Annotated in this window: 50 protein-coding genes and 1 pseudogene (1 of these 51 cut by a window edge); 24 read left to right on the top strand and 27 right to left on the bottom strand. The window is 61.8% G+C overall.

Features of this window, described 5'->3' with window-relative positions; genetic code table 11:
• Nucleotides 1-128: 128 nt before the first annotated feature.
• Nucleotides 129-4,499, bottom strand: coding sequence for a DEAD/DEAH box helicase (locus B1722_RS14570; protein ID WP_086793090.1), 4,371 nt, complete (start codon nt 4,497-4,499; stop codon nt 129-131).
• Nucleotides 4,500-4,822: 323 nt separating this feature from the next.
• On the opposite strand from B1722_RS14570, the gene B1722_RS14565 reads away from it, so the two are divergent.
• On the top strand, nt 4,823-5,707 hold the full coding sequence (locus tag B1722_RS14565; RefSeq protein WP_041074483.1) for a sugar nucleotide-binding protein: 885 nt from the start codon (nt 4,823-4,825) through the stop codon (nt 5,705-5,707).
• Entirely contained in the window at nt 5,700-6,629 is a 930-nt protein-coding gene (locus B1722_RS14560) for an NAD-dependent epimerase/dehydratase family protein (RefSeq protein WP_086793088.1), read from the top strand. The genes B1722_RS14565 and B1722_RS14560 overlap by 8 nt, the downstream gene beginning before the upstream one ends.
• A gap of 250 nt (nt 6,630-6,879) precedes the next feature.
• Here the strand turns inward: B1722_RS14560 and B1722_RS14555 are convergent, their stop codons facing one another.
• From B1722_RS14555 to B1722_RS14535, 5 genes are all read right to left on the bottom strand, one after another.
• The gene (locus B1722_RS14555) at nt 6,880-7,578 is read right to left on the bottom strand and encodes an OmpW family protein (protein ID WP_041074487.1); all 699 of its coding nucleotides are present in this window, start codon (nt 7,576-7,578) and stop codon (nt 6,880-6,882) included.
• Between the two features lie 248 nt (nt 7,579-7,826).
• The gene (locus B1722_RS14550) at nt 7,827-8,345 is read right to left on the bottom strand and encodes a DUF3299 domain-containing protein (protein ID WP_086793112.1); all 519 of its coding nucleotides are present in this window, start codon (nt 8,343-8,345) and stop codon (nt 7,827-7,829) included.
• Between the two features lie 11 nt (nt 8,346-8,356).
• Nucleotides 8,357-9,622 carry an FtsX-like permease family protein gene (locus B1722_RS14545; protein ID WP_086793087.1) on the bottom strand — a complete coding sequence of 422 codons (1,266 nt, stop codon included), beginning with the start codon at nt 9,620-9,622 and terminating at the stop codon, nt 8,357-8,359.
• A gap of 1 nt (nt 9,623) precedes the next feature.
• Nucleotides 9,624-10,334, bottom strand: coding sequence for an ABC transporter ATP-binding protein (locus B1722_RS14540; RefSeq protein WP_007966120.1), 711 nt, complete (start codon nt 10,332-10,334; stop codon nt 9,624-9,626).
• Between the two features lie 132 nt (nt 10,335-10,466).
• Nucleotides 10,467-11,069, bottom strand: a complete 603-nt coding sequence (locus B1722_RS14535; RefSeq protein WP_041074491.1) for a DUF2796 domain-containing protein — start codon at nt 11,067-11,069, stop codon at nt 10,467-10,469.
• 135 nt (nt 11,070-11,204) lie between these two features.
• Here B1722_RS14535 and B1722_RS14530 point away from each other — a divergent pair, with 135 nt between their 5' ends.
• Nucleotides 11,205-11,564, top strand: a complete 360-nt coding sequence (locus B1722_RS14530; RefSeq protein ID WP_086793085.1) for a hypothetical protein — start codon at nt 11,205-11,207, stop codon at nt 11,562-11,564.
• Nucleotides 11,565-11,675: 111 nt separating this feature from the next.
• On the opposite strand, the gene trxA is transcribed toward B1722_RS14530, so the two are convergent.
• From trxA to B1722_RS14515, 3 genes are all read right to left on the bottom strand, one after another.
• Nucleotides 11,676-12,548 (bottom strand): thioredoxin, encoded by an 873-nt coding sequence (gene trxA, locus B1722_RS14525; protein WP_041074494.1) that lies wholly within the window; start codon nt 12,546-12,548, stop codon nt 11,676-11,678.
• 198 nt (nt 12,549-12,746) lie between these two features.
• Entirely contained in the window at nt 12,747-13,400 is a 654-nt protein-coding gene (locus B1722_RS14520; RefSeq protein ID WP_086793083.1) for a methyltransferase, read from the bottom strand.
• Nucleotides 13,397-13,861, bottom strand: a complete 465-nt coding sequence (locus B1722_RS14515) for a YbaY family lipoprotein (RefSeq protein WP_041074498.1) — start codon at nt 13,859-13,861, stop codon at nt 13,397-13,399. The genes B1722_RS14520 and B1722_RS14515 overlap by 4 nt, the downstream gene beginning before the upstream one ends.
• A 127-nt stretch (nt 13,862-13,988) precedes the next feature.
• Between B1722_RS14515 and nrdR the strand changes: the two genes are divergently transcribed.
• The 12 genes from nrdR (at nt 13,989) to B1722_RS14455 (ending at nt 22,937) form a co-directional block, all read left to right on the top strand.
• Entirely contained in the window at nt 13,989-14,453 is a 465-nt protein-coding gene (nrdR, locus tag B1722_RS14510; protein ID WP_003228656.1) for a transcriptional regulator NrdR, read from the top strand.
• Complete coding sequence (ribD, locus tag B1722_RS14505; RefSeq protein WP_041074508.1) at nt 14,450-15,583, top strand: bifunctional diaminohydroxyphosphoribosylaminopyrimidine deaminase/5-amino-6-(5-phosphoribosylamino)uracil reductase RibD; 1,134 nt, start codon at nt 14,450-14,452, stop codon at nt 15,581-15,583. Before nrdR ends, ribD begins: the two co-directional genes overlap by 4 nt.
• Before the next feature lie 47 nt (nt 15,584-15,630).
• On the top strand, nt 15,631-16,293 hold the full coding sequence (locus tag B1722_RS14500; RefSeq protein ID WP_086793082.1) for a riboflavin synthase: 663 nt from the start codon (nt 15,631-15,633) through the stop codon (nt 16,291-16,293).
• A 16-nt stretch (nt 16,294-16,309) separates the two neighbouring features.
• On the top strand, nt 16,310-17,401 hold the full coding sequence (ribBA, locus tag B1722_RS14495) for a bifunctional 3,4-dihydroxy-2-butanone-4-phosphate synthase/GTP cyclohydrolase II (protein ID WP_007966103.1): 1,092 nt from the start codon (nt 16,310-16,312) through the stop codon (nt 17,399-17,401).
• A 234-nt stretch (nt 17,402-17,635) separates the two neighbouring features.
• On the top strand, nt 17,636-18,112 hold the full coding sequence (gene ribE, locus B1722_RS14490) for a 6,7-dimethyl-8-ribityllumazine synthase (RefSeq protein ID WP_003228649.1): 477 nt from the start codon (nt 17,636-17,638) through the stop codon (nt 18,110-18,112).
• Complete coding sequence (nusB, locus tag B1722_RS14485) at nt 18,109-18,609, top strand: transcription antitermination factor NusB (RefSeq protein WP_041074513.1); 501 nt, start codon at nt 18,109-18,111, stop codon at nt 18,607-18,609. Before ribE ends, nusB begins: the two co-directional genes overlap by 4 nt.
• Before the next feature lie 17 nt (nt 18,610-18,626).
• A complete protein-coding gene (gene thiL, locus B1722_RS14480; protein ID WP_086793080.1) occupies nt 18,627-19,592 on the top strand; it encodes a thiamine-phosphate kinase in 966 nt (321 codons plus the stop codon).
• Nucleotides 19,589-20,092 carry a phosphatidylglycerophosphatase A gene (locus B1722_RS14475; RefSeq protein ID WP_007910933.1) on the top strand — a complete coding sequence of 168 codons (504 nt, stop codon included), beginning with the start codon at nt 19,589-19,591 and terminating at the stop codon, nt 20,090-20,092. The genes thiL and B1722_RS14475 overlap by 4 nt, the downstream gene beginning before the upstream one ends.
• A 34-nt stretch (nt 20,093-20,126) precedes the next feature.
• Nucleotides 20,127-20,864, top strand: coding sequence for an ABC transporter substrate-binding protein (locus B1722_RS14470; protein ID WP_086793079.1), 738 nt, complete (start codon nt 20,127-20,129; stop codon nt 20,862-20,864).
• 239 nt (nt 20,865-21,103) lie between these two features.
• Nucleotides 21,104-21,721 (top strand): GTP cyclohydrolase II, encoded by a 618-nt coding sequence (ribA, locus tag B1722_RS14465; protein WP_027612931.1) that lies wholly within the window; start codon nt 21,104-21,106, stop codon nt 21,719-21,721.
• Complete coding sequence (locus tag B1722_RS14460; RefSeq protein ID WP_086793077.1) at nt 21,718-22,137, top strand: MFS transporter; 420 nt, start codon at nt 21,718-21,720, stop codon at nt 22,135-22,137. The genes ribA and B1722_RS14460 overlap by 4 nt, the downstream gene beginning before the upstream one ends.
• Nucleotides 22,137-22,937, top strand: coding sequence for a cobalamin-binding protein (locus B1722_RS14455; protein WP_086793076.1), 801 nt, complete (start codon nt 22,137-22,139; stop codon nt 22,935-22,937). Before B1722_RS14460 ends, B1722_RS14455 begins: the two co-directional genes overlap by 1 nt.
• A 113-nt stretch (nt 22,938-23,050) precedes the next feature.
• Here the strand turns inward: B1722_RS14455 and B1722_RS14450 are convergent, their stop codons facing one another.
• The 5 genes from B1722_RS14450 to B1722_RS14430 all read right to left on the bottom strand — a co-directional run bounded on the left by B1722_RS14450 (nt 23,051) and on the right by B1722_RS14430 (nt 29,442).
• The gene (locus B1722_RS14450; RefSeq protein ID WP_086793074.1) at nt 23,051-24,937 is read right to left on the bottom strand and encodes a TonB-dependent receptor domain-containing protein; all 1,887 of its coding nucleotides are present in this window, start codon (nt 24,935-24,937) and stop codon (nt 23,051-23,053) included.
• 154 nt (nt 24,938-25,091) lie between these two features.
• On the bottom strand, nt 25,092-26,990 hold the full coding sequence (gene dxs / locus B1722_RS14445; RefSeq protein WP_086793073.1) for a 1-deoxy-D-xylulose-5-phosphate synthase: 1,899 nt from the start codon (nt 26,988-26,990) through the stop codon (nt 25,092-25,094).
• Between the two features lie 91 nt (nt 26,991-27,081).
• Nucleotides 27,082-27,969, bottom strand: a complete 888-nt coding sequence (gene ispA, locus B1722_RS14440) for a (2E,6E)-farnesyl diphosphate synthase (protein ID WP_086793071.1) — start codon at nt 27,967-27,969, stop codon at nt 27,082-27,084.
• Entirely contained in the window at nt 27,966-28,208 is a 243-nt protein-coding gene (locus tag B1722_RS14435) for an exodeoxyribonuclease VII small subunit (RefSeq protein WP_003228627.1), read from the bottom strand. The genes ispA and B1722_RS14435 overlap by 4 nt, the downstream gene beginning before the upstream one ends.
• 88 nt (nt 28,209-28,296) lie before the next feature.
• Nucleotides 28,297-29,442: a Fic family protein gene (locus tag B1722_RS14430; protein WP_041064908.1), complete on the bottom strand. Its 1,146-nt coding sequence runs from the start codon at nt 29,440-29,442 to the stop codon at nt 28,297-28,299.
• Nucleotides 29,443-29,720: 278 nt separating this feature from the next.
• Here B1722_RS14430 and B1722_RS14425 point away from each other — a divergent pair, with 278 nt between their 5' ends.
• The 6 genes from B1722_RS14425 to B1722_RS14400 are packed head-to-tail and all read left to right on the top strand — an operon-like array spanning nt 29,721 to nt 39,906.
• A complete protein-coding gene (locus tag B1722_RS14425; protein WP_086793070.1) occupies nt 29,721-30,512 on the top strand; it encodes a YfaP family protein in 792 nt (263 codons plus the stop codon).
• 38 nt (nt 30,513-30,550) lie between these two features.
• Nucleotides 30,551-32,263, top strand: a complete 1,713-nt coding sequence (locus B1722_RS14420; RefSeq protein ID WP_086793069.1) for a DUF2138 domain-containing protein — start codon at nt 30,551-30,553, stop codon at nt 32,261-32,263.
• Nucleotides 32,248-32,898 (top strand): DUF1175 domain-containing protein, encoded by a 651-nt coding sequence (locus tag B1722_RS14415; RefSeq protein WP_086793068.1) that lies wholly within the window; start codon nt 32,248-32,250, stop codon nt 32,896-32,898. Before B1722_RS14420 ends, B1722_RS14415 begins: the two co-directional genes overlap by 16 nt.
• Entirely contained in the window at nt 32,895-37,469 is a 4,575-nt protein-coding gene (locus tag B1722_RS14410; RefSeq protein WP_086793066.1) for an alpha-2-macroglobulin, read from the top strand. Before B1722_RS14415 ends, B1722_RS14410 begins: the two co-directional genes overlap by 4 nt.
• A 1-nt stretch (nt 37,470) precedes the next feature.
• Nucleotides 37,471-39,090 carry a DUF2300 domain-containing protein gene (locus B1722_RS14405; protein ID WP_041064919.1) on the top strand — a complete coding sequence of 540 codons (1,620 nt, stop codon included), beginning with the start codon at nt 37,471-37,473 and terminating at the stop codon, nt 39,088-39,090.
• 3 nt (nt 39,091-39,093) lie between these two features.
• A complete protein-coding gene (locus B1722_RS14400; protein ID WP_041064922.1) occupies nt 39,094-39,906 on the top strand; it encodes a YfaP family protein in 813 nt (270 codons plus the stop codon).
• A gap of 23 nt (nt 39,907-39,929) precedes the next feature.
• Here B1722_RS14400 and B1722_RS14395 read toward each other — a convergent pair whose 3' ends face one another.
• From B1722_RS14395 to B1722_RS14335, 13 genes and pseudogenes are all read right to left on the bottom strand, one after another.
• Nucleotides 39,930-40,364 (bottom strand): hypothetical protein, encoded by a 435-nt coding sequence (locus B1722_RS14395; protein ID WP_041064925.1) that lies wholly within the window; start codon nt 40,362-40,364, stop codon nt 39,930-39,932.
• Nucleotides 40,365-40,379: 15 nt separating this feature from the next.
• Nucleotides 40,380-40,940 (bottom strand): hypothetical protein, encoded by a 561-nt coding sequence (locus tag B1722_RS14390; protein WP_041064928.1) that lies wholly within the window; start codon nt 40,938-40,940, stop codon nt 40,380-40,382.
• Nucleotides 40,941-41,334: 394 nt separating this feature from the next.
• Nucleotides 41,335-41,492: pseudogene (locus tag B1722_RS14385) on the bottom strand (type II toxin-antitoxin system RelE/ParE family toxin); the annotation flags it as partial.
• Nucleotides 41,482-41,721: a type II toxin-antitoxin system RelB/DinJ family antitoxin gene (locus tag B1722_RS14380; RefSeq protein ID WP_041064933.1), complete on the bottom strand. Its 240-nt coding sequence runs from the start codon at nt 41,719-41,721 to the stop codon at nt 41,482-41,484. The gene B1722_RS14380 and the pseudogene B1722_RS14385, both read right to left, overlap by 11 nt.
• Nucleotides 41,722-42,164: 443 nt before the next feature.
• Nucleotides 42,165-42,911, bottom strand: a complete 747-nt coding sequence (locus B1722_RS14375) for a helix-turn-helix transcriptional regulator (protein WP_041064936.1) — start codon at nt 42,909-42,911, stop codon at nt 42,165-42,167.
• Between the two features lie 223 nt (nt 42,912-43,134).
• Entirely contained in the window at nt 43,135-43,662 is a 528-nt protein-coding gene (ppa, locus tag B1722_RS14370; RefSeq protein WP_008052339.1) for an inorganic diphosphatase, read from the bottom strand.
• Nucleotides 43,663-43,774: 112 nt separating this feature from the next.
• Complete coding sequence (locus tag B1722_RS14365) at nt 43,775-44,587, bottom strand: zinc-dependent peptidase (RefSeq protein ID WP_086793065.1); 813 nt, start codon at nt 44,585-44,587, stop codon at nt 43,775-43,777.
• 4 nt (nt 44,588-44,591) lie between these two features.
• Nucleotides 44,592-45,242, bottom strand: coding sequence for a DedA family protein (locus B1722_RS14360; RefSeq protein WP_041064947.1), 651 nt, complete (start codon nt 45,240-45,242; stop codon nt 44,592-44,594).
• 346 nt (nt 45,243-45,588) lie between these two features.
• The gene (locus B1722_RS14355; protein WP_007958617.1) at nt 45,589-46,050 is read right to left on the bottom strand and encodes an N-acetyltransferase; all 462 of its coding nucleotides are present in this window, start codon (nt 46,048-46,050) and stop codon (nt 45,589-45,591) included.
• A 114-nt stretch (nt 46,051-46,164) separates the two neighbouring features.
• Nucleotides 46,165-46,989: an ethanolamine ammonia-lyase subunit EutC gene (eutC, locus tag B1722_RS14350; RefSeq protein ID WP_086793110.1), complete on the bottom strand. Its 825-nt coding sequence runs from the start codon at nt 46,987-46,989 to the stop codon at nt 46,165-46,167.
• A 5-nt stretch (nt 46,990-46,994) separates the two neighbouring features.
• Nucleotides 46,995-48,389, bottom strand: a complete 1,395-nt coding sequence (locus B1722_RS14345) for an ethanolamine ammonia-lyase subunit EutB (RefSeq protein WP_041064955.1) — start codon at nt 48,387-48,389, stop codon at nt 46,995-46,997.
• Between the two features lie 162 nt (nt 48,390-48,551).
• Nucleotides 48,552-49,922 carry an ethanolamine permease gene (gene eat, locus B1722_RS14340; protein ID WP_041064957.1) on the bottom strand — a complete coding sequence of 457 codons (1,371 nt, stop codon included), beginning with the start codon at nt 49,920-49,922 and terminating at the stop codon, nt 48,552-48,554.
• A gap of 303 nt (nt 49,923-50,225) precedes the next feature.
• A complete protein-coding gene (locus B1722_RS14335; protein ID WP_041064960.1) occupies nt 50,226-51,746 on the bottom strand; it encodes an aldehyde dehydrogenase family protein in 1,521 nt (506 codons plus the stop codon).
• A 443-nt stretch (nt 51,747-52,189) separates the two neighbouring features.
• Here B1722_RS14335 and B1722_RS14330 point away from each other — a divergent pair, with 443 nt between their 5' ends.
• The 3 genes from B1722_RS14330 to ubiX form a co-directional block, all read left to right on the top strand.
• On the top strand, nt 52,190-54,103 hold the full coding sequence (locus B1722_RS14330) for a sigma-54-dependent Fis family transcriptional regulator (RefSeq protein ID WP_086793064.1): 1,914 nt from the start codon (nt 52,190-52,192) through the stop codon (nt 54,101-54,103).
• Nucleotides 54,104-54,280: 177 nt separating this feature from the next.
• On the top strand, nt 54,281-55,630 hold the full coding sequence (gene mpl, locus B1722_RS14325; RefSeq protein WP_047296827.1) for a UDP-N-acetylmuramate:L-alanyl-gamma-D-glutamyl-meso-diaminopimelate ligase: 1,350 nt from the start codon (nt 54,281-54,283) through the stop codon (nt 55,628-55,630).
• Nucleotides 55,627-56,197: the 5' portion of a flavin prenyltransferase UbiX gene (gene ubiX, locus B1722_RS14320; RefSeq protein ID WP_007968137.1), read on the top strand. The gene runs 77 nt beyond the window's last position; only the first 571 of its 648 coding nucleotides appear in the window; it begins with the start codon at nt 55,627-55,629; its stop codon lies beyond the right edge, outside the window. Before mpl ends, ubiX begins: the two co-directional genes overlap by 4 nt.

Genomic DNA, 56,197 nt, shown 5'->3' with positions numbered 1-56,197 from the left:
TGGCGATGACGAACGGTGGCAGTAAGACAGTTGCTCCCACAGGGTTCTGGGTGATGTTGAAATAGTAGGCACACCAAAAATCACTGTGGGAGCGGGCTTGCCCGCGATGAGGGCCGGAACTGTCGACATCAATGCCGGATCAGCTTGCTGCGCACTTGCTCCATGGCCACCTGATCCAGCTCAGTCCAGAACACCTGCTTGCCGGCAATCTCGGCAGCAACCGGCAAACCATCTTGATACACCAGCCGATTACTCACCAACGCCGGTACTTTCGCCCCTGGCAACAACGTCCCGGCCAGGTTCAGCGGATCAACCCCGCACACCGCAACCAGACTGCCGTCATGCGCCCGGCGCCGAACCTCGCGCAGTAATGGAATCGCCTCGGGCAAGGCAAACTGCTCCCCCGCCAGACCACTGACAAAGCGCCCGCCACGAATCTCGCCACGTGCCTCCAGCCGATGAAACGTGCGCAGTAATTCGCGCCAGCTCGGCAGCCAATCCGCTTCGCGCTCCAGCAGGCGCCAGAACACCACGCCATAGCGGCGCAGCAACGTCATGGCGACATGTTCGAGGGTTTCCGGTGAGGCCATATGAGCGCTTTCCTGCCGTGGCCCGCGGCGCAACAACGCCCAGCGCCCGGCATCGTCCATGCCACCGACAAACGCGCCGCGCCCGCGACGACTGCTGCGTTGCTGGCGCTTGCTCGCCGGGGTGATCAAGGCGCGCAACCCGGCGAAGCTGTCGGCGTTTACCAGGCCGGCGCCGACCAGTTCCTGCAAGGCGATTTCCAGCTCGGTGCGCAGCAGATGCGCCTCGTGAATCAGCTCATCGAAAAACAGCGCGCCGTGCTGACTCAGCGCCTCATAAACCTTTTGCGTTTTCGGCGACAGTTCGCTGACCGGCGTCTGCTCGGCCAGTGCACTCCACAGCCCGACCTGACTGCGCGGCAGCAGCACAATCGGCGTACTGCGCAACGCCGTGCCGCTGACGTTCTGTCGGGCGCTGAGCCGGGTCCACACCAGCTTGCCGTTGCGGCACAGGTCATCCAGCCAGCTCGGCGAATAGTCTTTCAGGCGCGCCGGGAGAAGGTCGCTGTCCCACGCTGAAGCCGCTGCCGGGTAGCCTTCGAACTGGCCGATAATTGCCGGCAGCACCGCGTGGCCCTGACCGCGCGTAGCAGGGGACAGGTGCTGCCAGTCGAACAGAAAGCGCATGAAATCCTGCAACGCCACCGGCTCGATTTCCCGGCGCAGACGCTTGACCGTGTAGCGATGAATGCGCGCCAGCAGATGCCGTTCGCACCATTCTTCGACCGCTGACCCCGGGGTGAAGTGACCACGCAGCACATAGCCTTCGCGCTCCAGTTGCGCGAGGGCTTGTGCAACTTGTGCAGAGGGGAGCGCCAGCGGTTCGGCAATGGCGGCTAACGGCAGCGGACCGAAGGCGCCGAGTCGGGCGCGGATCACTTCGATCAATGCGTCATCGACCGTCCAGATATCATCGAACCCGGGCAGCGCTGCTTGCGGCGGTTGCAACGTGGCCTGTGGATAAAGCGCTTGCAGACACTTCAAGCGCTCTCGCGCCAGCCACAACGAGCCAGGCTGCGGATGTGTAGTGACTGTGAGGCCGTCTTCGCGAGCAGGCTCGCGAAGCTTTTCTCTTGCCGTTACTGGCGGAACGGCCAAGCGGCAGGCGCGACCGCTCGCAGTCAGCGCGTCAAGCCATTCGCGCCAGTGTTCGCCAGCCTGAACTTCAAGGTCGCTGACGCACGCCAGGCTCATCAGCGCCTCGTGCATTTCATCGACGTTGGCCGGCGTCGGCCACGCTTGCTCGCGCACCGCGTTGATGGCGTCGGCGTCGAGTGCCCCGAGATCATCGGTGGATTGCGGATCGCTCCAGCGTCGGTTGATCACCGCTTGGGTGCGGCGTTCTTCCAGCGGTGCATCGTCGAGAAAACTGTACGGCCGCGCGCTGAGAATTTCCGCCGCCAGCGGCGATGGTGCCGGCAGATCGCGACTGATCAACCGCACCTCGCCACGCTCCATGCGCCGCAGCAGCGTGAGCCAGCCGGCGCTGTCCATGGCCTCGTGCAGGCAATCGTCGAGGGTCTGTTCCACCAGCGGATGCTCGGGAACCTCCCGCTCGCCGGCGAGGTTTTCCAGGCAGGCGATCTGATCGGGGAACACGCTGGCGATCAGGTCTTCGCTTTTCATCCGCTGCAACTGCGGCGCGACTTTGCGCCCGCCGGTAAAACGCGGCAACGCCAGGGCCACGCCGGCATTCCAGCGCCAGCGCACGCCGAACAGCGGCGCGTCGAGAATCGCCTGAATCAGGATGTGCTCGGCGCTGTTGCTGTGCAGGTACCGCCAGACATCATCCAGTTCGAAACTGTGGCTGGTGGACAGCGACAGGACGATCGCGTCCTCACTGGCGGCAGCCTGCAACTCGAAGTTGAACGTGCGGCAGAAACGCTTGCGCAAGGCCAGGCCCCAGGCGCGGTTGATGCGGCTGCCGAACGGTGAATGGATGATCAACTGAGTACCGTCGGACTCATCGAAAAAACGCTCCATCAGCAGCGTGTCCTGCGAGGGCAGGGCGCCGAGGGTCAGGCGAGCGCGGGCGAGATACTCCACCAGTTGTTCGGCGCTGGCACGGTTCAGGCCGAGGGTTGCGGTCAACCAGTCGAGCGCCGGTTGCAGATCGCCGGGGCTGGCGCCGAGCAACAGGTCGAGAGTCGCTTGCAGCCGCGCCACCGCCGCAGACAATTCATCGCTGCGCCCCGGGGCTTCGCCGAGCCAGAATGGAATGGTCGGCGGCTGGCCCTGAGCATCCTCGACCCGCACCTTGCCGGTTTCCACCCGCAGGATGCGGTAGGAGGTGTTGCCGAGCTGGAACACATCACCGGCGATGCTTTCCACGGCGAAGTCTTCATTGACGCTGCCGATGTTCAGGCCCTGCGGCTCGAGCAACACGCTGTAGTCGGCATTGTCGGGAATGGTGCCGCCACTGGTCACGGCGGTCAGTTGCGCGCCACGGCGGCCGCGTAGCGTGCGGCTGACGGCGTCGCGGTGCAGGTAGGCGCTGCGGATGCCCTGACGACCGTTGTAGCCTTCGGCGAGCATGGTCAGCAGCGCCTGATAGTGTTTTTCGTCGAGATCGCGGTAGGGCGAGGCTTGGCGGAACAGCGCCAGCAGCGCGTCTTCCGCCCATTCCCGGCAACTGACTTCGGCGATGATCTGCTGCGCCAGTACATCCAGCGGCGCTTCGGGGATGTGCAGGGTGTCGAGTTCGCAACGGCGCACGCAGTCGAGCAGGGCGGCGCACTCGATCAGGTCGTCGCGGGTGGTGGCGAACAAGCGGCCCTTGGGTGTGCCGCCGACCTGGTGCCCGGAGCGACCGACTCTTTGCAGAAACCCGGCAATCGAACGCGGCGAGGATATTTGGCAGACCAGATCGACTTCGCCGATATCGATGCCCAATTCCAGCGAAGCCGTGGCGATCAGAACTTGTAGCTCGCCGCGCTTGAGCCGCTGTTCGGCGTCGAGGCGGAATTCCTTGGCCAGGCTGCCGTGGTGCGCGGCGACGGCGTGTTTGCCCAGGCGTTCGCTGAGGTGTCGGCTCAGGCGTTCGGCGAGGCGCCGGGTATTGACGAAAATCAGCGTGGTGCGGTGTTCGCGGGCCAACTCGGCGAGCCGGTCATAAACCAGTTCCCAAACGTCGTTGGCCATCACTGCCGACAACGGCACTGGCGGCACTTCGATGCCCAGATCCCGTGGCCGGGCGTGGCCGATGTCGATGATCTCGCAGGGGCGATCGGTGCCGACCAGAAATCGTGCCACGGCATCAATCGGCTTTTGCGTGGCGGACAAGCCGATGCGGGTCAAGGGTTCGGCACACAGCGCCTGCAGGCGTTCGAGGCTCAGCGCCAGATGACTGCCGCGTTTGCCAGCCGCGATGGCGTGGATCTCGTCGATGATCACCGTGCGCGTGCTGCCGAGCATTTTGCGTCCGGATTCGGAGCCGAGCAGCACGTACAGCGATTCTGGCGTGGTCACCAGAATGTGCGGCGCACTTTTGCGCATGGCGGCGCGGTCTTTCTGTGGCGTGTCGCCGGTGCGCACCGCCGTGGTGATGTGCAATTCGGCCAGGCCCATCTGGCGCAGCTGCTCAGTGATTCCGGCCAGCGGATTTTGCAGGTTGATGCGGATGTCGTTGGACAGCGCTTTGAGCGGTGAAACGTAGACCACCAGGGTTTCGTCGGGCAGGCCGTCGGGGTTTTCCAGGCCACGGTGGACGAGGTCGTCGAGCACCGCGAGAAACGCGGTGAGGGTTTTACCGGAACCGGTGGGCGCGGCGATCAGCGTCGAGCGGCGCTGGCGGATCAACGGCCATGCGCGGGCCTGGGCGGCGGTGACCGACGGGAAGGTGCTGCTAAACCAGGCGCTGACGGCGGGGTGAAAGCCTGCCAGGGCGGCGTCCTTGGGGATGGGCAGATTCATGCTCAAGTTATGCGGGTGGGGGCGACAAGATGCAAGTACCGCCGGGGAGCTGCGCTGTTCATCGGGGCCTCATCGCTGGCAAGCCAGCTCCCACAGTGATTGTTGTTGTTCAACAGTTTGGCAATCAACACTGAACCCTGTGGGCGCTGGCTTGCCAGCGATGGGGCCAGTTGATTCAGCACAATTCCCGGCGATCTACACTTTACGGGTGACGGTTGCGCACTAAACCCGCAAAATGCAACGATTCCGGCAATTATCGATGACGGTGTCACCCGCACCGTCGCTAAAGCCATCGTTCCAATCAGACTGGGCCTGCTGACTCTATGCGAATGCGCCTTATGTTACTGGGCGGCGGAAATGCCCTTGGGCAGGCGCTGATTCGCCTCGGTGCGGAAGAAGACATCGGCTTCCTCGCCCCCCGCCCGCCAGAAGACGGCTGGGATGCCGCGAGCCTGACGCAACTGCTCGACGATACCCGTCCGGATGCGTTGATCAACCTCGCCTACTATTTCGACTGGTTCCAGGCCGAGACCGTCAGCGAAAGCCGTCTGGCCGGGCAGGAACGCGCCATCGAACGGCTGGCGGAACTGTGCCAGCACCACAACATCATTCTTGTGCAACCGTCCAGTTACCGAGTGTTCGACGGTTCGCGGGCGACTGCCTACAGCGAAAAAGACGAGCCGGTGCCGCTGGGCCTGCGCGGCCAGGCGCTGTGGCGCATCGAGCAAAGTGTCCGCGCGACCTGCCCGCAACACGTGTTGCTACGCTTCGGCTGGCTGCTCGATGACAGCCCTGAAGGCACCCTCGGGCGCTTCCTCGCCCGCGCCGAACAACCGGACGAATTGCTCATGGCCGATGACCGCCGGGGCAATCCGACTCCGGTCGATGACGCCGCACGGGTGATCATTTCGGTGCTCAAGCAACTCGACTGCGCGGCGCCGCTGTGGGGCACTTACCATTACGCCGGCCACGAAGCGACCACGCCGCTGGCGCTCGGTCAGGCGATTCTGACCGAAGCGCGCAGCCTGCATCCGCTGGCAATCGAAGCACCGACCGCTCAGGCCCACGCCGCGCGGCCGGACGCCGCCGAGGAACCGCAACACGCGGTCCTCGCCTGCAAGAAAATTCTGCACACTTTCGGGATCAAGCCCCGCGCCTGGCGCGCCGCACTCCCGGCTTTACTGGATAGGTTTTATCGTCATGGCTGAAGGCCCTGTTTTAATCACCGGCGGCGCCGGTTTCATCGGCTCGCACCTGACGGATGCATTGCTCGCCACCGGCCATTCGGTGCGGATTCTCGATGATCTGTCGACTGGCAAACGCAGCAACCTGCCGCTGGACAACCCGAAGGTCGAACTGATCGTCGGTGACGTCGCCGATGCCGCGCTGGTCGCGCAGGCCACGCAAGGCTGCAGCGCCGTTGCGCATCTGGCGGCAGTCGCTTCGGTGCAGGCGTCGGTGGACGATCCGGTGAAGACGCATCAGAGCAACTTCATCGGCACCCTGAATGTCTGCGAAGCCATGCGCCAGGCCGGGGTCAAGCGTGTGCTCTACGCGTCGAGCGCAGCGGTGTACGGCAACAATGGCGAAGGCGAGTCGATTGACGAGGACACGCCAAAGGCCCCGCTGACCCCGTATGCCTCGGACAAACTGGCCGGCGAGCACTACTTCGATTTCTACCGTCGCCAGCATGGTCTGGAGCCGGTGATCTTCCGCTTCTTCAACATCTTCGGCCCACGCCAGGATCCGTCCTCGCCGTATTCCGGGGTCATCAGCATCTTCAGCGAGCGGGCGCAGAAAGGTCTGCCGATCACCGTGTTCGGCGATGGTGAGCAGACCCGCGATTTCCTCTATGTCGAGGATCTGGTCGACGTGCTGGTGCAGGCAATCGACAAGCCTGAAGTGGAAGTGGGCGCGATGAACGTCGGCTGGAATCAGGCGATGAACCTCAAGCAGATGTTGCAAACGCTGCAGGAAGTGGTCGGTGAACTGCCACCGGTCAGCTATGGCCCGGCGCGCGCCGGCGACATCCGTCATTCGCGGGCGAACAACGCGCGTTTGCTGCAACGTTTCAAGCTGCCAGAGCCGACGCCGATGCGTGTGGGGCTGGCGCGGTTGCTGGGACGCTAAATCGAAAAAACAAAAAAGGCGCCTTTGCAGGCGCCTTTTTTGTGGGCGGGGTATCGCTTTGACGCTTGTGCAATCCCTGTGGCGAGGGAGCTCGCTCCCGCTCGACTGCGCAGCAGTCGCAAATTCAGTCAACGCGGTTTTTCTGAAGCACCGCTTTTGCCTTGTTCAGGGCTGCTTCGCAGCCCAGCGGGAGCAAGCTCCCTCGCCACATTAGCCCGCATTCACCACCACGCGAATGTTCGAATGTTGCTTAGAACTTGTAGCCCAGACCCACCATGTACACAAACGGATCGACATCAACATTCACCTTGGCCCGGGTACCCGGTGCCACGGCGTTGTTCTCGACGGTGGCGCGAGTATCGATGTCGATGTAGCGCACCTGGGCGTTGAGCATGATGTTGTCGGTCAGCATATAGTCGGCGCCGACCTGCCAGGCCAGGCCCCAGGAGTTTTTTGCCTTGAAGTTGCTGAAGCCGTTGGACTGGGCTTCGCTGCCGACGTGCTCGTCGTAGATCCAGGTGTAGTTGATGCCGCCACCGATGTAAGGCTGGAACGGCGATTTCGCATCCAGCGGGTAGTACACGACGCTGAGGGTGGGCGGCAGGTGTTTCAGGGTGCCGAGTTTGCCGTTGGCCGCTGGCAGCGCGGTGCCTTTGATCTTCACGTCATGCTCGAACGGCGAGGCCGCCAGCAACTCGATCCCGATGTTGTTGGTCAGCATGTAGGCGAAGTTCAGACCCAGTTGGGTGTCGCTGCTCATGGTCGCCTTGCCGCCCAGGTTGGTGCCGCTCAGCGGACCCTGATCGACTTTGACGCTGGAGCTGTCGGCCTTCGGGTTGACGGTGATCGCACCGGCGCGAACGATGATGTCACCGGCTTCGTGGGCGTGGGCGAGCGGGGCTGCGAGCGCGACTGCAAACAGCGAGGCGCTGAGCAAGGACTTGTTCATGGGAGCTCCAAAAGGACGTTAAAAATGTCTGATGTCCTATGGTATGAAGCCAACTGATACGGTCTTTTGACTCAGCTCAATGAAACAGTGATGCCCCGGTTTTTTGTGGAACCTTGGCCGGCCCCTTCGCTGGCAAGCCAGCTCCCACAGGTTTCGTTGGTGTTCAAAAAATGGGTGAACGACTCGATCACTGTGGGAGCTGGCTTGCCAGCGAAGGGGCCATTAAAAACATCACAGAAGTGCCGGAATTACTCCGGCAGCTCATACACATAAATCTTGTCCGCCGCCATCTGATACCCGGCATCGGCCAGTTCGCTGGTGGACGCCTTGACCTGCAGCGGTCCCTCGACCCAGTACGGCTGATACAGCTCGTCGAGCTTCACGCCCAGCTCGCTTTTCACATGCACGATCTGGTTCGACGGCGGTGGCGGCACGTGGATGCAGGCGCCGAAGTAAGGCACCAGCAGAAACTCCGTAGTGCGTCCTTCTTCATTGACTTCCAGCGGCACGATGTAGCCCGGCAGGCGGATGTTCTGCCCGTCCAGGCTCCGCACCACCGGCGCGTTGGGCATGTCCTGTTTCGCCGCCGGCGCCGACTCGGCGGACAGCGCGTCGCCCATCTTCGACAGGTCGTGCAACGGCGTCATGTTCGGCACTTCCGGCGCGGCGTCCGGCGGGATCATCTCCGACCAGGTCAGGTCTTTCGGCGCCGCTGCCCACACAGGCAGGGCAACCAGCAACAGCAGCGCAAGCACGGCGCGGGGCATGGTGAACATCCTCATAAACGGATCGACAGGCCATCGGCCAGGGATTGGCGATACGCGCGCCAGGCCGGCACGCTGCCCATCAGCAGCGCGGCCGCCAGAATGCCACCGAGCAGCGTCCATTCATACTCGCTCGGCCACGCCAGCGGCAGATACAGCCCGTAATTGGCCTGCACGTAACCCTGCGCGGCGGCGATGCCGAGGTACAGCAGCGCCAGTCCGGCGATTACGCCGGTCAGTGCCAGAGCGAAAGCTTCCAGCACCAGCAGACTTGCGATGTGCCACGGTCGTGCACCGACCGAACGCAAAATCGCCATCTCACGGCGCCGCTCGTTAAGGCTGGTGAGAATCGCCGTGAGCATGCCGATCAACCCGGTCAGCACCACGAACAGCGAGACCACGAACAGTGCCTTTTCAGCGGTGCTCATCAGGCTCCACAGCTCCTGCAAGGCCACGCCCGGGAGGATCGCCAGCATTGGCTCGCCCCGGTATTCATTGATCTCGCGTTGCAGGGCGAAGGTGGAAATCTTGCTGTTGAGGCCGAGCATGAACGCAGTGATCGCCTGTGGCGTCAGGTCCATGTTGCGTGCCTGATCCGCCGTGATCCGACCGTTGCCGCGCGCCGGTACGCCGTTGTGCCAGTCGATGTGAATCGCCTCCATGCCGCCGAGGCTGATGTGCAACGTGCGATCTACTGGCGTGCCGGTGCGCTTGAGAATGCCGACCACGGTGAACGGTTTGTCATCGTGCTTGACCAGACTGATCGCCGCCACGCCGTGGGCCAGCACCAGTTGGTCGCCGAGCTTGTAATGCAGCGCTTCGGCGACTTCGGCGCCGAGCACCACTTCGAACGGGTCGGTGGCGAAGGCACGGCCGTCGGCCAGTACCAGATGCTGCTGGCGACCGTACTGGTAATGCTCGAAATAGGCTTGGGTGGTGCCCATCACCCGGTAGCCGCGATGGGAGTCGCCGAGGGACATCGGGATCGCCCACTTCACTTTCGGGTTGCTGGCGAAATGTTCGAAGCTGTCCCAACGAATGTTGTTGGTCGCGTTGCCGATGCGGAACACCGAGTACAGCAGCAGGTTCACCGAACCGGAGCGAGCGCCGACGATCAGGTCGGTGCCGCTGATGGTGCTGGCGAAACTGGCTTTGGCCTCGGTGCGCACGCGCTCGACCGCGAGCAACAGGCACACCGACAGGGCAATGGCGAACGCGGTGAGCAGGGCGGTGAAGCGGCGGTTGGCCAGGCTGGCCATGGCCAGACGAAACAGATACATCTCAGACCTCGGCAGACGTGGCGGCGCGATTGAGTTCGGCCAGGGACAGGTGACGGTCGAACAGCGGCGCCAGGCTCTGGTCGTGACTGACGAACAACAGGCTGGAACCGGCCTCGCGGCATTCGGCGAACAACAGACGAATGAAGTTTTCCCGGGCGTCGTAATCCAGCGCCGAGGTCGGTTCGTCGGCGATCACCAGTTCCGGCTGGCCGATCAAGGCCCGGGCGGCGGCGACCCGTTGCTGCTGACCGATCGACAGTGAATCGGCGCGACGGCCGAGGATGCTTTCGTCCTTCAAACCCAGGTGAGCGAGCAGGGTGGCGGCGGCCTGGTCGACGCTGCCGTGACGCTGTTTCGCTCGCTCGGCACGCAGCTTGGAGAAGTGACAGGGCAACTCGACGTTCTCGCGCACCGAGAGAAACGGCAGCAGGTTGAACTGCTGGAAGATGTAGCCGGTGTGATCGACGCGAAAGCGGTCGCGGGCGCCGGCACCGAGTTCGGTCAGTTCCTGGCCGAGCAGGCGAATGCTGCCGCGCCCGGGTTTCTGCACGCCACCGAGCAGACCGAGCAGGGTGGTCTTGCCACTGCCGCTGGGGCCTTTGAGGAACAGGGTTTCGCCGGGCTCCAGGCGAAACGCCGGGATGTCCAGCAGCGGCGGGTGGCCGGGCCAGTTGAAGCCCAGGTCGGACAGTTCGATGAGTGCTTGGGTCATGGCACCAGTTTCATGTTTGATCACGGGCCCGTGTAGGAGCTGCCGGAGGCTGCGATCTTTTGATCCTGTTTTTAAAGGCAAGATCAAAAGATCGCAGCCTTCGGCAGCTCCTACAGGGGATTTTTCAGGCAATCAGAATTTCAGGGCGGCAGCCTTGGCGGTCACTTCGGTGCCTTGCTGGCCGCTCGGGCCGATCAGTTGTACCTGAATTTTCTGTGTGGCCGGGAAGGTATTGAAGAGGTTCGCCAGATCCAGGGTCTTCAGAGCACCCGGGGCCGCGCAGCTGAATTGATAGTGGGCGTGGATTTCGCTGTGATCGTGGTGATGCGCTTCACCACCCTTGGCATCTTCGTCGTGGTCATCATCGTCATGCTCGTCGGCAGCCGGCTTGTCGCCGAACAGCGGACTTTGCAGTTCCTGGCTGGCCACTTTGCAACCCGCAGCGGTCGGCAGGCTGAACAGCGCCAGCGGGTTTTCCAGTTTCGTGCGTGCGGCGGCGACCTTGGCCTTGTCGGCATCGCTGGTGGCGGCATGTTCGAAGCCCACCAGGTTCATCGCCGGGCTTTCCAGTTCCAGCTCCAGAGTCTGGCCGTCGAGCGCGGCGTTCAGGCGGCCGACGCCATGTTCGTGGGCACCGAGGCTGCCGTGCTCGTGGTCATGATCGTGCTCATCGGCGGCATGGGCGATGGCCAGCGGCAACAGGGCAAACGGCAAAGCGAGCAGCAGACGACGCATGGCGGTCTCCGGAAAGTAAAGTGAAGAGTTTGTTATGTAATCTTATAACGAAAGTCCGCAGAGTTTGCCCGTGCGCTTGGCGTTGCACAAGTCCCGTGGGAGCATGCAGGTCAGAAATGTGCAGGAGCGAAGCAGATGTTGCGGATACGCGGAACCGTTGGCGCGACGCCGGTGGATTTGACGGTGGAACTGGATGACAGCGATTGGGCGAAGCTCGGCGCAGCCCTTGGCGCGCAGCCGCAGGGTGATCAGCCTGAAGCGGCATTGAGCACGCCGGCAGCGAAACCACTGAACCAGGACGATGCGTTGTGGCAGGTCGCGCAGGATCTGTTGCGCAAGGCCGGGCAGCTCAGCGGGCCGGATTTGCTGGAGCAGCTTGAGGGGCTGACCGGCAGCGCCTCGGCGGGTAAGCGTCTGCTGGTGCGCCTGCGCCACAGTTCGGATGTAAAAGTGGTGAGTGGCGGGGATACACCGCTTTACAGCTGGATAGAGTGAAACGAAAAGATCGCAGCCTGCGGCAGCTCCTACAGGTTCAGCGTTCCTGCGCAAAATAAGCGGTGAATACGATCCTTTGTAGGAGCTGCCGAAGGCTGCGATCTTTTGATCTTAATAAAGCGCAGCGAACACTTTACGGCGGTAAGCGGTCACCAGCGGATGATCGTTGCCCAACAGTTCGAACACCTGCAGCAAGGTCTTGTGCGGCAGGCCTTCACCGTAGCTGCGGTTACGGATGAAGAGCTTGAGCAAGGCCTCCAGCGCCGCTTCGTATTGCTGACGCGCCAGTTGTTGGATCGCCAGTTGATACACCGCTTCGTCGTCCTGCGGGTTCTGTGCAAGGCGTGCCTTGAGGTCGGCGGCATCCGGCAGGTCGCGGGCCAGGCCAAGGAATTTGATCTGCGCCTTGGCCCCGGCCAGTGCAGCCTTGTGCTCATCGCTCTTGACTGCGTCGAGCACGGTTTGCGCCTCACCCAATTCGCCGCGTTCGGTCAGGCAACGGGCGTAGAGGATCAGCGCTTTGGCGTTGCTGTTGTCTTCGGTGAGCATCACTACCAGCGCGGCTTCTGCTTCCGCGTAACGACCTTCATCGAACAGTGCCTGAGCCTGTTCGAACGGATCGGCAGCGGCGGGCGGCGGCATCTGCACATGCGGTTCGAGCAGGGCGCGCACGGCGGACTCCGGCTGCGCACCTGCAAAACCGTCGACCGGTTGGCCGTCCTTGAACAGCACCACGGTCGGCAGGCTGCGAATGCCGAAGCGGGCGACGATGTCCTGCTCGATGTCACAGTTGACCTTGGCCAGCAGCAGTTCGCCCTGATAGCTCTCGGCAATGCCTTGCAGCATCGGCATCAACGCCTTGCACGGCGCACACCATTCGGCCCAGAAATCCACCAGCACCGGTTTGTTGAAGGAAGCTTCGATCACCGATTGGTCGAAATCGGCAGTCGTGGCGTCGAAGATGTACGGCGTTTGCTGACTCATGGGGGATCTCGTAAAAGCGTGGATGGGGCAACTATACGGCTTGGCGGGGTGTGGCCGGAAGCGGGGCAGATTTGAGAGGTGTACCGCTAGGCAGGACGCCATTGCTGGCAAGCCAGCTCCCACAGGATTCTGTGTCGTAGAAGAAATGTTGGTTCGACTCGGTCACTGTGGGAGCGGGCTTGCCCGCGATGCTTTTGGTTAGCGCCGCGCATGGTAAAGACTGACATGTCTGAACTCTTCCGGCTCCGCCAGATCCGGCAAGGTCATCGCCTCAAGCATTTCAATGCGCTCATACAACGGATGACGAAAATCCCGAACCCGCGAATCCGCCACCAGTGCCTCGCGGCCACGGCTGAGAAACGCGTCGAGCAGCGGCAGGTTCTCGCGGTCGTAGAGCACGTCCGCCACCAGAATCAGGTCGAAGCGATCAGCCTCGGCAAAGAAGTCCGTCGAATAACTCATCTGCACATCATTGAGTTCAGCGTTGGCCCGACACGCAGCAATCGCCAGCGGATCCAGATCACAGGCCACCACTTCCAACGCCCCGGCTTTGACTGCCGCAATCGCGGCGATCCCGGAGCCGGCGCCGAAATCCAGCACCCGTTTGCCACGCACCCACTCGGGAAACTCCGCCAGATAACGCGCCACCGCCAGGCCGCTGGCCCAGCAGAAACTCCAGTAGGGCGGTTCGTGAAGGATGCGCCGGGTTTCATCCGGGCTGAATTCGCGATCCATGTTGTCGCCGTCGATCAGCCACAACTGCAAATCGGTGCCCGGCAATGCACAGGCCTTGAGCCGCGCATCACCGAGCAATTCACCCAGCGCCTGTTGCAGGTCGAGCGGTACGGTCATGGTGCTTTGACAAATTGCAGCTGGCCCAGCGCCTGTGTGGTCGGCTGGGTGATGGTTTGCGACGGCAGGTGCAGGATCAACTGGCCGGACTGCGTGGCACGACCGCGCAGTTCAACACGTGCGCCAGCCGGAAAGGCTTCCGGATTGAAGCGCAGGCGAAACGGCAGGATCTGGTTGTTGCCGATCAGGCTGGAACTGGCGAGCAGTTGTTGCGGGCGCGACTTTTCATCGATCACCAGCAGCGCCAGTTCGACTTCGGCCCCGGCCGGCACGCCTTGCAGGGTGCCGCTCAGTTCCCGTTGATAGGCAGGCAGCGGACCCAGGTCGGCGGCTTCCTTGGCTTTTTTCTGCGCCTGTTGCGGCGCCGGGCCTGGTGTTGGCGGTTGCGGTTTGGGTTTATCGCTACCGCAGGCCACCAGCAGGGCGAAAAGACTGAGCAAAACGAGCGGTCGTAGCGACATTGGCAGCTCCAGAAAATGAAATCCGTGGATCAAACGATCATGGCAGTCTGTATACCGCAAACCCTATGGCTTGTCTTGCCACCGGGATGCGCTACCATGGCCCTCCCTTTTTTTGTTGCCAGCCACCATGCACTGTCCCTTCTGCGGTGCCAACGACACCAAGGTCATCGACTCGCGTCTGGTCGCCGAGGGCGAACAGGTGCGCCGCCGGCGTGAATGCCTGGCCTGCGGCGAACGTTTCACGACATTCGAGACGGCCGAACTGGTGTTGCCGCGCCTGATCAAAACCGACGGCAGCCGCCAACCGTTCGACGAAGAAAAACTCCGCGCCGGCATGCAACGCGCGCTGGAGAAACGTCCGGTGAGCGTCGAGCGTCTCGAATCCTCTCTGGTCCACATCAAGCACAAGCTGCGCGCTACCGGCGAGCGCGAGGTCAAATCCCTCGTGGTCGGCGAACTGGTGATGGCCGAGCTGCAAAAGCTTGATGAAGTCGCCTATATCCGTTTCGCTTCGGTATACCGACGCTTTCAGGACCTCAACGAGTTCCGCGAAGAGATCGACCGCCTCGCCCGCGAACCGGTGAAAGAATGACCCGCGCCGCCGAGCAGGCGATCCTCGACGCCCGTTTCATGGCACGCGCGCTGGAACTGGCGCGCAAGGGCCACTACACCACCCATCCCAATCCCCGGGTTGGCTGCGTGATCGTCAAGGACGGGCAGATTGTCGGCGAAGGCTTTCACGAGCGTGCCGGCGAACCCCACGCTGAAGTCCACGCCTTGCGCGCAGCCGGTGAGCTGGCCCGAGGCGCCACGGCTTACGTGACCCTTGAGCCGTGCAGCCACCATGGCCGCACGCCGCCGTGCGCCGATGCGCTGGTAAATGCCGGAGTTGCCCGGGTGGTCGCCGCGATGCGCGATCCGAATCCGCAGGTCGCCGGACGTGGCCTGCAGCGTCTGGCCGATGCCGGCATTGCCACCGAAAGCGGCGTGCTGGAAGCCGAAGCACGTCAACTCAATCAAGGTTTTCTGAAACGCATGGAACACGGCTTGCCGTTCGTGCGGGTCAAGTTGGCCATGAGTCTCGACGGTCGTACGGCGATGGAAAGCGGCGAAAGCCAATGGATCACCGGCCCAGCGGCGCGTTCCGCCGTGCAGCGTCTGCGCGCGCAGGCGGCTGTGGTGCTGACCGGGGCCGACACCGTGCTGGCCGACGGTGCGCGCCTGACCGTGCGCGCCGACGAACTGGGTCTGGATGCCGAGCAAACCGCACTGGTCATGAGCCGTCCGCCGCTGCGGGTGCTGATCGACGGGCGTTTGCGGGTGCCGCTGGACGCGCCGTTCTTCAAGGCCGGCCCGGCGCTGGTCGCCACCTGCATGGCGGTCGAAGAGCAATATGCCAATGGCCCGGAGTGCCTGATCGTGCCGGGTGATGACGGTCAGGTCGATCTGCATCAGTTGCTGATCGAACTGGCCAACCGTGGCGTCAATGAAGTGCTGGTCGAGGCCGGCCCGCGTCTGGCCGGCGCGTTCGCGCAGCGTGGGCTGGTCGACGAGTTCGTGATCTTCATCGCCGGCAAATTTCTTGGCTCCACGGCGCGGCCGCTGCTGGACTGGCCGCTGGCCTATATGAAGGACGCTCCCGAGCTGAAAATCACTGAAATCCGCGCGGTTGGCGATGACTGGCGAGTCACTGCGACGCCAGTCGTTTCGGCGAGCGTATAATTCCCGGCCATCGCCTTAGCGCTGGCTTCGTTCTCAAGGAGAACCCCATGTTTACCGGCATCATCGAATCCATCGGCAGTATCCGCGCACTGACCCCCAAGGGCGGTGATGTGCGGGTGCATGTCGAAACCGGCAAGCTCGATTTGAGCGACGTCAAACTTGGCGACAGCATCGCGGTCAACGGCGTGTGCCTGACGGCGGTTGAGCTGCCAGGCAACGGCTTTGCTGCCGACGTCAGCCGCGAAACCCTCGATTGCACCGCGATGAATGACCTGAAAAGCGGCAGCCCGGTCAATCTGGAAAAAGCCCTGACCCCGACCACCCGTCTTGGCGGGCATCTGGTCAGCGGTCACGTCGACGGTGTCGGCGAAGTGGTGTCGCGCAGCGACAATGCCCGCGCCGTGGAATTTCGCATCCGCGGGCCGAAGGAACTGGCCAAGTACATCGCCCATAAAGGCTCGATCACCGTCGACGGCACCAGCCTGACCGTGAACGCGGTGGATGGCGCCGAATTCCTGCTGACGATCATTCCGCACACCCTGAGCGAAACCATCATGGCCTCCTACAAGCCAGGCCGCCGGGTGAACCTGGAAGTCGATTTGCTGGCGCGTTATCTGGAGCGTTTGCTGTTGGGCGACAAGGCTGCAGAGCCGACGTCCGGTGGTATCACTGAAAGCTTTCTGGCCGCCAACGGCTACCTCAAATCCTGACTGAAGGGGGTGCCTTGTGGCGCTCAATAGCATCGAAGAACTGGTTGAAGACATCCGCCAAGGCAAGATGGTCATCCTCATGGATGACGAAGACCGCGAGAACGAAGGCGACCTGATCATGGCCGCCGAATGCTGCAAGGCCGAGCACATCAACTTCATGGCCAAGCACGCCCGTGGCCTGATCTGCATGCCGATGAGCCGCGAGCGCTGCGAGCTGTTGAAGCTGCCGCTGATGGCGCCGCGCAACGGTTCCGGTTTCGGCACCAAGTTCACCGTGTCGATCGAAGCGGCCGAAGGCGTCACCACCGGTATCTCCGCCGCCGACCGTGCGCGCACCGTGCAAGCGGCGGCGGCCAAAGATGCCAAGGCTGAAGACATCGTCAGCCCGGGCCACATCTTCCCGCTGATGGCCCAGGCTGGCGGTACGCTGGCCCGTGCCGGTCACACCGAAGCCGCCTGCGACCTGGCGCGCATGGCCGGTTTCGAGCCGAGCGGCGTGATCTGCGAAGTGATGAACGACGACGGCACCATGTCCCGTCGCGCCGAGCTGGAAGCGTTCGCCGCCGAACACAACATCAAGATCGGCACCATCGCCGACCTGATTCACTACCGGATGATCCACGAACGTACCGTTCAGCGGATTGCCGAGCAGCCGCTGGACAGCGAACTGGGCCAATTCAACCTGGTGACCTATCGTGATTCGGTGGAAGGCGACGTGCACATGGCCCTCACGCTGGGCACTGTCTGCGCCGAAGAGCCGACCCTGGTGCGCGTGCACAACATGGACCCGCTGCGCGACCTGCTGATGGTCAAGCAACCGGGCCGTTGGAGCCTGCGCGCGGCGATGGCTGCGGTGGCCGAGGCCGGCAGCGGTGTGGTGCTGTTGCTCGGGCACCCGCTGGACGGCGATGTGCTGCTGGCGCATATCCGCGAAACTGCTGATCAGGCGGCGGTGAAAAAACCGACCACCTACAGCATCGTCGGTGCCGGTTCGCAGATCCTGCGTGACCTCGGTGTGCGCAAAATGCGCCTGATGTCTGCGCCAATGAAATTTAATGCGATATCCGGTTTCGATCTGGAAGTTGTAGAATACGTGCCCTCCGAATAATGACCCGGTGAATTCGGCATTGTTGACGTAGAACGATTGTGGCGAGGGAGCTTGCTCCCGCTTGGGTGCGCAGTGCCCACAAAAGGGGGCCGCTACGCTGCCCAGCGGGAGCAAGCTCCCTCGCCACAGGTTTGTCATCGAACAGCAATGCGGTGTTTCCGGTCATGAATTTGTGGCTAATATCACTGAGGGATGCGTACGAGACGCGTCCCGGCTCTTTAAGAGATCTGACGAATGACCCTGAAGACCATCGAAGGTACCTTCATCGCCCCTAAAGGCCGCTACGCTCTGGTAGTGGGCCGTTTCAACAGCTTCGTGGTTGAAAGCCTGGTCAGCGGTGCAGTTGATGCCCTGGTTCGCCACGGCGTGAGCGAAAGCGACATCACCATCATCCGCGCACCTGGCGCCTTCGAAATCCCGCTGGTTGCGCAGAAAGTCGCCCAGAAAGGCGAGTTCGCAGCCATCATCGCCCTCGGCGCGGTCATTCGTGGCGGCACTCCGCACTTCGAATACGTGGCAGGCGAGTGCACCAAGGGTCTGGCCCAGGTGTCCATGGAATTCGGCGTACCGGTCGCGTTCGGCGTCCTGACCGTTGACTCCATCGAGCAAGCCATCGAACGTTCCGGCACCAAGGCCGGCAACAAAGGTGCTGAAGCTGCCCTGTCCGCTCTGGAAATGGTCAGCCTGCTGGCGCAGTTGGAGGCCAAGTGATTAGCGACGATAGCGATCGTTTCAACCCGCGCGATCCGAAACCTGCGGATGCCGGCAAGCCATCGAAGAGCGCCAAGCGCCGCGAAGCCCGTCAGCTCGCGACTCAGGCCCTGTATCAGTGGCACATGGCCCGGCAATCGCTGAACGAGATCGAAGCGCAGTTTCGCGTTGATAACGATTTCACCGATGTCGATGGCGCCTACTTCCGCGAGATCCTGCACGGGGTTCCGCAGTTCAAGAGCGAAATCGACACCGCGCTCAAGCCATGCCTGGACATCGAAATCGAAGAGCTGGACCCGGTTGAACTGGCGGTTCTGCGCCTGTCCACCTGGGAACTGCTCAAGCGTGTCGATGTGCCGTACCGCGTAGTGATCAACGAAGGTATCGAGCTGGCGAAAGTCTTCGGTTCGACCGATGGCCACAAGTTCGTCAACGGCGTACTCGACAAGCTGGCTCCGCGCCTGCGTGAAGCTGAAGTGAAGGCATTCAAGCGCTGATACGCGCTTGAGACCTCATGGGCGAGTTTGAGCTGATCCGCAATTTCTTCGCCGCCGCGCCTTGTGCGCAGGGCGGCGAGGGCGTTGCTCTGGGGATCGGCGATGACTGCGCCTTGCTGGCGGTTCCCCCCGGGGAACAGCTGGCGATTTCCACCGATACGCTGGTGGCCGGCGTGCATTTCGCCGATCCCTGCGATCCGTTTCTGCTCGGTCAGCGCTCGCTGGCCGTTGCGGTCAGCGACCTGGCCGCCATGGGCGCTACGCCCGTTGCCTTTACCCTTGCCCTGACTGTGCCGACGGTGACCGCCGATTGGCTGCAAGCCTACGCCCGCGGTTTGAACCGCATGGCGCAGAGCTGCGGCATCGCGCTGGTCGGCGGTGACACCACGCGCGGGCCGTTGAGCCTGACGGTGACCGTATTCGGTCGCGTTCCGGCCGGGCAGGCCTTGACCCGCAGCGGCGCACAACCGGGCGATCTGCTCTGCGTCGGCGGCGAGCTGGGCAATGCCGCCGGGGCGTTGCCGCTGGTGCTTGGCCAGCGTGAGGCCGAAGCAGATATCGCCCAACCGTTGCTCGATCATTACTGGTCGCCGCAACCGCAACTGGCGCTCGGTCAGGCCTTGCGTGGCAAGGCCACATCGGCCCTCGACATCTCTGACGGCCTGCTCGCCGATGGCGGGCATATCGCTCTGGCCTCGGGGGTTCGACTCGAAGTTGAACGCGAGCGCGTACCGTTGTCCGATGCTTTAGTGGCGTTTCTCGGTCAGCGCGGTGCCGAACGGGCAGCGTTGAGCGGCGGCGACGACTATGTGCTGGCCTTCACGCTACCGTCCGTCGAGTTGCCGGCGCTGCTGGCCGATGGTTGGCCGATCCATGTGATCGGGCGTGTGGCGCAGGGCCAGGGTGTGGTGCTGCTGGATCGCGAAGGACACGACATCACCCCGCAAATCCGCGGTTATCAACATTTTCAGGAGACACCGTGACAGATCACCCGAAACAGGTTCCGGCCGAATTCGTTCCGCCGTCGGTCTGGCGCAATCCCTGGCATTTCCTCGCGTTCGGCTTTGGCTCCGGCACCTTGCCCAAAGCGCCGGGCACGTGGGGTTCGTTAGTTGCGCTACCCTTTATCCCGTTGTGGCAGATGCTGCCCGACTGGGGTTACTGGCTGATGCTCGGGATCACCATGCTGTTCGGCTTCTGGCTGTGCGGCAAGGTCGCCGACGATCTGCGGGTGCACGACCACGAAGGCATCGTCTGGGATGAAATGGTCGGGATGTGGATCACCCTGTGGCTGGTGCCGGAAGGCTGGTACTGGTTGCTCGCGGGGTTCCTGGTGTTCCGCTTCTTCGACATTCTCAAGCCATGGCCGATTCGCTGGATCGACCGGCATGTCCACGGCGGCGTCGGCATCATGCTCGACGACGTGCTGGCCGGCGTGTTTGCCTGGCTGGCGATGCAGGGGCTGGTGTGGATTTTCGCCTGATCCGGATCGTCAGGGTTAAGTGAGGAAACGAGGGATGGCTCGACGCTGGCTGGCGCTTGTGTTTTTGACCTTGCTGGGCACTGTTGCCAGTGCGCAGGAAGCTGCGCCGACGCCTGCGGTCATCCATCTGGCCAGCGAAGACTGGGAAGACTATACCGCCGCCGACGGCCACGGCCTGGGCTGGGACGTGCTGCGCAAGGTGTTCGAGCCGGCCGGGGTGACACTCGACATTCGCAGCGAACCGTACACTCGTTCAGTTGGACTGGCCCAGCGTGGCGAGGTCGATGCTTGTGTGGGTTCTTATCATGAAGAATTCAGCGACCTGCTCTATCCGCGCTGGAATTTCGACACCGACCACATCTACGCCTTGGGCCTGGCGAGTAATCCGGCACCGACCCCGGAAACCCTCGGCCAATATCGGCTGGCCTGGGTGCGCGGTTACGACTATCAGAATTATCTGCCCGGCGTGCACAACTTCAACGAGGTTGTGCGACGTACCGGGATCCTGTCGATGCTCACCCACAATCGCGCCGACTATTACATCGATGCGCAGACCGAAATCGATTACGTGCTCGGCCGGGCCAAGGATCCGACGCAGTTTCGCAAGACCCATATCGCCGAATTGCCGCTGTACCTGTGCTTCGCCGATACGCCGCAAGCGCGCACGCTGATGGCGCTGTTCGACAGGCGCATGGAACAGTTGGTAAAGAGTGGCGAGCTGAAACCGATTTTCGAGCAGTGGAAGCAGCCGTATCCGTTCGAGACGAACTGATGCGGATTTCTGCAGGAGCTGCGGCACGCTGCGATCTTTTGATCTTGATCTTGAAAAAAACGGATCAACAGATCGCAGCCTCGTTTCACTCGACAGCTCCTACAGAAATCCCTGATGTCCGAGGAGCTATCAAACTTTTTGATTGTTATGCCCGATAATTCAGCCTAAGCGTCTGCCGGAACCTGCTGTTACAATGCCGGCCTGCGAATTTTCAGAATTTTTAGATCAGGAGCACACCGGTGCCTGTCGTTTTTGTCGCCGCTTCCAAGCTGCCAACGCCTTTTGCGCAATTCACCATGCACGGTTTTCTCGATGAGGCTACCGGCCGCGAGCACGTGGTGCTGAGCTTGGGTGATTTCGCCGACGGTGCCCCGGTTCTCGGCCGGTTGCACTCCGAGTGCCTGACCGGTGATGCGCTGTTCAGCCAGCGCTGCGACTGCGGCTCGCAACTCGAAGCGGCGCTCAAGGCCATCGCCCGTGAAGGCCGTGGCGTGCTGCTGTACCTGCGTCAGGAAGGTCGCGGCATCGGTCTGCTGAACAAGATCCGCGCCTACGAGTTGCAGGACGGCGGCGCCGACACCGTTGAAGCCAACGAGCGTCTGGGCTTTGCCGCCGATCAGCGCGACTACGCCATGTGCCTGCCGATGCTCGAGCATCTGGGCGTGAAATCCCTGCGTCTGATGACCAACAACCCGCGCAAGGTAAAAGCCCTGACAGACATGGGCATAGTCGTCGCCGAGCGCGTGCCGCTGCACACCGGCCACAACCCACACAACAAACTGTACCTCGCGACCAAGGCCAGCAAACTCGACCACATGATGGGTAATGAGCATCAGGGCGAGGTCGACCGCGCGTGACTCGCGGTCAGGTGCGCCGCCGTCTGGCGGTCGACTGGTGGAAATACCTGGCGTTGGCGCTGCTGCCGTTGTTCGTTCTGAACCTGCTGTTCGGTCAGGGCGAGGGAATTCTTCCGGTCCTGACGATGCCATTGTTCATCGCCGGTGTTGCGTCGATGTTTGTCAGCCTGAAGTTTTTCGGTGGCTACAAACACGCCCTGATCGCCACCCAGAAAGCCCTCGATACGCCTGCCGAACCGGCGGCCTGGATCGCGCTCGCGGCCCATCGTCGGATTGCGTTCCTCGCCGCATCATTGCCGGCATGGATCGGCGCGCTGGCGGTGTTCGTCGGCCTCGAAGCCGTACCGCTGATGCTGCTGGCGCTGTCCACGGCCGTGCTGTTCTATCTCTACCGCATCCCGCGTCAACTCGGCTGATGCGCCGCCTGTGGCTGGCGGTTCTGCTGCTGGCCTGCGCCGGCCCGGTGCTGGCGAGTCTGCGAGTGGTCAGTCTCGCGCCTTCTCTGTCTGAAATCATTGTTGAGCTGGGCTCGGCCGATCTGCTGGTTGGCGTGCTGGATGCCGGTGAGCGTCCGGCTGCGCTCAAGGATGTCCCGTCAGTGGGGCGCTATGGTCAACTGGACATGGAGCGCCTGCTCAGTTTGAAGCCCGATTTGCTGCTGTTGTGGCCCGGCAGTGTCGGCCCGGCACAACGCGATCAGCTCAAACACCTGAACATTCCGACCTACGTCGCCGAACCGCACAATCTCGAACAACTTTCTGCACAGATTGAAGCTATTGCCGCACAACTCGGCCGGCCTGAGCGTGGGACGAAACTGGCGGCGGACCTGCGCCAGAAACTCGACGGACTGCGTCAGCGCTATCGCCGGGCCACGCCGCTGACAGTGTTCTATCAAGTCTGGGACAAGCCGCTGTACACCGTCGGTGGCGGACAAATCATCAGCGATGCGCTCGAAGTCTGTGGCGCGCGCAATGTGTTTGCCGACCTGAGTTTGCCGGCGCCGCAGGTGAGTATCGAGGCTGTGTTACAGCGCAATCCCGAGGTGATTCTGGCCAGTGATCAGACCCAGCTGGATGCGTGGAAGGCCTGGCCGCAGGTGAGTGCGGTGGCACATGATCAGTTGCTGCTGGTCAGCGACAAAGGCCTGGAGCGCCCGAGCGGCCAGATGATCGAAGCAACCGCCAAACTCTGCCAACTCATCCAGCCACACCGCTGACCCCTGCAGGAGCTGCCGAAGGCTGCGATCTTTTGATCTTGATCTTCGGCGACTCCTAGTCAGCCACAAGCAAGATCAAAAGATCGCAGCCTTCGGCAGCTCCTACAGGGAGTTCAGTTAAGTCCCGGAGTCCAGGTGATGCCAACTACCCAAACCCGACCTTCCTCGCGATAGCCAAACTGGCTACCGTCATAGCTGTACAGCGCACGGCTGTAACCCTTGTCCAGCAGGTTATCGACCTTCAGATCCAGCTTGATCTCGCGGTTCAGCGTCCAGCTGCTGCGCAAGCCGACGGTGCCGTAGCCACCCAACGGCTGGGTGTTGTTCAGATCGTCGTAACTGCTGCTGACCAACTGCCAGCTCGCGCCCACGCCCAACCGGTCGAACTGGCGATCCAGATCCCAACTGGCTGTGCGCCGCGCGCGACGCGCCAGGGTGTGCCCGGTATCGCGATCACGCGGGTCGATAATCGCCACGCCGAGATTGCTCTGCCAACCGAACAGTTCCTGCTTCAGCGCCGCTTCAAAGCCATTGATCCGTGCCGAAGCCACGTTCTCCGGGCGTGAGTTGCTACCGAAGATGATCGCGTCTTGCAGGTCCGTGCGGTAAATCGACGCTTCCAGCCGACTGCTATCGCTCAACTGACTGCGCCATTGCAGTTCGTAGCTTTTCGAGGTTTCCGGTTTCAGATTCGGGTTGCTGAAATCCGGGTAGTACAGGTCGTTGAAGGTCGGCGCGCGGAAGCCTTCGCTGTAGCTCAGCAGCAGGTCGTTGTCCGGGTTCAGCGGCAGGGTAAAGGTGCCGCTCCAGGTGTTCTGGCTGCCGAACTGCTGGTTGTCGTCGTGACGCAGGCCCAGTTCGGTGGAGAAGCTGTCGGCCTGATAACGATGCTGGATGAACGCGGCGCGGTTCCAGCGGCTGTCCTCGTTGAATGCGGTGCTGCTGTTGACCCGATCTTCGTACCAGTCACCGCCGAGGATCAGGCTGTTGCGCGCATCCAGGGTCAGGTCGTTCTGCCAGTTCACCGAGTCGCGATAGGTATTGAACACCGTGCGCTCGTCGCTGAGCTTGTCGAAGGTTTTCTCGCGATTCTCGCTGTGGCCGAATTCGACGCGGGTTTTCCAGATTTCGTTGACCCGCGCATCGATGTAGCTGCTGATATTGCTGACGTTGAAGTCGCTGTAAGGCTGCTGTTGCACCGATTCGAAAGTGGTCGTATCAAAGCGGCCGAACGGGTTATCGAACTCGCTCTTGCCACGGTTATCCAGCAGGTTGGCGCCGACTTCGATGTCGTCGGTCAGCGCATGGCTGAGGCTCAGGCTGATGGATTTATTGCGGTAGGCATCGTGATCGCTGTCGCTCGGGTACGACGCGTGAGTGCGGTCGAGGCCAGCGGTGTCATCGAGGCTGGCGCCAAGATTGAAGCGGGTCTTCTCGTCGCCACCGGACAGGCCGAGGCTGCGTTCCCAGGTCTGGTTGCTGCCGAAGCCGACGTGCAAGCGCGGCTGCAGGCCCTGCTCGTTGCCGCGCCGGGTGAAAATCTGAATCACCCCGCCAATCGCATCGCTGCCGTAAATCACTGAACGCGAACCGCGCAACACTTCCACGCGCTCGATCTGGTCGATGTTCAGGTGCTGCAGATTGCTGTCGCCGGAGGTCGAACTGCCGATGCGCTGGCCGTCGACCAGCACCAGACTCTGCGCCGATTGCGTGCCGCGAATGTAGATCCCCGGCAGACTACCGCGCCCGCCGGCCTGTGCCACCTGCACGCCCGGCACCCGTTGCAGCAGGTCGGTGACGCTGCCCGGTTGCAGGCGGTCGATGTCTTCGCGGGTGAACACGGTGTTGGCGGCGCTGCTGTCGTTGCGCGCTTCGACCTGGCGGTTGGCGCTGATCAGCGTGTCCGGCAGTTTCAGGGCCTGATCGCGTTCGAAGGTGTCGGCGAGGGTATTGGCGGTGGGAAGCAGGAAGAGGGGCAGGGCGAGGCGCGCGAGTTTCATCGGTGTTCCGTTGGTGTTTCTGGTTTTCACAAAATTTCTAGCGACACAAAACACTGTGGGAGCGGGCTTGCCCGCGATGGCGTCGGTACATCCAACATCAATGTTGACTGTGTCGACCTCATCGCGGGCAAGCCCGCTCCCACAGGGATGGTGATTACTTGTTGAGCAGAGTCAGGCGCTCACGAATCGAGGCTTCGATGCCCGCTTCATCCAGCCCGCACTCGGCCAGCATTTGCGCCGGTTTGGCGTGTTCGACGTAGATGTCCGGCAAGCCCAGGTGCAGCATCGACCTGAGGATGTTCTCGCGCGCCAGGAATTCGCTGACCGCACCACCGGCGCCGCCCATGATCGCGTTCTCTTCAATGGTCACCAGCAACTCGTGGCTACCGGCGATCTCGCGTACCAGCGCTTCATCCAGCGGCTTGACGAAGCGCATGTCGACCACGGTCGCATCCAGCTTCTCGGCGACTTTCAGCGCTTCGGTCAGTTGTACGCCGAACACCAGCAGAGCGACTTTGCTGCCCTGACGACGGATGATGCCCTTGCCGATTTCGATCGGTTCGAGATCCTTGTCGATGCTCGCATTCGGGCCGGTGCCGCGCGGATAACGCACTGCCGCCGGGCCGTTGTACAGGTGGCCGGTGGTGAGCATCTTGCGCAGTTCGTTTTCATCGCTCGGGGTCATGATGACCATGCCCGGAATGCAGCGCAGGTACGACAGGTCGAAGCTGCCGGCGTGGGTCGGGCCGTCTTCGCCCACCAGACCGGCGCGGTCGATGGCGAACAGCACGTCGAGGTTCTGCACCGCGACGTCGTGCACCAACTGGTCGTAGCCGCGTTGCAGGAACGTCGAGTAGATCGCCACCACCGGTTTGGCACCTTCGCAGGCCATGCCGGCGGCGAACGTCACCGCGTGCTGTTCGGCAATTGCCACGTCGAAGTAGCGCAGCGGGAAACGTTCGCTGAACGCCACGAGGTCCGAGCCTTCCTTCATCGCCGGGGTGATCCCGACCAGACGCGGGTCAGCCGCCGCCATGTCGCACAGCCACTCGCCGAACACCGCCGAATACTTCGGCCCACCGGCCTTTTTCGGCGCGGCGGCCGGAGCGTCGAGCGGTTCGAGCTTGGTGATCGCGTGGTAACCGATCGGGTCGACTTCCGCCGGAGCGAAGCCTTTGCCTTTCTTGGTGACGATGTGCAGGAACTGCGGGCCTTTCAGATCGCGCATGTTGCGCAGGGTGGCGATCAGGGTCGGCAGGTCGTGGCCGTCGATCGGGCCGATGTAGTTCCAGCCCAGCTCTTCGAACAGGGTACCGGGAACCAGCATGCCCTTGGCGTATTCTTCGGTGCGGCGGGCAATTTCCCAGGCGCCGGGCAGGCGCGACAGGACTTTCTTGCTGCCCTCACGCATGCTCGCGTAGGTGCGGCTGGAAAGAATCTTCGCCAGATAATTGGACAGGCCACCGACGTTGCGCGAGATCGACATGTCGTTGTCGTTGAGGATCACCAGCATGTTGGCGTTGACTTCCGGCGCGTGGTTCAGCGCCTCGAACGCCATGCCGGCGGTCAGCGCGCCGTCTCCAATCACCGCAATCGCCTTGCGATCGCTGTCTTGCAGGCGGGCGGCAATTGCCATGCCCAGCGCGGCGCTGATCGAGGTGCTGGAGTGGCCGACACCAAAGGTGTCGTACTCGCTCTCGGCGCGACGCGGGAAGGCAGCGATGCCGTCCTTCTGGCGCAAGGTTTCCATGCGCTGGCGACGACCGGTGAGGATCTTGTGCGGATACGCCTGATGACCGACGTCCCACACCAGCCGGTCATCCGGGGTGTCGAACACGTAATGCAACGCGATGGTCAGCTCGATGACGCCCAGGCCGGCACCGAAATGCCCACCGGTCTGGCCGACCGTGTAGAGCAATTCCAGGCGCAACTCATCGGCCAGGGTTTCCAGCTCGGCTTCGCCTAACCGGCGCAGGCCGTCCGGCGTGTTCGCGCGGTCGAGCAGGGGCGTGGTCGGGCGCTTGCGGGGAATCTCATGAAACGTCGTGGGCATCAGGCGAATCGTTATAGGTATAAAAGATGCGGCAGTTTACCTGATGCATCGCCCCCTGCCCACGCGTTGGTCTTTTTTGGCAGGTTGGCGTTCAGTTGCGCCGCTCGACGATATACCGGGCCAGGTCGCGCAAAGGCTCGGCTGCCGCGTCAAACGGTCGCAGCGCGTGCAGGGCTTGATCGCGCAGCTCAAGGGCATAGGCCTTGGCCACGTCCAGTCCCAGCAGGGCCGGGTAGGTCGGTTTGTCGCGAGCGATGTCGGCGCCCTGGCGTTTGCCGAGGGTTTCGGTATCGCTTTCGACGTCGAGAATGTCGTCCTGCACCTGAAAGGCCAGACCGATGGCCTGTGCATAAGTCTGCAGAGCCTTGAGTTGATCTTTTTCGGCACGGCCGCTGGCCAGAGCGCCGAGTTTGACGCTGACCTCGATCAGCGCGCCGGTCTTGTGTCGGTGCATCTGTTCCAGCGCTTGTTGATCGAGCTTCAGACCGACCGAACCGAGGTCGATGGCCTGACCGCCGACCATGCCCGCCGGGCCTGCCGCGTGCGCCAGCGCCGTGACCTGTTGCAGGCGGATATCGGCATCCAGATTGCTCAGGCGCGGATCGAGCAGGGCGCTGAAGGCCAGGCTCTGCAAGCCGTCACCAGCGAGAATCGCGCAGGCTTCGTCGAATTTCTTGTGGGTGGTGGGCTGGCCGCGACGCAGATCGTCGTCGTCCATTGCCGGCAAATCGTCGTGTACCAGCGAGTAGGCGTGGATCAGCTCCACCGCGCAGGCCGCTCCATTGGCTTGTTCAGCCTTGCCGCCGAGCGCTTCGCACGCGGCGTAAGCCAGCAGCGGACGCACGCGTTTGCCGCCGATCATCACGCTGTAGTGCATCGCCTCATACAGGCGCGACAGCTCCAGCAGCGGAGCCTTGAAGAGCATTTCCAGTGCCGCATTGACCCGCGCCTGGCTGGTCGCCGAATACGCTGCAATCATTCTGGCTGTTCCGCGTCGAAGGGTTCCTCGGCGAGTTCACCATCGCGCTCCAGCAGCACTTGCACCTTCTGCTCGGCCTGGGCCAGCGCTGCCTGGCAGTCACGGGTCAGACCGATGCCCTGCTCGAAAGCGGTCAGCGAGTCTTCCAGCGACAATTCACCGTTCTCCAGACGCTCGACCAGTGTTTGCAGGTCGGCGAGGGACTGTTCGAAATCCAGTGCAGCTTTTTTGCGGGCCATGGCGGCGATTTCCGGTTGACGTTAAACCGGCGCGACACTAGCAGATAGGGGGTTTATGGGCAAATGAGTGGGCCGACGGACAAGGGTGTCAGTCGGTCGAGTCACCCGGATATTGAATCTGATACCGAGTGCTCCGCCCCCCGCCCGGAAGACGTTGCAGGCAGCCTTTTTCCAGCAGTTCCGCCAGATGTCGGGTGGCCGTGGCTTTGGAGACCTTGGCCACACTCTGGTATTGCGCTGCACTGATACCGTGCTCGAAACCGCGCTCACCACCGTCGAGCAAACGATTGAGCACTTTGATCTGCTCCGCCGACAGCCCGGATTCGCGGTGCGCCTGCCAGAAGCGTGATTTTCCCAACACGCTTTCAATCCGCGCGATGGCCTGTTGCAGACTGCGCAGTAAGGTTTGCAGGAACCATGTGAGCCAGTCGGTAATGTCCAGCGTGGCTTTCTGACTGGATTCGAGAATCCGGTAATAGCCCGCACGATCATCGAGGATGCTGGCGGACATCGCATAAAAACGAATCGCCTGCGCTTCGCTCTGAGCCAGTGCCAGATCGGTAAGGGTGCGAGTCAGGCGTCCATTGCCGTCGTCGAACGGATGCAAGGTGACGAACCAGAAATGTGCGATACCAGCTCGCAAGAATGGATCGAGGCCTGCCTGTTGCCGACTGGCGTCGAACCACTTGAGAAAACTGTCGAGTTGCCGCTCAAGGCCTTGTCGCGGTGGCGCCTCGAAGTGCACGGTCGGACGGTCGATTCGCCCTGAAACCACCTGCATCGGCTCATCGCCGCGTAATGCGCCGACATTGATTGCACGCGAAAGGAAACCACTCTCCTGTTCTGGAAACAGCCATGAATGCCATTCCAGCAATCGTTGCAGTGTCAGCGGTTCGGCAAAGCGTTGAGTGGCATCGAGCATCAGTTGCGCGAGCCCTTCGCTGCGCTTGCTGACGTTGTCGCCATCAGGCGATTCCAGCCCCAGGCGTCGTGCCAGTGAAGAACGCACGGATTCAACATTCAATGGTTCCCCCTCGATGGCCGAGGAGGTCACGATGTTTTGCAGCAACGCGTCCAGTTCAGTCTGAGCGCTCAGTGAATTGCCCACTGATCCCGCCATGCCCATCAATTGTCCCTGCGCCTGAACGCATTCGCGCAACAGCGCAGTGAGACGCTCTGCCTGCCAGTTGAAGTCGGGCCAGTCGGGCTGCTGCCAGATCCAGTGAGTTGCCATGAAATGCCATTCCTGAGTGCGTGAGCCGAATAGAAGCGCTATTCGGCTCATTTCGTGAGCCGAATATGACGCCTATTCGGCTCATCGTCCACCCGAGGGCGTGATTCCTACCGCATTTCAAGATGTATCCGATTGTTAAAAAACTGCCGAATCGCTAATCTTCGCGCCTTCTACGACCCACTAGTCACGGGGTCTTTCAGACGAAACGCAGTTTCCACCGCTGTGAAGTACCGAGGATCGGGTGCAAGGTTTCGTTCAGGCATGGCAGGAGGCATTACATGCGTTCATTTCTTTGGCTGCTGATCGGTTGGGCTTGCGCGCCTGCGCTGCTGGCGGCGCCGACTGCCGAGCTGTCAGAGCCGTCCGGTGGCTGGCGTTATCACGGCCTGCTTGATCGCAGTGAAAACCCGCAAGTCGCCTATCCCACGCCGCCGATCGATCGCGGCATTCAGCGCAATCGCACGATGATTCAGGGCCAGCTCAAGGCCATTGGCAATCAGCGCGGGCCGCACACGCTGGCGGTCAACGGCAATCCATTGAATCTGTACACCGACGATGACGGGCGTTTCGCCCGGCCTTATGCGTTTGGCGCTGGCTCCAACAGTGTCGAAGTGCGCAGTGCCGAGGGGCAGTCGCTCAAGCGCGTGCAATTCTATGAAGCGAACAACCTGCGCACCCCGGCGAAGATCCGCGTGGTGCTCGGCTGGGACGATCCCAAGGCCGAACTCGATCTGCACATCATTACCCCGGACGGCCAGCATGCGTTTTTCGCCCACACGGCGTTGACCAACGGCGGCGGTCTGGATCCGGATGGCGTCGATGGCCCCGGCCCGGAAATGTTCACCATGACCGCGCCGCTGCATGGCACCTATCTGGTTTACGTCAACTATTGGGGCAACTTCGGCGACGGCGGCTATAACTTCGAGGAGGCCAGCAATCAGAACGAGGTCATCACCTCGCAAATCACGCTGGTGCTCAACGAAAACACGGTCGACGAAAAACGCGAAACATTCATCGTGCCCCTGCGGGCGATCGGTGATCTGCTGCTGGTCAAGACTTTCAACTATTAAGCATCCCGCTCCACGGATGAACTTCGGGTTTTGTGAACATGAGTGATAACGCTGCTTCTCCGGCCGTCCCGACTCCTGCCGGCCAACCTTCCCGGCGCTGGCCGGCGCTGCTGATCGGCCTCGTCCTGGTGGCCGGGGTGGCCGGTGGTCTCGGCTGGCTGCTGCACAAGCCCAAGGTGCCGGCGGCGGCATTGACCAGCGACAAGCTCGGTCTGAGCCGTCCGGATGCGCTGCTGGAAACCCGCTCCCTGAGCCAGTTGCCCAAGGACCTGCTGACGGTGCCGTTCCTCAAGGCCACGCTCACCGAGGATTTCGTCTTCTATTACGAAACCCACGCCGACCGCCTGGGCCTGATCGGCAGCCTGCGCCGGATCATCTACGAACACGACCTGAAGCTGCAGGACAGCCTGATCGAGCAGCTTTTCGATCAACCGGCGGACGTCGCACTGTGGCGTGGTGCCGATGGCCGGCTCAAGGATTTTCTGCTGGTGATGGACCGCGGCGGGCTGGCGAAACTGCTCGAACCGCTGGCGAAAGTGGCGCTGGACGATTCGCAGCTCAGTGTCTTCGGCAGCCTCAAAGTCGGCGGTGACGAAGTGCCGCTGTACCAGCTCAGCTACAACGCCAGCAAATCGCTGCTGTTCGCGTCGCGCGGCGACAAACTGGTGGTGCTGTCCAACCCGAACAAATATTACGACCCGGCCAACGGTGAATCGGAAGAGTCCGGGCACGTCTCGCCACAAGCGCTGGCGGCCTTGCTCAATGGCGACAAACTGTTCCCCGAAGCCTTCGGTCTGCCAGGCAAGGCACCGGAGATCAAACAGCGTCTGTCGGTCAATTCCAGCGTCCTTGCGATGGGCTATCAGCGCTTCATCCCGAACTTTGCCGGGCTGCGTTTCGACATGGACGACAAAGGTTGGCACAGCTATCTCGCCATGGATGAGCTGGATAACCAGCCGGACTTCGATTTCAAACCGGTGTGGCAAGCCATGCCGCTGGGCGCCAGTGCCTGCGTGACCTTGCCGGTGGCGGCTGAACCGCAGAAACCGCTGCTGGTGAAACTCGGCGCCGACGAAGCGGTGGCGCAGAAACTCACCGAGCACGTGGCCGGCGCGGCAGGCCTGTGCTGGTACGCCGATTCGCGGTTGTACACGCCGTTGCTGGTCGCCAGCCTGAAGGACGAGGACAGCAGCAAGCTCGATGGCGACCTGGGCACGTTGTTCGGTTCGATGGTCGGTGCCTACGAGGCGAATGTCGACGAACACGCGTTCCCGGTGGTCGAAAAGCAGGAAGGTCAGAGTCATGTCTGGCAGCGTCAGGTCAGCTCGAACTTCGGTCCGTACGCCGCCAAGACTGCCGAGAACCCGGACGCGATCAGCGGCCGCGCTTTCATGAAAGTCAGCCTCGCGCGTCACGGTTCGACGCTGCTGTTTTCCCTCGACGACAAACTGGTGGACAAGGCCCTCGGCACCCTCGACAAGCGCTTCCCGCCGATGGCTGACGTGCTGCCGAAAGACGTGCTGATGCCGATCTACTTCGGCCCGGATTCGATGGCGCAACTGATGCAGCAGGAAACCCTCGACAGTCTGCCGCAGGACATGGAGCCGGTGTTCTACAACGCCGCGCAAACCTACCTGATTCCGAAACTGCGCACCCTCGGCGGCTACGGCAAATACGCCCTGACTTTGCCGGAAGGCAGCGAGCCTGACGGCCACTGGCAATGGCTGCCGCTGGAATGGAAAGCGCTGTGACGGCATTGATCCGCAGCCTCGGCCTGCTCGCGCTATTGCTCAGCGCCAGTGCCCGAGCCATCGAAACGCCTGCGCTGGATCCGGCGCAGTCCCAGGTATTCCGCGCCTGGTTCGTGCGCATCGCTCAGGAGCAACTGAGCCAGGGCCCGAGCCCGCGCTGGTATCAGCAGGACTGCGCAGGCCTTGTGCGTTTCGCCGCCAACGAAGCGCTGAAAGTCCACGACGACAAATGGCTGCGCAGCAACGGCCTGTCCAATCGTTACCTGCCGCCGGAACTGTCGCTCAGCGATGAGCAGCGCAAGCTCGCCCGGCAATGGCAGCAGGGCGGCGGCAAGGTCGGGCCGTACGTCAACGCGATCAAACTGATTCAGTTCAACAGCCATCTGGTCAGCCGCGACGTGTCCCAGGCACGCCCCGGCGACCTGATGTTTTTCGATCAGGGCGACGACCAGCACCTGATGATCTGGATGGGCCGCTACATCGCCTATCACACCGGCACGACCACCCCCACTGACAACGGCATGCGTTCGGCAAGCCTGCAGCAACTCATGACATGGAAGGACACCCGATGGATACCCGACGCAGCCAACCCCAACTTCATCGGCGTCTATCGACTGAACTTTCTCTCCCAATGACCGGTGCCCGCATGCTGCGACTCTGCGCTCGAATTCCTCTGCTGCTGGCGCTGTTGCTGCCATTGGCGACCGTCAACGCTGAAGATTCGGTGGAGCCGAGCGGCTACACGCCGGTCGACGGTGAAAGCTTCTTCCTGCTGGCCGACAGCAGTTTCGCCGCCGACGAGCAGGCGATGGTGCGTCTCGAAGCACCGGGCCGCGACTACCGCCGTTTCCGCATGGAGCCGTACGGCGGCGCCGACATTCGCGTGTACCGCATCAACAAGCCGCTGGATTTCCTCAAGCGCCAGAAGAACCTGCACCGCGTGGTCAGCGACGGTCAGTTCAAGGGCGAAGGCCTGTCCAACACCCTCGCGTACCTGTGGGACAACTGGTACCGCAAATCGCGGCGGGTGATGCAGCGCGCGTTCTCCTATGAGTCGCGCAAGCAGGTCACCGAAGAAGTGCCGGAGCTGAAGATGGGCAACGCCATCGCTGCGCCGACGCCGTACGACGCGCAGCCGCAATTCGCCTTGATTCCGGGCCTGCCGGTGGTCAGCCAGTTCCGCTATCCGCTGTGGCAGGCCAAGCCGATCCAGCCGCCGGCCGGGGTCAATCTGGCCGGGTCTTCCAGCGAGTTCGTCAGCGTTGCGCCGGGTAACGTGTACATCCCGCTGGGCAACCTGAAACCGGGCCTGTACCTGGTCGAAGCGCTGATCGGCAAGTACCGCGCGACCACCATGGTCTTCGTCTCCAACACCGTGGCGGTGAGCAAGATTGCCGGCGATGAATTGCTGGTCTGGGCTGCGCGCAAACACGAAGGCAGTTCGGTGCCGAAGGTCAATGTGCTGTGGACTGACGGCCTCGGCGTGATGAGCAGCGGTGCCACCGATGCCGATGGTTTGCTGCGCCTGAAACACGTCAGCCCCGAGCGCTCGTTCGTCATTGGCGAGGATGAAGAGGGCGGGGTGTTTGTCTCGGAAAACTTCTACTACGACAGCGAAATCTACGACACCAAACTCTACGCGTTCACCGACCGGCCGCTGTATCGCCCGGGGGATTGGGTGTCGCTGAAAATCGTCGGTCGCGAGTTCAAGAATGCGCGGGATTCGGTATTGCCGGGTGCGGCGGACGTCACGGTCAGTGTGCTTGATGCCACCGGCACCGAGCTGCAGCACCTCGACCTGAAACTCGATTCCAAGGCCGGTACACAAGGCCGGTTCCAGTTGCCGGACAACGCCGTGGCCGGTGGTTACGAGATCCGCTTCAATTACAAGGATCAGGCCTACAGCAGCGCCTTCCGCGTGGCCGAGTACATCAAACCGCACTTCGAGATTTCGCTGAATCTGGCCAAGCAGGATTACCGCACTGGTGAGCCAGTGAAGGGCAGTCTGGTGTTGCTCTACCCGGACGGCAAACCGGTGGCCAACGCCAAATTGAGCCTGAGCCTGCGCGCCCAGCAACTGTCGATGGTCGACAACGAGCTGCAATACCTCGGGCAATTCCCGGTTGAGCTGACCAGCACCGAACTGACTACCGACAGCAAGGGCAACGCGAGCCTCGACCTGCCGGCCGCCGACAAACCGAGCCGCTACATGCTCACGGTGTTTGCCAGCGATGGCGCAGCGTACCGGGTCAAAACCACCAAGGAAATCCTCATCGACCGTGGCGCCGCGAGCTTCCGCCTGAGCGCGCCGCAACGCTTCAGCGCGGTCAACGACAAAGTTGCGTTCCGCTACATCAACGAGGGCGGCAGCGAGCAGAGCAAAGCGGTCACCCCGAGCAGCTACAACTGGGTGCGCCTGGAAGACCAGAGCACCGGTGAAGGCAAACTGGCGGCCATCGACAAGGGCTTCAGCATTGCCTTCGAACGTCCGGGCACTTACAACCTGACGCTGAAAGATCAGCACGGTCGGGTCCTCGGCGCCACCGGCCATTCGGTTACGGGGGAGGGCGTCAAAGCGGTGCCGGGCACTGTGGAAATCGTCCTCGACAAGCCTGAGTACAAGGCTGGCGATGAAGCACTGGCGCTGATCACCTTCCCGGAGCCGGTCAGCGATGCCCTGCTGTCGCTGGAACGCGACAAGGTCGAAGCCACCGCGCTGCTGGCCAAGGGCGGCGACTGGCTGAAGCTGGAAAAACTCAGCGACACCCAATACCGCGCGCGGATTCCGGTGAAGGACATTTTCGCGCCGAACCTGACCTTCTCGGTGCTGTACACCAAGGGCGGGCAGTACAGCTTCCAGAACGCCGGGATCAAGGTGGTCGCACCGCAAATCGACGTGGCGATCAGCACCGACAAAGCGGTGTATCAGCCGGGCGACACCGTCACCGTCGACCTGACCACGCAGTTCGCCGGCAAAGCCGTACCGGCGCACCTGACCGTCAGCGTGGTCGATGAAATGGTCTACGCGCTGCAACCGGAAGTCGCGCCGACCATCGACCAGTTCTTCTACCACCCACGGCGCAACAACGTGCGCACCAGCGCCAGCCTGTCGTTCATCAGTTACGACGTGGCGTTGCCGGGCAGCCCCGGCGCGCCGGGCAAGGCCAACCGCAGTGAGCGCGGGGTGAAAGTGCTGGAGCGTCCGCGTCGTGAAGACGTCGACACCGCCGCATGGCAGCCAGAGTTGTTGACCGGAGCTGACGGTAAAGCCCGTTTCACCTTCAAGATGCCGGACTCGCTGACCCGCTGGCGCATCACCGCGCGGGCCATCGCCGATGACGGCCAGGTCGGGCAGAAGAAGCAGTTTGTCCGTTCGGAAAAACCGCTGTACCTGAAGTGGAGCGGGCCGAGCAAATTCCGCAAGGGCGATCAGCCACAACTCGGTGTATTCGCTTTCAGCCAGGCCGAGAAACCGGTCAAGGCAGAGCTGGTCAGCCATTACGCTGGCGCCGAACAGCGCCTGCCGGTAACGCTGAACAACGGCATCAACTACGTGCCGCTGCCAGCGTTCGCCCTGGCCTCGGGTGAGTGGACTGCCGAACTGGTGCAGGACGGCAAAACCGCTGACGCCCTCGCCGTGCGCCTGAGTGCGACCGGTGACGGCTGGCAACTCACGCAAACCCAGAGCCTCGACGTGGCCGGCGGCGACACCCCGTTGAGTTTGCCAGCAGATGCCACCGACATTCGTCTGCGTCTGGATGACAGTCCGCAAGCGCTGTTCCGTTCCGCGCTCGACGATCTGCTGAGCTACCCGTACGGTGGCGTCGAGCAGACCGCCAGCCGCTTGCTGCCGCTGAGCATTGCTTATCCGTCGCTGGCATCGAGCCCGCAGATCCGCGATCGACTGCGCCTGATCATGCAGAACAGCCGCCTGCGTCTGGTGCAAATGGCCGGGCCGTCGGCGAGCTTCACCTGGTGGGGCTTCGATGGCGAGCCGGACGCGTTCCTCACTGCTTACGCCTACTACGCCGACTGGAACGCCAGTCAGGTGCTGGAACTGACTCTGCCGCCGGAGCATTGGCAGCGGGTGCTGGAGGTCTACGCCAAGCAAGCGCCGAACACGCCATTGCTGCAGCGGGCGCTGATCCTGTCGTTCGCCAAGCAGATGCACCTGCCGGTGAACACCTTGCTCAGCGGTTTGATGGACGATCTGGCCAAGGCCGGTGAGGGCAACGCCGAAACCCTGATGGACGACGGTGAAGACAGCCTGGTGATGAGCGATCCGGATTCGGCGCTAGGGCTGGCGGCGGCGCGGGTATTGACTGCGGCGCTGGCGACCCAGTCGAAAGTCGCGTTGCCGGACGCATTCAATCGTCAGGTTGGCGCCGCGCAACAGCGTCTGGCGGTCAGTTCGCAGCCGTTTGCCGAAGCGCTGAATTTGTCGCTGCAAGCGTTCGATCAGGCCCGCGCGACGGCGTTGCTGCAACGTCTGTTGCCGCAGCAATCGACCCTCGAACGCGCCCTGGCGCTGAGCTGGTTGCAACGCAGCATCGCGCAGGCCTCGCCGACCATCGCGCTGCTGCCGGGTGAAGGCTGGAAGAAAAACTACGGCACCACCGGCGAGATGTACTGGATCTGGCAGGGGGCGACGCCGGTGCCGAGCGTGTTGTCGGTGTCCGGCACTCAGGAGCGTCCGCTGCGCGCGGCGCTGAGCTTCCAGACCCAGCAACCGGCGGTCGATCCAATGGCCGTGACCATCACCCGGCGTCTGTCGCGACTGGTGCCGGGCGACGAAGCGTTCACCTTCAAACTGGAGCCGGTCGGCGCTAAACCGCTGTCCAGCGACAGCCTGTATCTGGACGAAGTGATCCTAACCAGCAAGGCGCCGAAACCGCTGCGCTACGGCATGCTTGAAGTGCCGTTGCCACCGGGTGCCGATGTCGAGCGCACTACCTGGGGCATCAAGTTGCAGGGCAAGGACGGCACCGAACCGACCGCGCTGGAGAAAGCACGCTTCGAACCGGGGCAACTGGCCTACGCGGTGCCGGTGGATGCGCTGAGCGGCGAATTGCGTTTGCGCCATCTGGTGCGCTTCTCGCAGAAGGGCCAGTTCAACCTGCCGCCGGTGCGTTTCACTCAGGTCTACGCGCCGCAGCATCAGGCCCAGGAAGCGAAAGCCGCCCTCGGTCAGGTCACGGTCAACTGACATGAACCGGCCGCTGCTGTGGCTGCTGATGTGTGTGATGCCTGCGCTGGCGACGGCGCAGGATGAGCCGCTGCGGCTGGCGTACAAGGGTGAGTTGCTGTCGTTGAATCACACGCAACTGATCGCGCGCGAGCCGTTGCCGTCGACGCTGGAAACGCCGCTAGGCAGCCTGTGGAAATTGTTCGTCTATGCGTGGCTGGTGGATACCGGTGCGCGCGAGCCGGCGTATGAATGTCGCGGACAGTCGAAGGAAGAGGTTTATTGCTGCTCGGCGGGCGGCAGGATTGAGCGTGATCAGGCGTTGGTCAAATCCTGCGGCTTGTACTTTGAGCCGGCGCGATTGGGCATTGCTGCTGCCGATTGGCGCACGTATTGGCAGGCGCGGCAGGCACCGTCGTGGTTGCTGGATTTGCCAGGCGTGCAACCGGCTACCCGGGTTTCCGTGGCTGATTTGCTGAAAGTGTTGTCGTTGCTGCCGGCACAGGAGCAGATGCGCCGCGTGTTGCTCGACGTCGTGCTGAACGCGGCGGACGGCAATGTCGTCGGTGAGCTGGGCGGGCGCTTGCGGGTGAAAACCTGGAGCTGGCTGGGCGATCAGGATCCGCAATCGCGGCAGGGCGGTTTCGCCGGTTGGACGGCGGACGGCTCGCCGATCTGGGCCGGTGGCCGGGGCACCAGTCAGATGGTTTTGCGCCATTACGGGCAGGCGTTGGCGACGGTGCTGCCTGCTTCCTGGCCGGCGGAAGCAGGGCGTTGTGTTGAGGTCGGACTGTTTTCGCGTTATCCGCTTTCGCGAGTCATGTCGGGTGAGCGCGTGGTTGGCTCTGGGCCCTTGCAGGGCAATTACCGCGTCGAATTCGCCAACGGCAATGCGCTGGATATCCACAGCGGCGGCGAACTGTTTCTGCTCAACGACAAACTGGTCGCCAGACTTGATCGCGAAGAATACGTCGCCCGTGTGCTTGAGCGCGAAGCCAAACCTGAACCGGCCGAAGCCGCCAAAGCCTTGGCCGTGGCGATCCGCACCTATCTGCTGCAAAACGCCACGCGCAACGGCGATTGCCTGAGCATCGATGACAGCAGCAACCGCCAGCGCGTTGCTCCGCGCCCGGCCTCCGCCGAGTCGCGCAACATTGCGGCGTGGACCGCGGATCTGGTGTTGGCCGGCAGCACCGTCACCTATCACTCCGATCAACCCGGCCCGGACAAACTCGCCTGGCAACAAGCCGTCGAGCAGGCCAGCGCCGGCCAGCGCTATGACGCGATTCTGCTGCACGCCTATCCGCGCGCGAGCCTCAGCCGTTGGGACAACCCGGTGGCCTCCTGCGAAGCACTGCCCGCCGCGCAAGACTGGCTGCAAAAGCAGCGTCGCGGCTGGCGTCCCACGCTGGAAAGCGAAACCGGCTACAACGAAGTCAGCACCTTCGCCGTGTGCAAACTGGCGTTCGGCCGCCCGTTCGTCGACCGCGAGCGCCAGCGCATCTACGTGCGCGGCGTGCTCACGCTACAAGATCGTCTCGACCTGACTCACGAATATCTGCACCTGGCCTTTGAAGCACATCCCAATGGCCAGGATGAAACCTACATCGAAGGGCTCGCCCGTCACCTCTTGCTGGAATAGACCATGACACTCCGTTATCCACAGGTCTTGCTGTTGCTCTGCGCGTTCAATGCATGGCCGATGGCGATGGCCGCCGACAGCGTCAAACTCGATACCCCGGTCGGCGGCTGGCGCACCGGCGCGCCCGAGGGCGAAGGCGAAAACTTCCGCCAGACCGTCAACTACCCGGCCTCTTCGGTCAACACCCCGGTCGGCCAGGCCAACACCGCGCGCATCAGCGGCGAAATCAAAGCCACCCCCAAGAACAAGGAACCCGGGCGACTGATCGTCAATGGCGTCAGCATGCCGCTGAAAATCGACGACAGCGGCCGCTTCGACCGCCCGTTCTCCTTCCCCAACGGCAGCAACAGCGTCGAAGTGCGCAGCCCCGACGGCCAGCAACGGCACCGCACGCAGTTCCTCAACGCCAGCGGCGGCGCCACCCCGGCCAAACTGCGCGTGCTGCTGTCGTGGGACAGCGACGGCACCGACCTCGATCTGCACCTGATCACCCCCGACGGCGCGCACATCTGGTACGGCGACCGCGTCGCACCCAACGGCGCCGCGCTCGACGTCGACGTCACCACCGGCTATGGCCCAGAAATCTTCGCCATGCCGGCGCCGATCAAGGGCCAGTATCTGGTGTATGTGAACTACTTCGGTGGTGGTTATCGCGGGGATGATGAAGGCGGAGAGGAGGCGGTGCAGCCGCTGACCACGGCGCAGGTGACGGTGATTACCGAGGAAGGCACGCCAAGCGAGAAAATGGAGACGTTTGTGGTGCCGATGCGGGCGGTGGGTGAACTGACGCTGGTGAAGTCGTTCAGCTATCCCTGAGCAGCAGCCTGCTCAGGGTTGCACTAGAAACCAGGCGGAATATAACCAGGCACGAACGGCACGTTGATGCACTTGCCGTGGATGATCTTTCCGTCCTCGATCCTGAACAGCACGATCTTTTTCGCCTTGTTGACGGTGGCTTCGAGTTTGCAATCGGAACTGTGGCCGACCGTCTGGTAATACTCGGTGTAAACCATGCCGTTGCCGGTGTGATTCATTGAAGTACCGGCCGCTTCCGTGGTGGTCCAACTGGACGATTTATACCAGGTGAGCACCGCGAGGTTCTCGCCATTGGCGCCGGTCTGCTTTTTCATCGAGTCGGGTTTGCCGAACAGATCGAGCGCTTCCTGTACATCGCGTCCTTCCCAGCGCGATTGGGCAATCAGGTGGCAGCCATTGACCAGCAAAACCGCGGGCGCTATCAGCAGCGCCAATAACGTTTTAGTCCATGGGTTCATCGTGATTCCCGCCGCTTACTTGTTGCCCAGGATCGAGTCGAGGTTATCCATCATCTGGCCTTTCTCCTGAATCGGCGCCAGTTTGAAGAACATCTGCTGCATACCCTGAATCATCTGCAGGTACTCCATCTTGCCCAGCGCGATCATGTCCTTTTTGGCAGGTGAGCAAACAAACTCGCTGGTGCGCTGCACCCAGAACTCCTTCGGCTGCTGCCATTGGTCATTAACTTTCAGGTTGCGCATCATGTAGGCGATGCGATCAACCGACTGGCCATTGAGCATTCGGACCTTATTCGTCGAACACTGAACTTCGAGGTTGTAGGCATCGATCATCGGTTTACCGGGTTCCTCATACACCAGCGTCACGGCGACCAACTTGGCCCCTTTGGTCTGCTTCGACGGCACGACTGACGTGCTGTCGGCGACATACATGATGTTCTTGTGGGGAATACCGTTGCCGTAAATGATCCACCAGTCACCAACAAGCTTCGGCTCGTCCGCCAAGGCTGAAGTGGTAGCGGTCAGGAGTGCGGTCAGCAGAACAACGGATTGATTGAGTTTGAAAAACGACGACATGGTGTTGCTCCATTCCTTGGCGCTTTTGTAATGCACAAAAACAGAATGGAAATTTAGTGGTGAGGTTGGGCGCGGGGCAATTAGGGCGGATGTGCTAATGGCTTATTGCGATGCCTGACTGGCGGGCATTGTCCGGTTAGTCTTGCGAAAGGCTCAGGTATAAAGAACGCAGGGTTTGTACGCGGTTTCTTCTCTGGTCTTTAGCACCTATAGCACCTGATCGGCCTCCGAGAGTTGGCGCGATCGGTCGTAGCCGGACTCGCGAGTGGTCGCCACGCCCATACTGAACTGTCAGCTCCGGCCGATGGCGGGCATGCAGGCAAAACAGAGGGTATGGGTGTTGGGTGGGATTTAGCAATGTGTGGAGGGGGGGCAAGCGTTGGGTTGCCGAGGTCACTTTGTAGCAATCCGTAGCTCGCGAAGTCGATTGGCTTCTATTCGAGGACTCTCCAATACCTCTAGGGGTTTCTTTTTGAATTGTTGGCGAACCGTATCGCCCAGTTTGTTCCACTCCTTTAAAGCACGACGATCGAATTCAAGACTATAGGTCATCCAGACTTACCTTGACTCGTTGAGGGGAAGCGAGACGTTCGCTAACAACGGCAATGAGCGCTTCATCTTCTTCGCTGATAAGTGCGGTCTTGAACGGCAGTTTTCCCCGCTCAGCAACGTATTGAAGTGTTTGGCGCAGAAGCTCTGAAGGTGTGACGCCGAGCTTTTCCAACTCGGCGAAGGAGCGTTGTTTCAGCTCATCATCAATGCGGATGTTGATGGAGGCCATGATGCAATACCTGTAATGACGTTTGTCGTTACGGTAGCAGGGGGCACCGAACCAGGCAAATGGGAATTCAGGTTTCAGACGGTAGGCCTGGCTTTCTTTCAGGCATTAAAAAGCCGGCTTGTGGCCGGCTTCTCGGGGACTGGCTTGGTTTATTTTTGGTAAACCGCGTCAGCCTTCAAAACGTACACCCGGATCTGCGTCCGGCTGTGGGACTTGGTCAGACGTTGGTCTGCCGCGTCAGGCGTCATCTGGGCCGCGGGAGCGGGGCCGATGCGCAAATGTGGGGCGCAGGATACTGAGTTTTGTTGGGGATTCCCAGTCTCAAGTGCGGAATAGAGCCACTGCGGGAGGCAAAATTCGTATTTTGTACTGATTTTCGGGGCCTCTTCGCGAGCAGGCTCGCTCCCACAGGGGTTGGTGCAGGGTCGAAGGTCCGTATCCGATCAGAGAAACGGTACCACCGGCCGGCGTTTGCCCAGGGTCGACCACCAGAATACCCAGCCCAGGATATGGATTCGTTGCTCTTCGATCTGCGCGGCGCGAAAGATTTCGTCCGGGTGTTCGGCGCTGTTATGGCTGCGCAGGCGCAGGGCGTTGCCGGGCATGCGGTGCAGGTATTTGATGCGCAGCATGCCGTCGTGTTCGATGGCGTAGATTTCGCCGTCGACCACCTGGGTCAGGCCGCGGTCTATGCCGACGATAGAGCCATCTTCGATGCGCTCGGCCATGCTGTTGCCGATCATGTGTGCGCAGATGGCGTCGGTGTGGCGGATTTCCAGTTGGTCGAGGTGGGCGCGGGGCAGGCGGATGGTTTGTTCGGGGTCGAGGATGACGTGAGTTTTGCCAGCACCGTTGGTGATCGGCGTTTCCTTGAAAAACGGCAGTTCGATGTCCCTGGGGTCGATGACGGTGTAGACGCCGCGGATGGCTTCGGCATCAAAGGTGTCGCCGTTGCTGGCAGGCGTTTGCAGGCGTGGTGACTCTTTGCTGCCTTCACCGGTCTTCAGCCACTCGCTGTTGACCGAAAGCAGGCGTGAGACTTCCTCCATGCGATACGCCGGGACGCCCCGGGTGTACCAGTTATGAATGTTTTGGGCTTCCGTGCCCCAGAACTTTGCGAATCCCGTGGTGGTGATGTTCGCTGCTTCCAGGAGTGCCTTGAATCTTGGACCGCTAGTGTTCTTTCTCATAAACACCGAGTCTACGGCCGTGCCAGAGCGGTTTGAATAAACCGGGTGTTCAAAAAAAGGCTGTATTTTGCGACTGGATGTAAGACGTGCTTGTGGGAAATCACTCACTTCGAAACTTTTCTGTAGTCCGTGATAAACACACTGTTTAAAACGCCATTGCTCAGGCACAAAAAACCCCGGATCAACCGGGGTTTTCTTCAGGCATCTTGCAGTCAGCAGATGCTTAGCCTTTGTAGGCAGCAACCGACTTGGTGATCGCGTCGCGAGCGGCGTCAGCGCCAGCCCAGCCTTCGATCTTGACCCACTTGCCTTTTTCGAGATCTTTGTAGTTCGCGAAGAAGTGCTCGATCTGCTGGATCAGCAGCGGTGGCAGGTCGGTGTATTCCTTCACGTCGACGTACAGCTGGGACAGCTTGTCGTGTGGCACTGCGATGACTTTGGCATCGCCGCCGCCGTCGTCGGTCATGTTCAGGATGCCGACTGGGCGCGCGCGGATCACCGAGCCTGGAGCAACCGGGTAAGGGGTCACAACCAGCACGTCGAGGGGATCACCGTCGTCAGCCAGGGTGTTCGGGATGTAACCGTAGTTGGCCGGGTAGAACATTGGGGTGGCCATGAAACGGTCAACGAACAGGCAATCGCTGTCTTTGTCGATTTCGTATTTGATCGGCGCGTGGTTGGCCGGGATCTCGATCGCGACGTAGATGTCGTTCGGCAGGTCTTTGCCAGCCGGAATCTTGCTGTAGCTCATTGGGCGTTGCCCCCGTAGTTGACCAAAAACACTTGGCCGGATTGACCAAAAAGTGGCGGCGATTATAGGCATATTCCTACGCCGACGCCACGTACCAGAAGTCGTGCAGCGCTTACGCGTGCGCCTGATAGACCGGGTCTGTGGCCTGAAGTTGCCGCAGCCTGCCCAATGGATCCTGCCGGTAGAAAAGCTGCAGTTGCAAGTAGACCTGTGGATAAGCCGCGTGCAGCAGATCCGGGGCGCTGAAAAAGTATTCGCTGGCGACCGCGAAGAACTCCGCCGGGTTTTCGGCGGCGTACGGGTCGATGGCGGTTTCGGCGTCGGGGTTGCGGTCGAGCTGGCGGTTGAGGTCATCGTAGGCGTGTTGCATGACCTCGGCCCAGTCGCTGACGCGCATGTCGGCGTGCAGCGGTGGCAGACCGTTGGCGTCGCCATTGAGCATGTCGAGTTTGTGCGCCAGTTCGTGGATCACCAGGTTGTAACCTTCCCAGCCACCACTGGCCATCACCCCCGGCCAGGCGAGGATGATCGGGCCCTGTTGCCAGGCTTCGCCGCTGTGTTCACCGTCCCACTCGTGCTCGACACCGCTGGCATCGCGATGCCGTTGCGGGCTGAGAAAGTCATCGGGATAAAGGACGATTTCGTGGAAACCCTGATACCAGTTCAAGTCGCCGAGATTGAGCAGCGGCAACTGGGCCTGGGCGGCGAGCAGCAGGCGTTGTTCCTGATGCAGTTCGACGCCGGGCAGAGCGGTCAGGTGTTTTTCCTCGAGGAACAGCACGCTGGCTTCACGCAACCATTGGTCTTCGGCGGCGCTGATGCCGTCGAGAAAACTCAGGTGATGGCGCACCCGTTGCCACATCTCGTCGGCAATCGGGTGCCTGGCCAGAATGCGTCGGCGACGCCAGGCGCTCAGTGACCACATCGGATCAGTGGGTTTCGACTTTGGCGCCGCCGAAACGGCTGCGCACCACACCGATGATCATTGGTACCAGCGACAGCAAAATGATGGCGACCACCAGCAGCGACAGGTTCTTTTTGATGAACGGCACGTTGCCGAAGAAATAGCCCAGGGTCACCAGACCGCCGACCCACAGCACGGTGCCGAACACGCTGAACGCGAAGAAACGCGGATAAGGCATTTTCCCTACGCCGGCGACGAACGGTGCAAACGTGCGGATGATCGGCAGGAAACGCGCCAGGGTCACGGTTTTGCCGCCGTGCCTGTCGTAGAAATCGTGGGTTTTTTGCAGGTAATCGCGACGGAAGATTTTCGAATTCGGGTTGCTGAACAGTTTTTCGCCCGCCGTTCGTCCGATCACGTAGTTGGTGCTGTCGCCGAGGATCGCCGCGAGCATCAACAGACCGCCCAACAGGACTGGGTCCATGCCACCGCCCGCCGCCACCGCTCCGGCGATGAACAACAGCGAATCACCCGGCAGGAACGGCATCACCACCAGACCGGTTTCACAGAAGATGACAGCGAACAGAATCGCGTAGATCCACGGCCCGTAGTTGGTGACCAGCAAATCGAGGTACACATCGAGATGCAGGATAAGGTCAAGCGGGTTGAAATCCATGGGGGCACCTGTGGTGACGGCCCGACTCGGCAGGCCTGTGCGGATGATTCGGGTGTAAGCCTACAGCGGGGTGTAGTTTTTCTTACAAGCCGGAAAGCTCGGGATTATACGGTCTGAGAGGTGAAAAGCGCGTTGGTTTTGTAGCGAGGGATGTCGGGGTGTGAACAAATGTCAGGCAGGCATTGAGGGTGGCGGCAAGCTTGGTGTGGCGAGGGAGCTTGCTCCCGCTGGAGGGCGGAGCACTCCCAAGCCTTGATTTGCCTGACCTGTTGAGATGACTGAGGTGGGGCTGCTTCGCAGCCCGGCGGGAGCAAGCTCCCTCGCCACAACAGGCCCTTGATGAGCGCTAGAGCTCGTCGCTGATCGGCAACACGTAGTTCTTGAACTCGGTGTCTTCCTTGAACCCGATGGACTCATAGGTTTTCTGCGCCACCTCATTGTCCGCACTGGTGGACACGCGCATGCGCACGGCCTGGGTTTCCTTGGCCATTTTCTTCGCGGTGCGGATCAGGTTGTCGGCCACCAGTTGGCGGCGGGCGTCTTCGGCGACGTAGATATCGTTGAGAATCCACACGCGCTTGAGCGACAGCGAGGAAAAGCTCGGATACAGCTGGCAGAAACCCATCAACTTCTTGTCGTCATCATCGGCCAGGGCCAGATAAATCACCGATTCCTTGCGTCGCAGGCGTTTTTCGAGAAACGCGCGGGAGGAGTCCGGGTAAGGCAGGGAACCGTAGAACTCGCGATATTTGACGAACAACGGGGTCAGCAAATCCAGGTGTTCGAGGGTCGCTTGAATAATCCGCATGATAGGTCTCGTCTTCAAGTGGCTGTCTTCAACTGCTCTGACGGCGATGGGAAACCCTGCGGCCGTGCTTCGATCCTGCCTTAAAGCAGCGCAGAAACGCAATGCGGAAACGGTTCAGGTTGTGGGTGGGGCAAGCAGGAAGTTTCCCTTCATGTCCGCACCGGTATCCGACTCCAGCGTCTGCACTTGCGCTTCGTCCTTCAGATTGACCCCCGACAGCTGCCGCCGACAGGCTTCGCGCATCAGGTACAACAAGCGATGCGCCGCCATGCCATAGCTCAAGCCCTCAAGCCGCACGTTGGAGATGCAATTGCGATAGGCATCGGTCAGCCCGACTTTTGGATTGTAGGTGAAATACACACCGAGGCTGTCGGGCGAGCTGAGGCCCGGACGCTCGCCGATCAGCATCACGACCATTTTTGCGCCCAGCAACTGACCGATCTCGTCACCGATGGCCACTCGACCCTGTTCCACCAGCACCACGGGGGCAAGTGACCAGCCGTCGGTACTCATCTGCTCCTCCAGACGGGTCAGAAACGGCAAGGTATGGCGATGCACCGCCAGCGCCGACAAACCGTCCGCCACCACAATCGCCACGTCGACCCCGACGGGATTGGCCTGCGCGTGCTCACGCAGGGCCTGCGTCGAGGTGTCGCTGAGCTTGCGCCCCAGGTCCGGACGTTGCAGGTAGCTGTTGCGATCGGTCGCCGCGCTGTGCAGCAACAAACTGTCGCGCCCGCGTTCGCGCAGTTGCGCGCTGAGCCCGGCATAATCGAACGGCAGATGCACCGCATCTCGCGCCTGAGCGTGGGCGAACTGGAAATCCAGCTGGGCACGGGTTGGCAGGCTGGTACCGGTGCGGCCCAGAGCGATGCGCGCCGGGGTCAGGCGACGCAGCTCCAGCCACGGGTTTTGCGGGTCCACAGGCGGTTTTTCCATCACACTCATCCCAGTTGCGCCAGCGCCTGGCGGAAGGCCGGCGGCAGGTTGTTGCCAAAGCGAACCTTGCCGTCCGCCTGGGTGAAAATACCCATGTTCGCCAGCCATTGCTCGAACTCCGGCGCCGGTTTCAGGCCCAAAGTCTGACGGGCGTAGAGCGCATCGTGGAACGAGGTGGTCTGGTAGTTGAGCATGATGTCGTCGGAACCGGGAATGCCCATGATGAAGTTGATCCCGGCGACACCGAGCAACGTCAGCAAGGTGTCCATATCATCCTGATCGGCTTCGGCGTGGTTGGTGTAGCAGATGTCGCAACCCATCGGCACGCCGAGCAACTTGCCGCAGAAATGATCTTCGAGGCCGGCGCGGATGATCTGCTTGCCGTTGTACAGATATTCCGGGCCGATAAAGCCGACCACGGTGTTCACCAGAAACGGCTTGAAGTGCCGCGCGACGGCGTAGGCCCGGGTTTCGCAGGTCTGCTGGTCGACACCGTGGTGGGCGTTGGCCGACAGCGCGCTGCCCTGACCGGTCTCGAAATACATCAGGTTCTGCCCGAGGGTGCCGCGCTTCAGGCTCAGCCCCGCGTCATAGCCTTCCTGCAATACATTCAGGTTGATGCCGAAACTGGCGTTCGCCGCTTCGGTGCCGGCGATCGACTGGAACACCAGATCCAGCGGCACACCACGATTGATCGCTTCGATCGAGGTGGTGACGTGGGTCAGCACACAGGCCTGAGTGGGAATGTCGTAACGCTGGATGATCGCGTCGAGCATCTCCAGCATCGCGCAGATCGAGGCGATGCTGTCGGTGGCCGGGTTGATGCCGATCATCGCGTCGCCGTTGCCGTACAGCAGGCCGTCGAGAATGCTCGCGGCGATGCCGGACGGCTCGTCGGTGGGATGGTTCGGTTGCAGGCGGGTCGACAGGCGTCCGCGTAAGCCCAGGGTGCCGCGAAACTTCGTCACCACGCGAATCTTCTGCGCCACCAGCACCAGATCCTGCACGCGCATGATTTTCGACACGGCGGCGACCATTTCCGGGGTCAGACCGGGGGCGAGGGCGCGCAGGCTGGTTTCGTCAGCGGCGTCGCTGAGCAGCCAGTCGCGGAAGCCGCCTACGGTGAGGTGGCTGACCACGGCGAAGGCTTGTTTGTCGTGGGTGTCGATGATCAGTCGGGTGACCTCATCGGTTTCGTAGGGAATCAGCGCTTCCTGCAGAAAATGCGTGAGCGGGATGTCGGCCAGCGCCATTTGCGCGGCCACGCGTTCGCCGTCGTTGAGCGCGGCAACGCCAGCCAGGAAGTCCCCCGAGCGCGCCGGGCTGGCTTTGGCCATGACGTCCTTGAGGCTGTCGAAGCGGTAGGTCTGGGCGCCGACGGAATGGGCAAATGCGGCCACAATATCCTCCTGTAAACGATAAACCCCTGTAGGAGCTGCCGCAGGCTGCGATCTTTTGACTTTGATTGTCTAAAAACAAGATTAAAAGATCGCAGCCTTCGGCAGCTCCTACAGGGTTCCAGCACAGTGCCTGGATGGGCGCTGTGCACTTTTATAAGGCAGTCAGATACCTTCGAGCATAGCGTCTGCCGGGGCGTCGGCGCGTTGTTTGGCGGTCAGCTGGAAGTACAGGTAGCCAGCGGCCATGAAGCCGAGGAACACGCAGCCGATCAGCGTGTTGAACCACGCCATCGCCACCAGGCACACCACCGCCAGAAACAACGCAATCGCCGGCACCACCGGGTAGCCCGGGGCGCGGAAGGTGCGTTCCAGGTTCGGTTCGGTTTTGCGCAGTTTGAACAGGCTGAGCATGCTGATGATGTACATCACGATTGCGCCGAACACCGACATGGTGATCATCGCGGCGGTCAGGGTCATGCCTTGCAGGTTGACCAGGCCGTCGCTGTAGATCGCCGCGATGCCAACCACACCACCGGCCAGAATCGCCCGGTGCGGGGTCTGGAAGCGCGACAGCTTGGCCAGGCTTTTCGGTAGGTAACCGGCGCGGGCGAGGGCAAAGAACTGTCGCGAGTAGCCGAGGATGATCCCGTGGAAACTCGCCACCAAGCCAAACAGGCCGATCCACACCAGCATGTGCATCCACGAGGAGTTGTTGCCGACCACGGCTTTCATCGCCTGCGGCAGTGGATCGTTGATGTTCGACAGCTGGCGCCAGTCGCCGACACCGCCGGCCATCACCATCACGCCGATGGCGAGGAACACCAGAGTCAGAATGCCGCTGACGTAAGCCCTGGGAATCGTGCGTTTCGGATCCTTGGCTTCTTCGGCGGCCATGGCCGCGCCTTCGATGGCGAGGAAGAACCAGATGGCGAACGGGATCGCTGCGAAGATCCCGGGGATCGAACCCAGTGTGAACTCGTTGGCGCCCGACCAGCCGTTGAGTACGAAGTTACTGAAGCTGAAGCCCGGCGCAACCACGCCCATGAACACCAGCAATTCAGCGACCGCCAGCACCGTGACCACCAGTTCAAAGGTGGCGGCGATGCTGACACCGAGGATGTTCAGGGTCATGAATACGAAATACGCGCCGACCGCCGCGATTTTCGGGTCGAGTCCCGGATACTGCACGTTGAGGTAGGCGCCGATGGCCATGGCAATCGCCGGTGGGGCAAAGACGAATTCGATCAGCGTGGCGATGCCGGCGATCAACCCGCCTTTTTCGCCGAACGCTCGGCGGCTGTAGGCAAACGGCCCTCCCGCGTGGGGAATCGCGGTGGTCAGTTCGGTAAAACTGAAGATGAAGCAGGTGTACATGGTCGCGACCATCAGCGCCGTGACCAGAAATCCGAGGGTGCCGGCCGTGCCCCAGCCGTAACTCCAGCCGAAGTATTCGCCGGAAATCACCAGGCCGACGGCAATGCCCCAGAGGTGCAGGGTGCCGAGTGTGGGTTTAAGCTGAGTGGTGGAAGTCATAAGTCCTCTCTGTTTTTTATTGTTCGATCTGTTGGACTTTCGGGTGCAGCGGTTGAGGTGGATGGAAGCTGTTCACGCAGCGGCAGTTTTTTTGCAAAACCTGAATGACGGGTACGCAAGTGCCGTGCCAGAGCGGCCAGGCCTTGGGGTTGTGTCATTGAGGACGCCATCGCTGGCAAGCCAGCTCCCACAGGTATCTGTGGTGTTCCCGTTATCGAGATCTGCAAAGATCCCTGTGGGAGCTGGCTTGCCAGCGATAGCTATTTGGAGGGCAACACGGAAATACCTGTGTCGCCCCGGGTTTTAGAAGAAGCCCAACGGATTGATGTCGTAGCTCACCAGCAGGTTTTTCGTCTGCTGGTAGTGATCGAGCATCATCTTGTGGGTTTCACGGCCGACGCCGGACTTCTTGTACCCGCCAAACGCGGCGTGCGCCGGGTACAGGTGATAGCAGTTGGTCCACACGCGACCGGCCTTGATCGCGCGGCCCATGCGGTAAGCGCGGTTGATGTCGCGGGTCCACAGGCCGGCACCGAGGCCGAACTCGGTGTCGTTGGCGATCGCCAGGGCTTCGGCTTCGTCCTTGAACGTGGTGATGCTCACCACCGGGCCGAAGATTTCTTCCTGGAACACGCGCATTTTGTTGGTGCCCTTGAGCAGGGTCGGCTGGATGTAATAGCCGGTCGCCAGATTGCCCTCGAGTTTTTCCACCTGGCCGCCGGTCAGCAGTTCGGCACCTTCGCCCTTGGCGATTTCCAGATACGACAGGATCTTGTCGAATTGCTGCTCGGACGCCTGAGCGCCGACCATGGTGTCGGTGTCCAGCGGGTCGCCGCGTTTGATCTGGCTGACTTTCTTCATCACCGCTTGCATGAATTCGTCATAGATCGATTCCTGAACCAGGGCACGGGACGGGCAGGTGCAGACTTCGCCCTGGTTGAAGAACGCCAGCACCAGACCTTCGGCAGCCTTCTCGATGAAGCTCGGCTCGGCCTGCATGATGTCTTCGAAGAAGATGTTCGGCGACTTGCCGCCCAGTTCCACGGTGGAAGGAATGATGTTCTCGGCGGCGCATTTCATGATGTGCGAGCCGACCGGGGTCGAGCCGGTGAAGGCGATCTTGGCGATGCGTTTGCTGGTGGCCAGTGCTTCGCCGGCTTCTTTGCCGAAGCCTTGCACCACGTTGAGCACGCCCGGTGGCAGCAGATCACCGATCAGCTCCATCAGCACGCAGATGCCCAACGGCGTCTGCTCGGCAGGTTTGAGCACCACGCAGTTGCCGGCGGCCAGTGCCGGGGCGAGTTTCCACGCGGCCATCAGCAGCGGGAAGTTCCACGGGATGATCTGGCCGACCACGCCCAGCGGTTCGTGGATGTGGTAGGCCACGGTGTTGCCGTCGATTTCGGCCGCGCTGCCTTCCTGGGCGCGCAGGCAACCGGCGAAGTAGCGGAAGTGGTCGGCCGCCAGCGGGATGTCGGCGTTGAGGGTTTCGCGGATGGCTTTGCCGTTGTCCCAGGTTTCGGTGATCGCCAGCAGTTCGAGGTTCTGTTCGATGCGGTCGGCGATTTTCAGCAGGATCAGCGAGCGCGCCTGCACCGAGGTTGCGCCCCACGCGTCGGCAGCGGCGTGGGCGGCGTCCAGTGCCTTGTCGATGTCTTCGGCAGTGGAACGGGGGAATTCGGCAATCGGTTGGCCATTCACTGGCGAGGTATTGGTGAAGTACTGACCTTTGACAGGCGCGACGAACTCGCCGCCGATGTAGTTACCGTACTTGCTCTTGAACGAGACTTTGGCGCCTTCAGTACCGGGGTGAGCGTAACGCATGATGTTGTTCTCCTTGGCTTTGTACTTATTAGAGAAACGCGCAAGTGCGCTTGCTATAAGCGTAGAGCAAAGGTCGGGCCACTGCCGTGCAGGGCAGGCAAATCAAGGCTTTGCGTATTTTTTGTCGGACGGGCGGGCGGCGCCTGTGATGGTTTCGGTACAGAGGGGGTGACAGTTTGTACCGCTTTTGGCACAGCCAGTGACCGGCTGGTCTTGCCAGCATTGCAATGCGCCGATGGCTGGAGGATGCTGACTGCCAATCGCCCAGTGGTTGATTTTTGTGGCGAGGGAGCTTGCTCCCGCTGGGCTGCGCAGCAGTCCTGAAATGTTTACCGCTCCTATACTTTGGCGAGCGCTTCGCACTCGAGCGGGAGCAAGCTCCCTCGCCACAGGTCAGTGTTGGTAGTCTGAAAGGGTCGACCTTTCGGGGAGAATAATAAGAAATGCACGACAACCATTTGAGTCGCCATGCCCAGCAGGTTCTCACCGTCAGTCAGGGCAAGCCGCACCTGCACGGGCCGGGTGCCGATCCGTCGATTGCCCGCTCGTGGCTGCGCTGTCTTGAGGACTACCACCTCGATCCGGCCCTGACCATGGCGCCTACGGTGCTCGAACACGGACGCGTCCTCGAAAGCCGCGAGCGTCTGCAACAGGTGTTGCAAATCGCCGGCAATGAAATGAGCAGCCTGCATCAACAACTGTCCGGCGCCGGTCATGCGGTGCTGTTGACCGATGCGCGAGGAGTGATCCTCAACTGCGTCACCGCACCCGCCGAGCGCAAGATATTCGAACGTGCCGGCCTGTGGCTCGGCGCCGACTGGAGCGAAGCCTGCGAAGGCACCAACGGCATCGGCACTTGCCTGGTCGAGCGCCAGGCGCTGACCATCCACCAGGACGAACACTTTCGCGGTCGCCACACCGGCCTGACCTGCTCGGCGAGCCCGGTGTTCGACCCGCACGGCGAATTGCTGGCGGTGCTCGACGTGTCCTCGGCGCGCCACGACGTTTCGCGCCAGAGCCAGTTCCACACCATGGCGCTGGTCAATCTGTCGGCGAAGATGATCGAGAGCTGCTATTTCCTGCGTTGCTTCGATAACCAGTGGTTGCTGCGTTTTCATCTGCAGGCCGAATCCGTCGGCTTGTTCAGCGAAGGGCTGCTGGCGTTTGACGGCGAAGGGCGGATCAGCGCGGTCAACCAGAGTGCGCTGAACCTGTTGGGGCATATTCGCGGTGGTTTGCTCGGCAAGCCGGTGGAAGCGTTTTTCGATTGCTCGCTGGATGAACTGCTCGGTCGTGCCAGCGCCAATGCCAGCGCCAGTTGGCCGCTGCGCACCCGCGATGGGCGGCATCTGTTTGCCTTGCTGCGTGGCGAGTCGCGCAAACCGGCGAAGATCATGCCGGCCCCGGTCGTGGCCAAAGCTCAGCCACTGGCGGGCATCTGCCTCGGTGACGCCGCGCTGCAAGCGGATTTTCGCAAGGCGCTGCGGGTATTCGAGCGCGACGTGCCGCTGCTGATCAATGGCGAAACCGGCTCAGGCAAGGAAGCCTTCGCCAAAGCTGTGCATCATGCCAGCCAGCGTGCCAACAAAGCCTTCGTCGCCCTCAACTGTGCGGCGATCCCCGAGAGCCTGATCGAGAGCGAGCTGTTCGGTTATCGCGGTGGCAGTTTCACTGGCGCGCGCAAGGACGGCATGCGCGGCAAGCTGCAGCAGGCCGATGGCGGCACCTTGTTTCTCGATGAAATCGGTGACATGCCGCTGGCGCTGCAAACCCGTTTGCTGCGTGTGCTGGAAGACCGGCAGGTGGTGCCGATCGGCGGCGAGCCGGAGGCGGTCAACGTGCGGATCATCAGCGCCACGCATCGCCATCTGCTGGAGCGGGTCGAAGACGGCAGCTTCCGTGAAGACCTGTATTACCGGCTCAATGGCCTCGAAGTTGCGCTGCCGGCGCTGCGCGAACGCAGTGATAAATCGCAGTTGCTGGATTTCCTGCTGGCCGAGGAGGCTGGCGGCGAGACAATCGTGATTGACGAGGAGGCCCGTCAGGCGTTGCTGGCGTTCAACTGGCCGGGCAACGTGCGGCAGTTGCGCAATGTTCTGCGCACGCTGGCGGCGTTGTGCGATGAAGGGCGGATCGGGCTGGACGATTTGCCGGCGATGATTCGCCAGGCGCGGCCGCCGTTGGAGCTGAGGGCTGCTGAGTCCGAGTATCCACTAGAGGACGCCGAGCGTTTGGCGTTGCTCACTGCGCTGGAGCAGACCCGTTGGCACATGACCCAGACTGCGCAGCAGCTCGGCGTCAGCCGCAATACCCTCTACAGAAAGCTGCGTAAACACGGTATCGCCCGAACCGCATAAATCCCCCTGTAGGAGCTGCTGGAGGCTGCGATCTTTTGATCTTGTTCTTTACAGGATCAAAAGATCGCAGCCTCGTTGCACTCGTCAGCTCCTACAGGTGGGGTGATGGTGATCAGCTAAAGAGTGCGATTTCCCCCTCCCTGCGCTAACCTGCGGCCATGTTTTACGAGGTCGACTATGCACATTCATATTCTGGGTATCTGCGGGACTTTCATGGGCTCGATGGCGGTTCTGGCCAAAGAGCTGGGCCATCACGTGACCGGCTCCGATGCCAACGTCTATCCGCCGATGAGCACGCAGCTTGAGGCCCAGGGCATTCAACTGACCCAGGGCTATGACCCAGCGCAGCTCGATCCGGCGCCGGATCTGGTGGTGATCGGCAACGCCATGTCGCGCGGCAACCCGGCGGTGGAATATGTGCTGAACAAAGGCTTGCCGTACGTCTCCGGCCCGCAATGGCTGGCCGATCATGTGCTGCAAGGGCGCTGGGTGCTGGCGGTGGCCGGTACGCACGGCAAAACCACCACCAGCAGCATGCTCGCCTGGGTGCTGGAACACGCCGGCATGAGCCCGGGGTTCCTGATTGGCGGCGTGCCGCAGAATTTCTCGGTGTCGGCCCGTCTGGGCGGTACGCCGTTTTTCGTGATTGAGGCTGACGAGTACGACAGCGCCTTCTTCGACAAGCGTTCGAAGTTTGTCCACTACCGTCCGCGCACTGCGATCCTCAACAACCTTGAGTTCGATCACGCCGACATCTTCCCCGATCTGCCGGCCATCGAGCGGCAGTTCCACCACTTGGTGCGCACTATTCCGAGTGAAGGTCTGGTGATTCACCCGACCACCGAACCGGCCTTGCAGCGCGTGATCGAAATGGGCTGCTGGACTCCAGTGCAAACCACCGGTGCCGGCGGTCAGTGGCAGGTCAAGTTGCTCAAGGACGACGGCTCGGCGTTCGAAGTGCTGTTCGAAGGTGAGTCCCAAGGCACCGTTGAATGGGAATTGACCGGTCAGCACAACGTCGCCAACGCCTTGGCTGCTCTTGCAGCGGCGCGGCATGTCGGTGTGGTGCCTGCGATGGGCATCGCCGGCTTGAGCGCGTTCAAGAACGTCAAGCGCCGAATGGAGAAGGTCGCCGAAGTGCGCGGCATCACCATCTACGACGACTTCGCCCACCACCCGACGGCCATCGCCACCACCCTCGATGGCTTGCGCAAGCGCATCGGCGACGCACCGCTGATCGCGATCATCGAACCGCGCTCCAACTCGATGAAGCTCGGCGCGCACCGTGACGGTCTGCCGGACAGCGTGGTCGATGCCGATCAGGTGATCTGGTATGCCCCGGCCAACCTCGGTTGGGATCTGGCAGCCACCGCGGCACTGTGCAGCGTGCCGTCGATTGTCAGCGACTCGCTGGAAGGCATCATCGAACGGGTGAAGAGCCAGGCGCAACCCGGCACCCACGTGGTGATCATGAGCAACGGCGGCTTCGGCGGCCTGCACGGCAAGCTCGCCGAGGCACTGCAATGAACACGTTCGCCCAGAGCGGCGGTCCGGAGCGCATCACGCTGGCGATGACCGGCGCGTCCGGCGCGCAGTACGGTTTGCGCCTGCTCGATTGCCTGGTGCGCGAAGATCGTGAAGTGCACTTCCTGATCTCCAAGGCCGCGCAACTGGTGATGGCCACCGAGACCGATGTCACGCTGCCGCCCAAGCCGCAAATGATGCAGGCGTTTCTCACCGAGTACACCGGGGCCGCCGCCGGGCAGATCCGTGTGTACGGCAAGGAAGACTGGATGTCGCCGGTGGCCTCGGGCTCCGGCGCGCCAGCGGCGATGGTTGTGGTGCCGTGTTCCACCGGTACCCTGTCGGCGATTGCCACCGGTGCCTGCAACAATCTGATCGAACGCGCAGCGGACGTCACCTTGAAGGAGCGTCGCCAGTTGATTCTGGTGCCGCGGGAGGCGCCGTATTCGAGCATTCATCTGGAACACATGCTCAAGCTGTCGAACATGGGCGTGACCATCCTGCCGGCCTCGCCGGGTTTCTATCACCAGCCGCAGACCATCGACGACCTGATCGATTTCGTCGTCGCGC

It is taken from the genome of Pseudomonas sp. SCPG-7 (assembly GCF_002156405.1).
GTDB classification, from domain to species: domain Bacteria; phylum Pseudomonadota; class Gammaproteobacteria; order Pseudomonadales; family Pseudomonadaceae; genus Aquipseudomonas; species Aquipseudomonas parakoreensis.
Note: the sequence above shows the minus strand (reverse complement) of the source record. Positions and strands in the feature narration are given on the sequence as shown.

Bases quoted from the DNA above. Each gene is read 5' to 3' on its own strand.
- B1722_RS14430 (WP_041064908.1), bottom strand. From the start codon at position 29,442: ATGGCAACTCACTGGATCTGGCAGCAGCCCGACTGGCCCGACTTCAAC.
- B1722_RS14415 (WP_086793068.1), top strand. From the start codon at position 32,248: ATGGAAAGCGCTGTGACGGCATTGATCCGCAGCCTCGGCCTGCTCGCG.
- ribE (WP_003228649.1), top strand. From the start codon at position 17,636: ATGACCCTGAAGACCATCGAAGGTACCTTCATCGCCCCTAAAGGCCGC.
- eat (WP_041064957.1), bottom strand. From the start codon at position 49,922: ATGACTTCCACCACTCAGCTTAAACCCACACTCGGCACCCTGCACCTC.
- B1722_RS14560 (WP_086793088.1), top strand. From the start codon at position 5,700: ATGGCTGAAGGCCCTGTTTTAATCACCGGCGGCGCCGGTTTCATCGGC.
- thiL (WP_086793080.1), top strand. From the start codon at position 18,627: ATGGGCGAGTTTGAGCTGATCCGCAATTTCTTCGCCGCCGCGCCTTGT.
- B1722_RS14400 (WP_041064922.1), top strand. From the start codon at position 39,094: ATGACACTCCGTTATCCACAGGTCTTGCTGTTGCTCTGCGCGTTCAAT.
- ppa (WP_008052339.1), bottom strand. From the start codon at position 43,662: ATGAGCTACAGCAAGATTCCGGCTGGCAAAGACCTGCCGAACGACATC.
- B1722_RS14335 (WP_041064960.1), bottom strand. From the start codon at position 51,746: ATGCGTTACGCTCACCCCGGTACTGAAGGCGCCAAAGTCTCGTTCAAG.
- B1722_RS14410 (WP_086793066.1), top strand. From the start codon at position 32,895: ATGACCGGTGCCCGCATGCTGCGACTCTGCGCTCGAATTCCTCTGCTG.
- B1722_RS14540 (WP_007966120.1), bottom strand. From the start codon at position 10,334: ATGACCCAAGCACTCATCGAACTGTCCGACCTGGGCTTCAACTGGCCC.
- B1722_RS14435 (WP_003228627.1), bottom strand. From the start codon at position 28,208: ATGGCCCGCAAAAAAGCTGCACTGGATTTCGAACAGTCCCTCGCCGAC.
- B1722_RS14360 (WP_041064947.1), bottom strand. From the start codon at position 45,242: ATGGATTTCAACCCGCTTGACCTTATCCTGCATCTCGATGTGTACCTC.
- B1722_RS14450 (WP_086793074.1), bottom strand. From the start codon at position 24,937: ATGAAACTCGCGCGCCTCGCCCTGCCCCTCTTCCTGCTTCCCACCGCC.
- ribD (WP_041074508.1), top strand. From the start codon at position 14,450: ATGACCCGCGCCGCCGAGCAGGCGATCCTCGACGCCCGTTTCATGGCA.
- B1722_RS14545 (WP_086793087.1), bottom strand. From the start codon at position 9,622: ATGTATCTGTTTCGTCTGGCCATGGCCAGCCTGGCCAACCGCCGCTTC.
- B1722_RS14455 (WP_086793076.1), top strand. From the start codon at position 22,137: ATGCGCCGCCTGTGGCTGGCGGTTCTGCTGCTGGCCTGCGCCGGCCCG.
- mpl (WP_047296827.1), top strand. From the start codon at position 54,281: ATGCACATTCATATTCTGGGTATCTGCGGGACTTTCATGGGCTCGATG.
- B1722_RS14405 (WP_041064919.1), top strand. From the start codon at position 37,471: ATGAACCGGCCGCTGCTGTGGCTGCTGATGTGTGTGATGCCTGCGCTG.
- B1722_RS14535 (WP_041074491.1), bottom strand. From the start codon at position 11,069: ATGCGTCGTCTGCTGCTCGCTTTGCCGTTTGCCCTGTTGCCGCTGGCC.
- B1722_RS14355 (WP_007958617.1), bottom strand. From the start codon at position 46,050: ATGCGGATTATTCAAGCGACCCTCGAACACCTGGATTTGCTGACCCCG.
- B1722_RS14470 (WP_086793079.1), top strand. From the start codon at position 20,127: ATGGCTCGACGCTGGCTGGCGCTTGTGTTTTTGACCTTGCTGGGCACT.
- B1722_RS14555 (WP_041074487.1), bottom strand. From the start codon at position 7,578: ATGAACAAGTCCTTGCTCAGCGCCTCGCTGTTTGCAGTCGCGCTCGCA.
- B1722_RS14500 (WP_086793082.1), top strand. From the start codon at position 15,631: ATGTTTACCGGCATCATCGAATCCATCGGCAGTATCCGCGCACTGACC.
- eutC (WP_086793110.1), bottom strand. From the start codon at position 46,989: ATGGAAAAACCGCCTGTGGACCCGCAAAACCCGTGGCTGGAGCTGCGT.
- dxs (WP_086793073.1), bottom strand. From the start codon at position 26,990: ATGCCCACGACGTTTCATGAGATTCCCCGCAAGCGCCCGACCACGCCC.
- B1722_RS14530 (WP_086793085.1), top strand. From the start codon at position 11,205: ATGTTGCGGATACGCGGAACCGTTGGCGCGACGCCGGTGGATTTGACG.
- B1722_RS14565 (WP_041074483.1), top strand. From the start codon at position 4,823: ATGCGAATGCGCCTTATGTTACTGGGCGGCGGAAATGCCCTTGGGCAG.
- trxA (WP_041074494.1), bottom strand. From the start codon at position 12,548: ATGAGTCAGCAAACGCCGTACATCTTCGACGCCACGACTGCCGATTTC.
- B1722_RS14330 (WP_086793064.1), top strand. From the start codon at position 52,190: ATGCACGACAACCATTTGAGTCGCCATGCCCAGCAGGTTCTCACCGTC.
- B1722_RS14365 (WP_086793065.1), bottom strand. From the start codon at position 44,587: ATGTGGTCACTGAGCGCCTGGCGTCGCCGACGCATTCTGGCCAGGCAC.
- ispA (WP_086793071.1), bottom strand. From the start codon at position 27,969: ATGATTGCAGCGTATTCGGCGACCAGCCAGGCGCGGGTCAATGCGGCA.
- B1722_RS14570 (WP_086793090.1), bottom strand. From the start codon at position 4,499: ATGAATCTGCCCATCCCCAAGGACGCCGCCCTGGCAGGCTTTCACCCC.
- B1722_RS14515 (WP_041074498.1), bottom strand. From the start codon at position 13,861: ATGTCGCTACGACCGCTCGTTTTGCTCAGTCTTTTCGCCCTGCTGGTG.
- B1722_RS14420 (WP_086793069.1), top strand. From the start codon at position 30,551: ATGAGTGATAACGCTGCTTCTCCGGCCGTCCCGACTCCTGCCGGCCAA.
- B1722_RS14380 (WP_041064933.1), bottom strand. From the start codon at position 41,721: ATGGCCTCCATCAACATCCGCATTGATGATGAGCTGAAACAACGCTCC.
- B1722_RS14375 (WP_041064936.1), bottom strand. From the start codon at position 42,911: ATGAGAAAGAACACTAGCGGTCCAAGATTCAAGGCACTCCTGGAAGCA.
- B1722_RS14520 (WP_086793083.1), bottom strand. From the start codon at position 13,400: ATGACCGTACCGCTCGACCTGCAACAGGCGCTGGGTGAATTGCTCGGT.
- B1722_RS14395 (WP_041064925.1), bottom strand. From the start codon at position 40,364: ATGAACCCATGGACTAAAACGTTATTGGCGCTGCTGATAGCGCCCGCG.
- nrdR (WP_003228656.1), top strand. From the start codon at position 13,989: ATGCACTGTCCCTTCTGCGGTGCCAACGACACCAAGGTCATCGACTCG.
- B1722_RS14390 (WP_041064928.1), bottom strand. From the start codon at position 40,940: ATGTCGTCGTTTTTCAAACTCAATCAATCCGTTGTTCTGCTGACCGCA.
- B1722_RS14425 (WP_086793070.1), top strand. From the start codon at position 29,721: ATGCGTTCATTTCTTTGGCTGCTGATCGGTTGGGCTTGCGCGCCTGCG.
- B1722_RS14550 (WP_086793112.1), bottom strand. From the start codon at position 8,345: ATGCCCCGCGCCGTGCTTGCGCTGCTGTTGCTGGTTGCCCTGCCTGTG.